Source organism: Pseudomonas aestuarii (genome assembly GCF_027988105.1).
Taxonomy (GTDB): Bacteria; Pseudomonadota; Gammaproteobacteria; order Pseudomonadales; family Pseudomonadaceae; genus Aquipseudomonas; species Aquipseudomonas aestuarii.
In genome coordinates this window covers 1-57671 of record NZ_JAQJZJ010000008.1, presented here as the reverse complement: position 1 = coordinate 57671, position 57671 = coordinate 1, and the positions used below count along the sequence as shown (strand labels likewise).

Here is a 57671-nt window from a genome sequence, read left to right as displayed (position 1 = left end):
TCGCCACCGCCGAGGTCGGGCAGGCTGAGCACGGGCACCACCATGGTGGCTGGGTCCTCGCCTGCCTGGCGGATCAGGTACAGGGCATTCAGTTCGATGGAGACCCACAGATCGACCCGTCCGAGCTTGAATTTTTCATAGTTGTATTGGTACTTGTTGTTCGACTGCAGGTTCTTGCCGACCGTGAACCCCTTGGCTTCCAGGTACTGCTCGCCGGCGTCGTCCTTGACCGTGGCGATCTGGTACTGGCGCGCCTGGTCGAGGTTGTCGAGGCTGATGTTGCTCTCGGGCCGCGCGTACAGGTACCAATGCATCGGCGCAACCACGCCGACCCACTTGAACAGGTGTTCGCGTTGAGCGGTGCGGGTGATCGAGTAGATCAGCACATTCTCCGCGTTCAGCGCGATGTCGTAGGCGCGTGCCCAGGGCATCGACTGGATACTCGCCTGCTGGCCGATTTCATCGAGTACGGCCCGCACCACTTCGGTACTCATGCCGGTGAGTTGTCCGCCCTGGGTCATGTTGTAGGGCGGCAGTTCCTCGGTGACGATTTGGATTTCGTCGGCCGCCGCGGCCACCTGCGCGCAGCCGGCCAGCACCGCAAAGAGCAGGGCACGGGTGCGTGCACAGGTGAGCATGGGCTGTTTCATCGGGTCGGCAATCTCGACGACGGCAATAGGTCAGGTGAGATAGATAACAGAGATGGCCATTATCTGGCCATTATTTTTCTGATCATCTGTTCAACATACACCTTCTGTATCGGCGCCGGTCGAGCAAACTCCAATATGCTCAGCTCAAGCGCGCCTCCAGGCTGTTCTGCGCCAGGCGCCGGGCCTGCGCCTCGGTCATGCCCAGGCTGTCGTGCAGGGCGGCGAAGTTCTCGTTGACGTAGCCGCCGAAGTAGGCCGGATCGTCGGAGTTGACCGTGACCTTGACCCCGCGCTCGAGCATTTCGAGGATGTTGTGCTGGCGCATGTCGTCGAACACCCGCAGCTTGATATTCGACAGCGGGCAGACGGTCAGGGGGATCTGCTCGTCGATGATCCGCTGCATCAGCCGCTCGTCCTCGAGGGCACGCACGCCATGGTCGATGCGTTCGATCTTGAGCAGATCCAGCGCCTGCCAGATGTACTCGGGCGGGCCTTCCTCGCCGGCGTGGGCGACGGTCAGATAGCCCTCGCTGCGCGCCCGGTCGAAGACCCGCTGGAACTTGCTTGGCGGGTGGCCCATTTCCGAGCTGTCCAGACCCACGGCGATGAAGGCATCGCGAAATGGCCTGGCCTGCTCCAGGGTATTGAACGCCTGTTCCTCGGACAGGTGACGCAGGAAGCTGAGGATCAGGCCGTGGCTGATGCCCAGTTGTTTCTCGCCATCGACCAGCGCCTGCTTGATCCCGCGCAGCACCACCTCGAAGGGGATGCCGCGGTCGGTGTGGGTCTGCGGGTCGAAGAAGGGTTCGGTGTGGATGACGTTCTGCGCCTTGCACTTGAGCAGGTAGGCCCAGGTCAGGTCATAGAAGTCCTGCTCGGTACGCAGCACGTCGGCGCCCTGGTAATAGAGGTCGAGAAATTCCTGCAGATTATTGAAGGCGTAGGCGCCGCGCAGCGCCTCGACATCGTGCCAGGGCAGCTTGATCTTGTTGCGCTCGGCCAGGGCGAACAGCAGCTCGGGCTCCAGCGAACCCTCCAGGTGCAGGTGCAGTTCGGCCTTGGGCAGGGCGTTGAGCCAGTCGTACATGATGAGGTCTCGCTATTGGGCGTGGTCGGGGTTGAGTTTAGCCGCGTAGGGCGGGTGAAACCCGCCGGTTCGTAGGATGGGTTGAGTGCGTAGGATCGCGATCTGCGCTAACGCCTATCCGCCAATCAATTCCCTGGCCGCCTGACGGTGATCGGCGATCAATTGCGCCAGGTCCAGGCCTTCGATCTGGCCGTCGATCACCCGCCACTGGCCGCCGATCATCATCCGGTCGGCGCGGTCGGCGCCGCACAGCAGCAGGGCCGAGAGCGGGTCGTGACTGCCGGAGAAACGCAGCTCGTCGAGTTTGAACAGCGCCAGGTCGGCCTGCTTGCTGACCGCCAGTTCGCCGATGTCCGTGCGCCCGAGCAGGCGCGCCGAGCCTTGCGTGGCCCAGCCCAACACCAGCTGCGGGGTGATCTGCTCGGCGCCGTAGCGCAGGCGTTGCAGGTACAGGGCCTGGCGCGCCTCGAGGATCATATTGGAGGCGTCGTTGGAGGCCGAGCCGTCGACGCCCAGGCCGATCGGTGCGCCGGCCGCCTGCAGGTCGAGGGTCGGGCAGATGCCCGAGGCCAGGCGCATGTTCGAGCTGGGGCAGTGGCTGATGCCAGTGCCGGCGGCGCCGAGGCGGGCGATCTCGTCCGGGTTGAAGTGGATGCCGTGGGCCAGCCAGGTACGCGGGCCGAGCCAGCCGACGCTGTCCAGGTAGTCGACGGTGCGCAGGCCGAAGCGCTGCAGGCAGAAGTCCTCCTCATCCAGGGTCTCGGCCAGGTGGGTGTGCAGGCGCACGTCCAGTTGTTCGGCCAGCTCGGCGCTCTGGCGCATGATCTCCGGCGTCACCGAGAACGGCGAGCAGGGCGCCAGGGCGATCTGGATCTGCGCCCCCGCCGCGCGCTCATGGTACTGGCGAATCAGGCGCTGGCTGTCGGCCAGGATCACCTCGCCCTGCTGCACCGTCTGCTGCGGCGGCAGGCCGCCGTCGGCCTCGCCCAGGCTCATCGAACCGCGGGTGAGCATGGCGCGCATGCCCAGCTCGCGCACCACCTCGACCTGCACGTCGATGGCCTGCTCCAGGCCGGCCGGAAACAGGTAGTGGTGATCCGCGGCGGTGCTGCAACCGGACAACAGCAGTTCGGCCAACGCCACCTTGCTGGCCAGGGCGAGCTTTTGCGGGGTCAACCGCGCCCATACCGGGTAGAGGGTCTGCAGCCAGGGGAACAGCGGCTGGTTGACCACCGGCGCCCAGGCGCGGGTGAGGGTCTGGTAGAAGTGATGATGGGTGTTGATCAGCCCCGGCAGCAGCACATGTTCGCGGGCGTCGAACACCTGATCGCAGGGGCGTGAGGGCTGCTGGCCGGCGCCGAGCAGTTCGCTGATCAGGCCGTTGTCGATCACCAGGCCGCCGGCGGCGTCGAGCTGGTTGGCGGTGAAGACGGCCAGGGGGTTCTTGATCCAGATACGGGTAGCTGCCATGGGCAGGCTCCTCTGAGGGTAAGTTCAGGTTAGCCAGCTCAGTGTTGACCCTGTCTGCTGATCCAGGTGCGCCGAATGGCGTGCCGCTGAAGATACCTGCCCTGGCGGTCAGGATCAACCGGCGGCGGGGCTCACCAGGGAATGCTTTGGCCCTGGTAGTCGACGAAATGATGGCCGCCGCGTCCGGCATGTCGCTCGATCTGCGTCACCAGGCCGAGGCAGCTGGTGGCTATGTCCAGGCTGGCGCCGGCGCCGCCCATCTCGGTCTTGACCCAGCCCGGGTGCAGCGATAGTACCGTCGGGCGCGGTTCGGCCAGGCTGCAGACCAGGCTGTTGGTCAGCGAGTTGAGGGCGGCCTTGCTCGCCTTGTACAGCGCCAGCTCGGCGCCCTCTGGATTGGCCACGCTGCCGAGTACCGAACTCATGAATGCCAGCACACCGCTAGCCGGGCGGATCTGCTCGATCAGGCGTTCGGCCAGGCGAATCGGCGCGACGGCGTTGGTCATGAACAGCTGACCCAGTTCGGCGGACGTGGCCGCGCCAGTCGACTGGTGCGCCGGGCCGAGGATGCCGGCATTGATCAGCACGAGGTCGAAAACCACGCCCTGCAGGCGTCCGGCCAAGGTCTCCAGGGCGGCGCCGTCGTCGATGTCCAGCGTCTCGATGCGCACGCCAGGCACGGCCTGCAATGCTTCGGCGCGTTGCTGGTCGCGCACCGTGGCGATGACCTGCCAGCCATCGGCGTGCAGCTGCTTGACCAGGCCGAGGCCGAGGCCACGGGAGGCGCCGATGATCAGGGCAGTTCGAGTCGAGGTCATGGGCTTGCTCCAGGGGGTTGCGGGTGGGGTCGGTTGCTTGATACCAGTCGATAAGTCTTGGCGCAATCGCCTACAGCCGCTGCAGCGTGCTCCGTCCACGACTGATATCGGCTAGCAGCCGCTGTAGCTCGGCGAAACGCGCTTCGGGCACTGCCAGCTGCAGTTCGGCGCCGCTGGCATCGAAGGTCTCGCTGTCCAGGACGGCATCCAGCTCACTCAGGCGCGCCTTGAGCAACGCCAGCTCGGCGAAACCGCAGTGGCAGGCGCAGCGGCTGCGCGCCACCAGCTCGGCGCGTTGGCCGCCCTGCAGGCACTTGTTGGCGCTGCCGCCATAGGCGCGGGCCAAACCGCCGGTGCCGAGCTGGATGCCGCCGTACCAGCGGATCACCAGCACCGCCACGCGGTCGCAGTCCTGGCCCTCAATGGCGGCGAGGATCGGCCGGCCGGCGGTGCCGCCGGGTTCGCCGTCGTCGCTGAATCGGTATTGCTGGCCGACCTTCCAGGCCCAGCAGTTGTGGCTGGCGGCGGGGTCGCTGGCGCGCTCGATAAATGCCTGGGCCTCGGCGGCACTGGCCACCGGCGCGGCGAGGGCGAGGAAGCGGCTCTTGCGGATCTCCTCGCGGTAATCGCAAGGGGCTAGCAGGGTGAAGGGCATGGGCTCAGGCAGTCGGTGGGGTCAGGCCGCAGCCCTTGAGGATGATGCGCACCAGGTTGTCGCTGGCTACGTCGAAATCCTGCTTGGTCAGGCGCGTGCGGCCGGTGACCCGGCAGATCTGCGAGGCGAAGTCGGCGTAATGCTGGGTGCTGCCCCACAGCAGGAAGATCAGGTGCACCGGGTCGACCGGGTCCATCTTGCCGGCAGCGATCCAGGCCTCGAAAACCGCGGCGCGGCCGCGGAACCAGCTCTGGTAATCCTGGTTGAAGAACGCCGACAGGCATTCGCCGCCGCTGATCACCTCCATGGCGAAGATTCGCGAGGCCTTGGGCTGGCGCCGCGAGAACTCCAGCTTGGCGCGGATATAGCGGGCCAGGGCCTCGGCCGGATCGTCGTCGACGGTCAGGGTGTTGAAGGTGCTGTCCCAGAGATCGAGGATGTTGCCCAGCACCGCCAGGTAGAGGCCCAGCTTGTTGCTGAAGTAGTAGTGCAGGTTGGCTTTCGGCAGGCCGACGGTCTGCGCGATGGTGTTCATGCTGGTGCCTTTGAAGCCATGACGGGCGAACTCTTCCTCGGCGGCGGCAAGGATGGCTTCTTCGTTCTTCTGGCGGATGCGCCCGGCCGGTCTGCCGGCGGCATGGGTGCTGTGCGCAGGGACTGCTACGGTCATGGGGCGGTTCCACGGTGGTCAGGTTTTCAGACGACTGCACTGATAACCCACTGTCGCCGAGGTGACAAGCGCAAGGCGCAGAAAAACCCCGCGGATGCGACCCAATCCAGGCTATGCACACGCAATGTGCGGACGGGGCGAGGGGTTTTCCGTGCTGCTGCCGTGCTCCGCTAGCCCGGTCTGGGTGGCTGCCGCAGATCTTGCGCCAGAACATGGCCTGCTACGGGGGATATCAGTCACGCGGCTCGGGGGTCGCCTGCGGCTTGGCCGGTTCCTGGCGCCCGCCCAGGTACCAGCCGAGCGCGCCCCACGCGGCAGCCAAGGCGGCGCCGACCAGGGCGGCGAGCAATACGCCCTGGCTGAGCAGGTCGAGCAGCGCCTTGGCCCAGGCGCTGACGGCATCGCCACCACGGTAGACCACGGTGTCGATGAAGTTCTTGGCCTTGTACTTGGCCTGCGCATCGAGGGGGGCGAAGAGCATTTCCCGGCCGGGGCGGACGAAGGCGTACTCGCCGACCCGACGCACGATCATCAGTGCCGCGAGCATGGCGAAGGTCGGTGCCAGGGCCAGGCCGAGAAAGCCCAGGCAGACCAGCAACGGCACCCCGGCCAGCAGCGCGCGCAGGCCGAACTTCTCCGCCACCCGCCCGGTGATGAACAGCTGGGCCAGCAGCGACAGCGCCTGCACGCTGAAGTCGATCAGGCCGAACACGCGGATCTGCTGGTTGCGCTCCGGGAAGGTCAGCGACACCAGGCGTGCCTGCTCGAAGTAGAGGAAGGTGCTCGCCGTCGCCAGGAGGATGACGAAAGCGCTGACGCCCAGCAGGTAGGGCGAGGCCAGCACCCGGGTCATGCCGCTGAACGGGTTGCCGGTCACCGGCTCGCGTGGGTGCTCGCTGGGTGGGGCGCCGGGGCGACCGGCACCACCCTGGGCGCGCCAGGCCATCAGGTAGTGCTTGGCCAGCACGGCGCCGCCGAGCAGCAGCGCGGCGCAGGCGATCAGGCCGCTCTGGCCGATGGCACCGACCAGCAGGGCGCTGAGCGCCGGCCCGGCCAGGCCGCCGCAACTGGCGCCGGCGGCGATAAAGGCGAACAGGCGCTTGGCCTGGGCCGCATCGAAGACATCGGCCATCAGGCTCCAGGCCACCGAGACCACGAACAGGTTGTAGACCGAGATCCACACGTAGAACAGCCGCGCCACCCCGATATCGTCGCCGGCCTGCCGGAACAGCGCGGCGAAGCCGAGCAGGTTGACGATGAAGAAGCCGTACACCCAGTCGATATAGCGTGCCCGCGGCACCCGCGAATTGAGCCAGGCGAACAGCGGCACGGCGCCCAGCATGACCAGGAACGTGGCGCTGAACAGCCATTGCAGGTTCTCCACTCCGCCGCGAATGCCCATCGCCTCGCGGACCGGGCGCAGCATGAAATAGCCGCTGAACAGGCAGAAGAACAGGCCGAAGCCAGCCAGCGCGGCGAACAGTTCGGCCGGTTTGGCATTGATCGCCCTGGCCAGGCGCTGGGTTGGGGTCATGGCCGTTCCCTTCTAAGGCGGGCCGCCAAGGCACGGCCGAAAACTGTCTGGTAGGCGCGGGGGACGCCCAGTTCCATGCCCGCGAAGGTCTCTCAGGCAAGCGCTTCGCCGGCATGGCCCGCTCCTACAAGAGCATCGGTCGAGCTTCAGCCGAACGCGCGAATAATCCGCTCGCGCAGCGCCGCATCCGGCAGGCGACCATGGCCGGCCAGCAGGTTGTCGGCCATATAGCGCGCCTTGGAGGTGGCCGGGATCACCACGGTCACCGCCGGGTTGGCGAGGATGAACTTGAGCAGCAACTGCGCCCAGGAAGTGGCGTCGACCTCGATCGCCCACTCCGGCAGCGGCTTGCCCTCGACCCGGTTGAACAATTGGCCGCGCTGGAACGGGCGGTTGATCAGGGTGGCGATACCGCGGTCGGCGCAGTAGGGCAGCAGGCGCTTCTCGGCGTTGCGCTCGGCCACCGAATAATTGAACTGGACGAAATCCAGCGGCTCCTTCGCCAGCACCGCGAGCAGGTCGGCGTGGGCCGACTCGCGGTAATGGGTGATGCCGATGTAGCGCACCTTGCCCTGTTCCTTCAGTTCGCGCAGCAGGGCCAGTTGGCTGCGCGTGTCTTGCAGGTTGTGCACCTGCAGCAAATCGAGCGTGTCGGTTTGCAGGGCACGCAGGCTGGCAGCGACCTGGGCCAGGCCGCGCTCGCGGCCGGTGGCGGAGACCTTGGTCGCGAGAAACGCCTTGTCCTGGGTATTGGTCCGCCTGAGCAGTTCGCCGCTGACCGCCTCGGCGTTGCCGTAGCTGGGCGCGGTGTCGATCAGCCGGCCGCCGCCGTTGATAAAGGTGCGCATCACCGCCTCCAGGGGTTTGAGGCTGGCATCGTCGAGGCGGACATCGAAGGTGCGTGAGGTGCCCAGGCCGATTACCGGCAGGCGTTCGTCACTGCCGGGAATCTGCCGCTGCAGCAACTGCCCGGGGGCCAGGGCGAAGGCGCTATGCGCCAGCCAGGGCGCGGCGACAATAAGACTGAGCAGGGCGGCCCCGCGCTGAATGACGTGACGACGACTGGGCATGGCATCCTCCGGGGTGACAGCGCATGGGTATCGAGCATAGTTAGCAGACCGCCCCGCGCGCCAGCTGCGCCCGCCCGGTGGTTACCTGGTGTGTCGGGCTTGCCGAGGCGCCCTATCTCACGGATCAGCGCCTGATCCGGTAAATGCCGCGATCCGTAGGGTGTCACTCGCCGCAGGCAGTGCACCGATGGTTTGTCGGCGCGACACAAAAGCTGGCGGGCTGTCGCTACGCTGCGAGCGGACGGCGCCCCGGCCGCCCTACGATCCGAGGGAGTCGCCAGATCTGAAGCAGCCCGTGCTCCGTAGGGTGTCACTCGCCGCAGGCAGTGCACCGATGGTTTGTCGGCGCGACACAAAAACTGGCGGGCTTGTCGCTACGCCCGCAATGGAGCGCCGCCCGCGCGCGCCCTACGACCCGAACGTCACGGCCCTACGGCGACGCCGCTCAGCTGCAGGCTTCCAGCGCCTCGAGAAAGCTCTCCAGCACCAGGTGCGGCCGGCGACCCTTGCGGGTAACGGCGGCCAGGCTGACGTCATAAAAGCGCGAGTCGGCCTTGAGGGCGCGCAGGCGGCCCTGCTGCACCCAGGCCGCGGCGTAGTGGTCGGGCAGGTAGCCGATATAGCGCCCGGTGAGAATCAGGAAGGCCATGCCCTCGCGGTCCGAGGCGCTGGCGGTGCAGTTGAGTACCTGATAGTGGCTCTGCACGTCGGGCGGCAGGCGGAAGGTCGGCGCGATGGCGTCCTGGGCATTCAGCCGCTGATCCTCAAGTTGCTGGTCGTCGACATAGAACAGCGGATGACCGACCGCGCAGTAGAGCAGCGAGCGCTCGTCGTACAGCGCCTGGTAGTCGAGCCCGGACAGTGCGCCGGCCTGGGGCACCACGCCGATGTGCAGGCGGCCGTCGAGCACGCCTTGCTCGACCTCGCTCGGCGGGGTCATGCGGATATGGATGCGCACCTCTGGGCCGCGTTCCTTGAGCCGGGCCAGGGCGTTGGTGATGCGCATGTGCGGCACCGTCACCAGGTTGTCGGTCAGGCCGATATTCAGCTCGCCGCGCAGGTGTTGATGCAGGCCGTTGACCTCGGTGCGAAAGCTCTCCAGCGCGGCCAGCAGTTGCTGGGTCGAGCGGTACACCTCGCGGCCTTCCTCGGTCAGGGCAAAACCCGCACGCCCGCGCTGGCACAGGCGCAGGCCGAGGCGCTGTTCGAGGTCGCTCATCTGCTGGCTGATGGCCGAGCGGCCGATGCCCAGTACGCTCTCGGCGGCGGAAAAGCCGCCGCATTCCGCCACGCTGCGAAACAGCTTGAGCAGGCGGATATCGAAGTCGCTGACCTGGGCCAGGGGATCGGGGCGGCGTGTGCTCATTGTTTAGCCATCGCTTAACTAAAGATAAGAAGAGTGTGGTTTTACCGAATGTATGCCCGTGGCACCTTGTCTGGCAACAGATTGGTTTTTATCGTTTCCACAGTCGATCAACAGATACCCAGTCGCTTCCACTTTCCTTGCGAGGCCGCCATGAACATGCCGCAGACCGCCACCCCGTCACTGGCCAGCCAGCTCAAGCTGGATGCCCACTGGATGCCGTTTACCGCCAACCGCAACTTCCAGCGCGACCCTCGCCTGATCGTCGCCGCCGAAGGCAGCTGGCTGACCGACGATCAGGGCCGCAAGATCTACGACAGCCTGTCCGGCCTGTGGACCTGCGGTGCCGGTCACTCACGCAAGGAAATCCAGGAGGCGGTGGCCAGGCAGCTCGGCACCCTCGACTACTCGCCGGGCTTCCAGTACGGCCATCCCTTGTCTTTCCAGCTGGCCGAGCAGATCGCTGACTTGATGCCGGCAGGTCTGGACCATGTGTTCTTCACCAGCTCCGGCTCCGAGTGCGCCGACACCTCGGTGAAGATGGCCAAGGCTTACTGGCGCCTCAAGGGTCAGCCGGCCAAGACCAAGTTCATCGGCCGCGCCCGCGGCTACCACGGCGTCAACATCGCCGGCACCAGCCTCGGCGGCATCGGTGGCAACCGCAAGATGTACGGCCAGTTCATGGATGTCGACCACCTGCCGCACACCCTGCAGCCGCACCTGGCCTACACCAACGGCATGGCCGCGACCGGCGGCGTCGAGCTGGCCAACGAGCTGCTGAAACTGATCGAACTGCACGATGCCTCGAACATCGCCGCGGTGATCGTCGAGCCGATGTCCGGTTCGGCCGGCGTGATCGTGCCGCCGGTGGGCTACCTGCAGCGCCTGCGCGAGATCTGCACCCAGCACAATATCCTGCTGATCTTCGACGAGGTGATCACCGCCTTCGGCCGCATGGGCAAGTGGAGCGGTTCCGAGTACTTCGGCGTCACCCCGGACATCATCAACGCCGCCAAGCAGATCACCAACGGCGCCATACCGCTGGGCGCGGTGATCGCCAGCAGCGAGATCTACCAGACCTTCATGCAGCAGGCCACGCCCGAGCACATGGTCGAGTTCACCCACGGTTATACCTATTCTTCGCACCCGGTGGCCTGCGCCGCCGGCCTGGCTTCGCTGGAGCTGCTCAAGCGCGAAAACCTGGTGCAGCAGTCTGCCGAGCTGGCGCCCAAGTTCGCCAACGCCTTGCATGGCCTCAAAGGCAGCAAGCACGTCGTCGACATCCGCAACTGCGGCCTGGCCGGCGCGATCCAGATCGCGCCGCGTGACGGCGACCCGGTGATCCGCCCGTTCGAGGCCGGCATGGCCCTGTGGAAGGCTGGTTTCTACGTGCGCTTCGGTGGCGACACCCTGCAATTCGGCCCAACCTTCAACGCCAAGATGGAGGACCTCGACCGCGTGTTCAATGCCGTCGGCGAGGCCCTGAACCGCCTGGACTGAAACAATCACAACCGCTGTAGGAGCGGGCCATGCCCGCGAAACCCAGCGAATCACGGGCATGGGACTGGGCGTCCCGCCCGCTCCTACAAAAACAGATTAGCTATAGAGGAACACCGCATGAGCCATATCCCGCACCTGATCAACGGCGAACGCGTTGCCGGCACCGGCCGCACCGCCGACGTATTCAACCCGTCCACCGGCGAGGTGATCCACCAGGTTGCCCTGGCCGACCGCGCCACCATGCAGCAGGCCATCGACGCCGCCAAGGCCGCGTTCCCGGACTGGCGCAAGACCCCGCCGGCCAAGCGCGCGCAGGTGATGTTCCGCTTCAAGCAGCTGCTCGAAGAGCACGAAGGCGCCATCGCCAAGCTGATCAGCGAAGAGCACGGCAAGACCCTCGAGGACGCGACCGGCGAACTCAAGCGCGGCATCGAAAACGTCGAGTTCGCCTGTGGCGCGCCGCAGATTCTCAAGGGCGAATACAGCCGCAACGTCGGCCCCAATATCGACGCCTGGAGCGACCTGCAGCCGATCGGCGTGGTCGCCGGCATCACCCCGTTCAACTTCCCGGCCATGGTGCCGCTGTGGATGTACCCGCTGGCCATCGTCTGCGGCAACTGCTTCATCCTCAAGCCGTCCGAGCGTGACCCCAGCTCGACCCTGTACATCGCCGGCCTGCTGCTCGAAGCCGGCCTGCCGAAAGGCGTGATGAGCGTGGTGCACGGCGACAAGGAAGCGGTCGATGCGCTGATCGCAGCCCCCGAGGTCAAGGCCCTGAGCTTCGTCGGCTCGACCCCGATCGCCGAGTACATCTACAGCGAAGGCACCAAGCGCGGCAAGCGCGTGCAGGCCCTGGGCGGGGCGAAGAACCACGCGGTGCTGATGCCCGACGCCGACCTGGACAACGCCGTCAGCGCACTGATGGGCGCGGCCTACGGTTCCTGCGGCGAGCGCTGCATGGCCATCTCGGTGGCCGTGTGCGTCGGCGACCAGATCGCCGATGCCCTGGTACAGAAGATCACCCCGCAGATTCACGAACTGAAGATCGGCGCCGGCACCTCCTGCGGCCTGGACATGGGGCCGCTGGTCACCGCTGCCGCCAAGGACAAGGTTGCCGGCTACATCGACGCCGGCGTCGCCGCCGGTGCCGAGCTGGTGGTCGACGGCCGTGGCCTGAGTGTCAGCGGCAACGAGAACGGCTACTTCCTCGGCGGCACCCTGTTCGACAGGGTCACCCCGGAAATGACCATCTACAGCGACGAGATCTTCGGTCCGGTGCTGTGCATCGTTCGGGTCAACAGCCTGGAAGACGCCATGCAGCTGATCAACGACCACGAATACGGCAACGGCACCTGCATCTTCACCCGCGACGGCGAGTCGGCGCGGCTGTTCTGCGACGAGATCGAAGTCGGCATGGTCGGCGTCAACGTGCCGCTGCCGGTGCCGGTCAGCTACCACAGCTTCGGTGGCTGGAAGCGCTCGCTGTTCGGCGACCTGCATGCCTACGGCCCGGATGGCGTGCGCTTCTACACTCGCAAGAAGGCCATCACCCAGCGCTGGCCGCAGCGCGCCTCGCATGAGGCGGCGCAGTTCGCCTTCCCGAGTAATGGCTAACAGGCCGTTGTAAAACTACCTACGTTGCCCCCTTCTAATAAAAGAGAGGGGCGTTAGAAACAGGCTCGAAATGCTCATTTACACCAGTAAACTCCGCTTTCTCGCCTGTTTCTGCCTTGTCTCGGCTGCCTCGGCTACGTTTTTCAACAACCTGTCGTAACACCCAAGGGGGCTGGTCGCAGGATCAGCCCCCTTTTTTCAGTTTCGGTAGGATGGGTTGAGCGCAGCGATACCCATCAAGCAGCAACAGTTTTACGCAACAAACCAGCCGCGCGGGCGCGGCGTTGGTGCAGTGTCCGGCCTGGCCGGTTACGGCACCCCTTGGGTGAGCGGGTTCAGGGTTAGCCTGACCGGCAAGCCCGCTCTCCCAAGGGCAGCCCACTTCAAACCATTATGAAGAGGACTCCCTATGACAAAACCCCTGATTGGCCTACCCCTGTGCCGCTGGCAGCTGACCGACCGTGATATCGGCTGGTTCCACCTGGTGGGCGAAAAGTACATCCAGTCGGTGACCGGCTACGGCGCCTTCCCGCTGATGATCCCGGCCTTCGCCGACGAGCTGGACATGGACACCGTGCTCGATAGCGTCAGCGGCATCATGTTCGGCGGCTCGCTGTCCAACATTCACCCCAGCTTCTACGGCGACAGCCACGACGGCCTGGGCCTGGCCGACAAGCCGCGCGACGCCACCGTGTTGCGCCTGATGCGCGCCTGCATCGAGCGCGGCATACCCTTTCTCGGCATCTGCCGCGGCGTGCAGGAAATGAACGTGCTGTACGGCGGCACCCTGCACCGCGAGGTCCACGAAGTGGCGGACCGCCTCGACCACCGCGAGCGCAAGGGCGTGCCGGACGATGTGGCCTACGGCCCCATGCACAATGTGACCCTGACCGAGGGTGGCCTGCTGCACACACTGCTGGGTGAGCGCGCGATCAAGGTCAACTCGCTGCACGGCCAGGGCATCGACCGCCTCGGCGAAGGCTTGCAGGTTGAAGCCGTGGCCGAGGACGGACAGATCGAGGCGGTCAGCGTGATTGGTGCCAAGGCCTTCGCTGTCGGCGTGCAGTGGCACCCGGAATACCGTTATTGGGAGAAGGCGGACTACAACGCGCTGCTGCAGGCCTTCCACGATGCGGCGAAGGAGTATCAGGCGCAGAAGAGCAGGGTGGAGGCGGTGGCCTAAACGCTGCGCGGGTAATCGAAAGCCAAAGGCCAGTCGCGAGACTGGCCTTTTTGCGTTTGTGGCCTATGGGTTATAGGAGATGTGTATGTACCCGCCGTCTTTGCGTTGTGCGTGATTAATGGTTTCGCCCTTACGGCGAGTCACTTTTTGCAGTCGCCAAAAAAGTAACCAAAAAGGCTTGCCCCGCCATCCGCCCCGCCTGCGGCGGGTTCCCTCATTCCATCATTGCTCCAGGGCCCGACCTGGGCGGCCCCCCGACGAAGGGCCATCCCTGGCCCATCGCGGCTCTCGCGGCATCCATGGCGCTCAACCCCTTCCGCAACGATTGCGTTCGGCCTCCTGAAGGGGCGATTGGCGTCGTCTGTCCGTCTTGCACAGGGTTAGCAAAAGCACAAACCAGCACCGCCCACGCTTCGCGTGGGCGGTGCTGGTTTGTGATCGTGACTACGTTCCAGCGTGGGCACGTTCGAGCTCTTTCGCTGTTGATTGCACAAATCGCCCAGACGACGCGATCCCCGATCCCGTCAGGAGGCCGAGTGGAGGTGCTGTGGAGAGGGGCGTTTGGCATGGATGCCAAACGAGGAACGATGGGCGGGGCCGCCTAGGCCAGGGATGGCCCACCGTGACGACCCTCGGAACAGTGCCGGAGCGAGGGAAGTTGAGCGAAGCGAAACCCGTATGCCGGGCGCGCTTTCTCTTTGGTCACTTTCTCTTTCGCGCGAGCAAACGTAGCGCAGCGAAGTAACAGCCGCAGGCGGGCCCGAAGGGCGAGCGAAGCGAGTAAAGAGAAAGTGACTCGCCGTAAGGGCGAAACACGAAATTAAGACCAATGGAGTAGAGGCGGTTCAACACCGGGTGCTTGGGTGGGTGCTGGTCGAGAAGTTGATGGGTATCGCTACGCTCAACCCATCATGAAAAGTAGTGTCGCGGCATATGGAAATTATGAATAAAACCCGGTGGTCTTTTTCAACTGGTCGGAAAAATCGTAAATTTCATCCAATGAACTGATCGGGTGGCGTGTCTCGGTTTTCTCTTGGTCAAAGATGCCAATGTACTTTTGCATGCGATTGAAATGCAGGCGGCAAATTGGTTTGCGGTTATTGTCATCCAACAAAATGCCGAAGTAACTCTGAGTGTCACGCTGAATGATTCGCTTCGCGTCAACAACTGAACGCACAATGGCTTTCACGATATGGTAGCCCTCAAGCTCTTCAAGCGTGGTCATGACTTTGTCGTCTGCGGGCTCGTCGAGTTGTTCTGCCGAGGCTTCGGTTGCTGTAGGTGTGGCCGCACTATAGCTGGGTTGAATCGCCCCGCTCATCGCCGACTTCAAGCGATCATTCACTTGGTCGCTGAGAAATTGAGCAACAGCTTTTCGGGTCAGTTCGGCGAATTGTTCACGCACTTTTTGCGTGATCATTCCTTCATAAACGCGGGAGGCAAAGAACTTTACAAAATCATCATCAGGTTTGCTGAACTGAGATGCGATTTCTTTTTTTATTTGGCTGACATACTTAAGTTCGCCCGCCGAATTGACAATGGAGTCAACATCGAAGGCCGATTTTGTGAGTTTTATTAGTTCGGGTACGGCGTGCTCATCAATGTCGAGCAAGTCCAGTTCAAGAAAGGGCTTCTCATCCATCTTGTTTGGGGCGTCGAGGTCAGTAAAGAATTTGTAGACTTGGCCGTTCGTGAGGATGGAGATACGAGCATTGGTTACATGGAAGTAGCGAAACAGTTGGGAGGCGTGATTGATGTTCAGTGGCTCGCCAATTTTTTTGCATTCGATCAATATTTGAACTTCACCATCTTTCAGGATTGCGTAGTCAATCTTTTCACCTTTCTTCGTCCCAACGTCACAGACGAATTCCGGGGTTACCTCCCGAGGATCAAATACGTCGTAGCCGAGCACGCTGTTGATGAATGGCATGACAAAGGCATTTTTCGTAGCTTCTTCCGTTTTTATCGCGGCAGCCTGTTGGCGAATCTTGGCGGAGAGGCTGTTAAGTTTTTCAAAGAATTCCATGTCTAGCTCCTTGCTGTATTGATGCCCGTGGTTTGTGTTGGCTCCTGCGGTACGCGTTTCACTTCCCCGTCTTCCGATTCCTCACATACAACGCCTCGCCCCCCGTCGCACTGCTCCCGCGCACCTGCAACTCGAAGCGTTTGGGATGGCCCTTGATCAAGTCGCTGAGTTTCCTGAACCCGTACAGCCGCGCATCGAACGCCGGGCGCAGTTTGCTGATGGTCGAGCCGAGGGAGCCGAGTTGGATCCAGCCGTCTTCGTCGTCGATGTCTTCGATGACCTTGGCGATGAAGTCCACCGGGACCTTCTGCGCTTTCGGTTTCTCAGGCGCCTTGAGCGGTTCGCCGGCCTGTTCGCCTTTCGTGCTTGGCGGGGCTTTGTCGTCGCTGCTGGCCGGCTCGGGTTGGGCTTCAGGCGCATCGGCGCGGAGGATTTCGGTGTAGATGAACTTGTCGCAGGCCGAGACAAAGGGCTTGGGCGTTTTCTCTTCGCCGAAGCCATAGACGGTCAGGCCTTCCTCGCGCAGGCGGGCGGCCAGGCGGGTGAAGTCGCTGTCGCTGGAAACCAGGCAGAAGCCGTCGAAGCGCCGGGTGTAGAGGAGGTCCATGGCGTCGATGATCAAGGCACTGTCGGTGGCGTTCTTGCCGCGGGTGTAGGCGAATTGCTGAATCGGCTGGATGCTGTGGTCGAGCAGCACCTGCTTCCACTTACCGAGGTTGGGCTGGGTCCAGTCGCCATAGATGCGCTTGACGCTGGCGACGCCGAACTTGGCGATTTCCTCGAACAGGCCTTCGACGATGGCGGCGGAGGCGTTGTCGGCGTCGATCAGCACCGCCAGAAGCTGTTGCGGACGCTGCGGGTGGGCTTTGCTGGCCATGGGGTCATCCTTGAATAAACGTCCCTCGAACATACTGCGGATGCTGGCAGGACGCCATAGGCAGCAGTCCGCCGCTTCGGTACCGGCGGCCAAGCAATAAACAGGGCCTGGAACTTGCTATGGGTCTAGGGCCCGGGCGCCCGCCCGGTCGACCACGACTCGCTAGCCCCAGGGGAGCCCGCTCGATGAACACTGCCGCTATTGCCGATTACATGACCAAGGACTTTGCCTCCATTCGCGCCGACATGCCGGTGGTGGAGGCGGCCAGGCTGCTGATGCGCTATCCCATTCTCGGCGGGCCGGTCACCGATGCGCAGGGCCTGCTGTTGGGCTGGATTTCCGAGCAGGAGTGCCTGCAAGTGGCGATTCAGGTGGCCTACTACAACCAGCGCGTGGCGACGGTGCGCGACATCATGCGCAGCGACGTGCTCAGCGTGACTGTCGAAATGGACGCCGTGGCACTGGCGCAGCAGATGCTCGGCGACAAGCCGAAGAGTTACCCGGTGGTCGATGCCGGCGGCAAGGTGATCGGGGTGATTACCCGCCGGCATATCCTCAAGTTGCTCGATAAGCTGATGGAAGTGCCGCATGCCCGCTCGGCCTGAACCCCGCACGCGCACCTTCTGAGGGCGTGCCTGCGGCGGGCTAGCCCCAGGTGCACCAAAAGCGTTCGGTCATGCCGCTCTCGCGGCGCGGGGTGGGCCTGCACGGGCTGCCCCGACCAGGCCCTATCTGCCATTTGCTTGACCTGTGCCGGGGTACGGCCGGGTGGTTGCGCCTATAGTCGCCGCCCGTCCTATCGAGCAAACCAGGCAAAGGTCTCCCGCCATGCGCGTACTCACCCTTGTGTTCATCTGTTGCATCGCCAGCCTGGCCCAGGCCAGCGATGAGGCCATGCAGCGCTTTTCCCGGATCAACGCCGACCCGGTGTTGCGCGAGCAGGCCTATGCTGCCGGCCAGGAACGCATGCTGTTCTGCGGCAATTGCCACGGCGAGAACGGCAACAGCAAACGGCCGTACATTCCCAACCTGGCCCAGCAGAACCCGGTGTACCTGTTCAACGCCTTCGAGAAGTTCGCCAGCGGCGAGCGCAAGGACTTCGTCATGTCCAAGCTGGCGCCGACCCTGACCCTGGAGGATAGGGTCAACATCGCCATCTACTTCGGTCAGCAACAACTGCTGGCGCATCGCGAGCCGGTCGATGCGGCCTTGCGGCAGCAGGGCGAGGTGACGTTCAAGAGCATCTGCACCGGCTGTCACGGCGTGCACGCCGAAGGCCGCGACAACACCCCACGCCTGGCCGGCCAGCCGGCCGAATACCTGCGCAAGGCGCTGACGCGGTTTCGCGACAAGGACCCGAGTCGCGCCGGCTCGGTGATGATGTCGATCGCCGCCGACTTCAACGACGCGCAGATAAGCGCCCTGGCCACCTATTTGCAGCAGCTGCAGCCCTGACCCCGTCAGCTAGGCCGTCGGGCGCAGGGCACCGATACGGGCCAGACCCCGTTCGATCAGCTGCTGGCAGCCGGCGGGGTTCTCCAGCGGCAGCAGGTGGCCGTGGTCCAGATCCTGCTCGAAGTGGGTCCGCGGGCAGCGCCGTTGCCATTCCTGCCACAGCTGTTCGGTGAAGAACACCGAGGGTTTGCCGCGGATCGCCACGCAGGGCATGGGCAGGCGTTCGAGCTGCGCCATGACGTTGGGCGGCTGGGTGTAGTTGTGCGCCTCCCAGTGCTTGGGGAACGCCAGCTGCACCTGGCCGTCCGGCGCCTCGACCACGGCGTGCCGAGCCAGCGCCTGCAGGGTTTCCTGGCCGAAGCGGCGGTAGCCACGGGTCTGCTGGCACTGTTGCAGAAAGGCTTCGCGACTGGGCCAGCGGTCAGTCTTGGCCAGGGTGCTCCTGGCCGGCTCGGTGCGCTGCATCAGCGCCTTGGGCAGGCAGCGCGCCAGGCGCGCCAGGCCCGGCGAGACCATGGCCGGCTCGATCAGCACCAAAGCCTTGAACAGCTCCGGTCGCTTGGCCGCCGCCAGGATGGTGCTGGTGGCGCCCAGCGAGTGGCCGATGCCGATGATCGGCCGGCGGTAATGGTGCTCGATGAAGTCGATCAGGTCGTCGGCGTACAGCTGCCAATCGCGCCGCCGCGGCGGCTGGCCGATGCCCGGCCAGGTCGCCCGGCAGGCCAGGCCGCTGATTGCCAGGCGGGCGCTCAGGCGCGTCAGCAGGGGTTCGTAGACGCTCAGGGGGAAACCGTTGGCGTGATAGAAGTGCGCCGCTTCGCCCTCGTGGCTGAAATGCTGCCAGTGGGCATTGGCGGGAAGGCGCGAGACGCCGCTGTGGCTCGACATGATGACTCCTCGGGGCAGGGCGAAAAGCCCGGGCTCAGGATCGCCAGCCTAGAGAGCGGCGCCGCGCGGTGCAAAGGGGGAAACTGCCAGATTGCCGGCGTAAATGGCCTCTCGATGGCGGCGCCTAGGGCTTAGCCGCTGCTGCGCGGGGTGTCGCCGGCGCGGCGCAGGGCCGGGCAACGACCTCGATCGAGGGCGCCGATGTAGGGATTGCCATGGCCCATCACGCAGCCGACTTTCTGGTTGCGCCAGCGCTCCCATTCGCTGATCGGGTACTGGCGGTTCCAGGCTTCGTAGGTGCGCCGGTCGAGCTTGGACAGGCGCAGCTTGTAGTGGTCGGCCATGTACAGGTAGATGCGCGCCGAGGCGCCGCGGGCCTGCGCGGGAGGCATGGCGGTTTTCTGCTTGAAGTTGACCACCATGGGGCAGGCGCCGTACTGCTGCGGCTTGTCGCCGAGCATGCCGAGGGCGTAGTTGGAGCGGTCGCCATTCACTTCGCCGATGCTCGGCACCAGGTTGTGCAGGTCGGCTTCGGCGGCCTTGAACAGCGGGTCGTTGCGCGTGCAGTTCTTGCGTCCGCCGTGCTGCCAGCACTGGCGCTGATGACCGATCACCCAGGCGGGCACCACGTGCTCCCATTCCAGACGCTGCGCGCGGCGCTCCTGCTTGCGCACGCTGTAGCCGCAGCTGGCCAGATCGACGCGCTTGCCTTGGTAGGCGCAGCCGCAATAGAAGGTGCTCGGTCGCTCGGCATAGAGCTTCCAGGCAATTTTCTTGGCGGCGGCGAAGTTAGGCGGGGCGTCGGCCTGGATGGAGACGGCGAACAGCAGGCAGAGCAGGGCGATCAGGCGGGGCATGGGCGGCTCTAGGCAAAAAGCCGCGCATGATACGTGCTAAGCAGCTGGCCGAGGGCCTCTATTCCGGTGTTTTCCGGGAATGTGCGCAATTTCTTGCGCTATTGCGGTGGGCCGACCGGCGCGGGGCGCCAGCCGGTGGATGCCGCGGGTCGCTTACTTGTGCACGTCGATAAACGGCAGCGAGCCGCCGGGCAGTACGGTGGTCGGCAGCACGCCGTTCCAGCGCTCCGCCTTGGTCAGCTCGACCAGGTTCTGGTTGCTCGCCAGCGCCTGGGCACGGGCCTGGATGGCCTCGGCTTCGGCCTGGCCGCGCAGGCGGGTGGCTTCGGCATCGGCCTTGGCCTGGGCCAGTTGCGAGTCGGCCTCGGCCTGCGCCTGGGTGACGCGAATCTGCGCCTGCACCTGTTCGGTGGCCAGTTGCTGCTCGCGGGTCTTGACCTGGACTTCGGCGGTCATGCGCGCTTCCACGGCTTTCTCATAGGCGTCGGAGAAGTCGATGTTCTCCACCTGGACGCTGTCGATCACCACCGGGCCGTCGATGGCGGCCTTGATCGCGGCGGAGATGTCGCTGACCAACTGACCGCGGCTCTGCACGGCGGCCACGGCGTTGTAACGGCCGAACACGTTTTCCACCTGGGTCGGCACCTGGCGGCTGATCAGCCGATCCTTCATGCCGTCGCTGGTCTGGTAGGCGGTATAGACCTTGGCCACTTCCGAGGGCACCACATGCCAGGACACCGAGACGCGCAGGGTCGCCGCCTGCTGATCCTTGCTGTAGGCCTGCAAGCGGTCATAGATGGTGACCTGGCTCTGGGTCGAGATGCGCTTGACCGTCTCGATGAAGGGCACCTTGAACGACAGGCCGGGCTCGATCACGCCGACCAGTGCACCGTTACGCAGCAGCACCCCGCGTTCGGTTTCATCCACGGTGTACCAGGAGCCGAGCACCCCGGCGACCAGCAGTAGGCCGACCAGGGCACCGGCGACGGGTTTCAGGGTAAGTTGTCGAGCCATCGGTGATTTCCTTGTTCACATCGTTGTGCGCGGCGCATTGCCGCGAGTTCCTGGCGCCCTGGGCGAGGCGCGTTGGGTGCGCCGGTGGCGACCGGCGCCGGGCTACCCTAACCCATTCGCACGAATTGGTTACAATCGCCGGCCACAATTTTCCCGGGCAGGCCAGCGCCTGCCGTACCGAGGTTGCAATGTCGCCGCTTGAACTCTTCGCCGCCGCCCTGGGCGTGATCGCCGTCTGGCTGACGGTCAAACAGAATGTCTGGTGCTGGCCGATCGGCCTGCTGATGGTGTTGATGTACAGCTGGATCTTCTTCGAGGTGAAGCTGTATTCGGACATGCTCCTGCAAGTGGTCTACGCGGTGCTGCAGCTCTACGGCTGGTGGCAGTGGACCCGTGGCGGCGGTCAGCAGCAGGGCCGCGCGGTCAGTCGCCTGGGCGCCCGGGCCATGGCCCTGAGCCTGGCTCTCGGCGCCGCCGGCAGCCTCGCCCTGGGCTACTTGATGGCCACCTACACCGACGCGGCGGCGCCCTGGCTGGACGCCGCGCTGACCGGATTCAGCCTGGTCGCCCAGGTGTGGATGGCGCAGAAACGCCTGCAGTGCTGGCCGTTGTGGTTGACGCTGGACGTGATCTTCGTCGGCCTGTTCGTCAGCAAGGAGCTGTACCTCACGGCCGGCCTCTACGGTCTGTTCTGCCTGCTGGCGCTGCAGGGCTGGCTGGCCTGGCGCCGCGCCCCCGAGCTGGCCCGCGCGGAGCCGGCCGGCGCATGAAGGTGCTGGTGCTGACCGGCCCGGAGTCGAGCGGCAAGAGCTGGCTGGCCGAGGCGCTGCAGCGGCGTTTCGGCGGCGTGCTGGTCGGTGAGTACGTGCGCCATTTCATCGAGCAGCAGGGCCGCGATACCTGTTACGCGGACATCCCGGCGATTGCCCGTGGCCAGCTGGCCTGGGAAGATCAGGCGCGCGCGGCCCGGCCGGATCTGCTGATCCTCGACACCCACCTGTTGAGCAACCTGCTGTGGAGCCAGAGCCTGTTCGGCGACTGTCCGGCCTGGATCGAGCCGGCGCTGCTGGCGCGCCGTTACGACCTGCACCTGCTGCTCGATCCGCAGGATGTGCCCTGGATCGACGACGGCCAGCGCTGCCAGCCGCAGCTGGCCGAGCGCCTGGATTTCCACCAGGCTTGCCGCGACTGGCTGCAGGCCCACCGCCAGCCCTTCGTCAACCTGCGGGGCGACTGGCTGCAGCGCCAGCAACAGGCGCTGCAGCGAGTTGCAGCCTGGCTGGCGCAATAGCGGCGTTCGGGGAATGGAAGCTGCGGCGGGGGGGCGAAGCACGCCTGCCGGCGCGATGGCGGGCAGGCGTTGTGGCGATCAGACCTTGCGCACGAACTCGGACTTGAGCTTCATGGCGCCGATGCCGTCGATCTTGCAGTCGATGTCGTGGTCGCCGTCACACAGGCGGATGCCCTTGACCTTGGTGCCGACCTTGACCACCAGCGAGGAGCCTTTGACCTTGAGGTCTTTGATCACGGTGATGGTGTCGCCATCCTGCAGCACGTTGCCGACTGAGTCCTTGATCACTTTGTCGTCGTCTGTCGCCGCGTCGGCCGCGCCGTCGGCAGACCATTCGTGGGCGCACTCCGGGCAGATCAGCAGTTGGCCGTCTTCATAGGTGAACTCGGAATTGCATTTCGGGCAGGCTGGCAGAGTGCTCACGGCGGGTCCTTGAGGTCAGGATTATGGAAAGCCGCAGATTATATAGGGTTTTACCCGGCAATTGAGCCTGCGCGGGCATACGGCAGCGTCCAGCCGGTCACCCGGATCGGTCTCTGCCCCGCGTAGCGCGGGGCAGACTGGCAGCGCTACCAGCGTGGCGCGTAATAATCGCGGTTATGACGTTGGTGCCGGCGGTAGCGATCATTGCGGTAGTGATGCCGGTTGTGGTGGCGGAACTTGTGACCCGAGCGGTACTGGTAGCGCGGTTCTACCACCACCGTATAGGGCCGGTAGTACACGGGAGGTGGCTGGTGATAGCGCGGATAGGAGTCATAGTAGACCGGTGGCGGCGCGCCGATTTCCACATACACCGGCACGCGGTCATGGCGGCTACCGGCGACGATGGCGCCGCCGACCACGGCCCCGACCACCGCACCGGCAATCACGGCGTTGTGATCGGAACCCCGTGCCGATGCCTCTCCTGCCAGTGCCAGGCTGGCGACAAGCACCGCAAGTATAGGAATACGAGCAATCATGGGTGGATCTCCTGCAAATCGTCGGCCGAGGCCGGATACAGCATTCGACTGGCAGGCCGAGGGAAAATCTCCCGGTGACCATGTAAAGCTTGTGTAAAACCGCGGGGTGCCCGCGAGCGCTTCGGTTGTTGCCGGCCCCTTATGCATGCTCGCTCAGTCGTATTCGGCTTCTTCGTGCTCGCCCAGCAGTCGGCGCTGGCGCGGCGTGCAGGCGGCCAGCACGGCGGGGTCGAAGCGCCACGTCAGGTAGGGCGAGAATTTCTGCGCGACCATGCGTCGGCCGTAATGCACCTGCAGCAGGTAGCGGGTGCGATCCGTGGTGCGGTTGTGGCTACCGGCATGCCACAGCTCGCTGCGAAACATCAGCACGTCGCCGGCGCGGCACAACAGCGGCTGCGCCGGCACACCCTGCCACTGCTGCTCGCCCGCCAGTGGCTTGCGCCCGGCGCGGTGGCTACCGGGGATGACCCAGGTCGGGCAGAGATCCGCGTCGATGTCATCGAGGTAGAAGTGCGCCGTGCAGATCTGCATGGGCAGGACGAAGGCCGGGTCGGCCAGCAACGCCTGCGGCAGCTCCATGACCAGGTAGTCCAGGTGCAGTTCGGCGCCGACGAAACCGGGATGACTGCGCCAGGCCGTCTGGCCAATGATGTGGCAATCGGCACCGAGGGCGGCCTCGGCCAGTTCGATCACCCCTGGCTGGTCGAGGTAGGCCAGCCAGAACGGATCGCGGTTGAACACGCACTTGTAGTGGTCGACCAGGCCGGCGTAGTCCCAGTGCTGCGGCTTGAGGCGGTCGATGGCCGCGCGCAGGGCGCTGATCTGCTGCGCATCGAGCACCCCGGGAAGCAAGGCGAAGCCCTGCTGGTGCAGGGCCTGCAGGTGGCTGGCGGTGTGCATGGCGCTTACTCCTTCATGCCCTCCGCTATGCGGGCAGGTTGCTCAGGGTTGCATGGGGGCGCTCGCCGGTTCGGGCCAGTTCAAGGTGCCCGAGTCGCGAAAACGCATGGTGCCGAACAGGCCGCCAGCCAGTTTGCCGCGCAGTGCATAGGGCAGGTCCTGTCCCGGCTTATAGCCGCTGACGCCCCAGGCCTGGCGCATGACCGAATAGGCGGAAATGCTCACCGGCACGCTGAGCACGGTTTCGCCGAAGCGCGGCACCCGGCCGCTCTGGTTGCTCACCCCGCTGGCCAGCGGTTGCTGGTTGATGTCGAGCTGCAGGGCCACGCCGTTGTAGTCGATGGCGTCGTCGTTGGGGTTCTGGATCCGCAGCTTCACCGCGAAGCGCATTTCCAGCCCTTCGCCCGGCAATGGCTCCAAGCCGACCAGGTCGATATGCAGCGGGTCGCGTGGGCCCAGGCTGCTGCAGGCGCTCAGGCCAAGCAGCAGGCAGCAGACGAGGAGGCGCAGCAGGGAGCTAGACAGTGGACGGGGACTCTGCATGGTGGGGATTCCAATGATGAACGGGACACTATGGAAGACAGCGTGGCCGCGACTATTGCTCAACGCGCGGCCTGTTGTCGTCAGGTTAGACCTCTTGGCGACTGAGTGTGCAGGGGCGCCAATCTGCGGGTGGTTTCACCCGCGCTGCTTGGCGCTCAACACCACGGCGATGCCGCCGAGCACGGCCAGCGAACTCAGGAGCAGTCTCAGGCTCAAGGCTTCATCGAGCAGCAGGCTGCCGGCCAGGGCGGCGATGATGGGCACGCTGAGCTGCACGGTGGCGGCCTGGAACGCTTTCAGTCCGCGCAGGGCGGTGTACCAGACGGCATAGCCGATGCCCGAGGTGAGCGCGCCGGAGAGCAGGGCGTAGATCAGCCCGGGTCCATCCCAGTTGGCCCGACTGAGCAGCAGCGCGCTGGTCAGCAGCGCCAGCGGCGTGGCCCGCAGGAAGTTGCCGGCGGTGGCGGCCAGTGGGTCGCCGACGCCACGGCCGAGCAGCGAATAGGCACCCCAGGCGGCGCCGGCCAGCAGCATCAGCAGCGCACCGCCGAGCGCCGGCGCGCTGGCGCCGGGCAGCAATAGGGCGAGCAAACCGGCAAAGGCCAGCAATAACCCGGCCCCGGTCAATCGGCTGAACCGCTCGCCCTGGTAGAAACCCCACAGCAGCATGCTGATCTGCACCGCGCCGAACAGCAGCAAGGCGCCGACGCCGGCGTCCAGGCTGATATAGGCGAAGGAAAAGGCCGCGGCATAGGCGAACAGCGCCGCGGCGCCCAACCAGCTGCCGGCCAGCGCGCCATTGCCGGGACGCAGGCACAGCAACAGCCACAGCGTCAGGGCGCCGGAGGCGATACGCAGGCTGGTGAAACTGGCCGCGTCGATCTCGGTGTCTTTTAGCGCCAGGCGGCAGAGCAGCGAGTTACCGGCAAAGGCGAGCATGGCCAGGGCGGTCAGCAGCAGGGTTCGAGCGGTCATTGGCCATCCTTGCACGCAGATCCGGCGTGAAGCCGTCAGGTCGGCCTATCTAAGCACAGTGAGGGCGCGAGGAGGATAGGCCGAAAGTGGCAGGGCGCCGCGACTTGCAGGGCGCCCGCCGTCGGCTTGGCGAGGATCGACAGGCCCGATGAAACAGCGACAGACCGGGCTGATTGTCCTGCTTGCGTCTTTGCCCCGTCAGGGCGGCGCAATTACTACCGCAGGCCGCGAATCGCTTGGCCTGGGCTGTCCCATCGCGACGCTTCGCTGTCAGCTGCGCACCTGCCCGCTGAGTTTCAACCCTCCGCCGGCGTCTTTGGCATGGCTGCGGCCTGGTCGCTGTGTTCGCGCCAGCCACCGCCGAGCGCCTTGTACAGGTTCACTTCGCTGCTCAGCTGCGCCAGCCGATCGCTGATCAGCGTCTGTTGCGCGCTGAACAGCGAGCGCTGGGCATCGAGGAAGGTCAGGTGGCTGTCGATGCCGATGCGGTAGCGGCGCTCGGCCAGGCGGTAGTAGTCCTGGTTGGCGTCGACCAGATCGCGCTGGGCCTGAAGTTGCCGCTGGTAGGTCTGGCGTGCCGCCAGGCCGTCGGCCACCTCCTGGAAGGCGGTCTGAATGGACTTCTCGTAGCGGGCCACGCCGATGTCTTTCTGGATCTTCGAGTAATCCAGGCTGGCCCGCAGGCTGCCGGCATTGAAGATCGGCAGGCTGATCTGCGGTTGGAACAACCAGGTGCCCGAGCCGCCGCCGAATAACCCGGAGAGGTCCGGGCTGAGGCTGCCGGCATTGGCGGTCAGGCTGATGCGCGGGAAAAACGCCGCACGCGCCGCGCCGATGTTGGCGTTGGCGGCCTTGAGCAGGTGCTCGGCTTCGAGAATGTCCGGGCGCCGCTGCAGCAGGTCGGACGGCAGGTCGGCCGGCACCTGGCTGAGCAGCTCTGCGTCGAGCGCTTGGCCGGCTGGCAGATCCGCCGGCAGGCCGCTGCCGAGGAGCAACGTCAGGCCGTTGCGGTCTTGCGCGACCAGGCGCTGGTATTGCGCCAGCTTGACCCTGGCGGCTTCGACCGCGGTGCGCGACTGGCTCAAGTCGAGTGCCGAGGCCACGCCGACCGCGTTACTGCGCAGGGTCAGCTGGTGGCTTTGCTCGAAGGCCGTGAGGGTGTCTTCGGTCAGTTTCAGTAGGGCTTGATCGGCCTGCCAGGTCAGGTAGGCATTGGCGACACTGGCGACCAGGCTGATTTGCGTGGAACGCCGCGCTTGCTCGCTGGACAGGTAGGTTTCCAGGGCCTGCTGGCTGAGGCTGCGCACGCGACCGAACAGGTCCAGCTCATAGGCACTGACGCCGAGGGTCGCCGAATACTGGCTGCTGATCCCCGCGCTACCGGTTTGCCCAACGTCCGCCGGCAGGCGTTGCCGGCTGCCGCTGCCATCTGCACTAACTGCAGGCAGCGAGTCCGCGCGCTGGATGCGGTATTGCGCGCGGTAGGCCTCGATATTCAAGGCGGCGATGCGCAGGTCGCGGTTATTCACCAGCGCGCTTTCGATCAGCCGCTGCAGGGCCGGGTCACGGAAGAACTGGCGCCAGCCTTGTTCGGCGGCGGCGATATCGGCCGCCGCGGTTGCCGAGTAGGCCTGGCCTTGCGGCCACTGGGCGGCCACCGGCGCCGGCGGTTGCTGGTAATCGGGTATCAGCGAGCAGCCACTGAGCAGCAGGGTGGCGACTGCGAGGGAGATTAAGGGCTTGTTCATTGGGCCGCCTCCTCGACGAGTGTTGTGCGCTGCTTGCGCTGGAACAGCGATGAGACGCTGACGAAGAACAGGGGAACCCAGAAAATCGCCAGGATGGTGGCGCTGGTCATGCCGCCGAGTACCCCGGTACCGATGGCGTGTTGGCTACCTGAGCCGGCACCGCTGGCTATCGCCAGCGGCACCACGCCGAGGCCGAACGCCAGCGAGGTCATGATGATGGGGCGCAAGCGCATGCGGCAGGCTTCGATCGCCGCATCGGTCAAGCTGCGGCCTTGCTCGTGCAGTTCCTTGGCGAACTCGACGATCAGGATGGCGTTCTTCGCCGCCAGGCCAATGGTCGTCAGCAGGCCGACCTGGAAGTACACGTCGTTCGACAGCCCGCGCAGGCTGGTGGCCGCGAGGGCGCCGATGACGCCCAACGGCACCACCAGCATCACCGCAATCGGGATCGACCAGCTTTCATACAGGGCCGCCAGGCAGAGGAACACCATCAGCAGCGAGAGCGCATACAGGGCCGGCGCTTGCGAACCGGACATACGCTCCTCGTAGGACAGCCCGGTCCAGGAAAAGCCGATGCCCGCCGGCAGTTTCTGCGCCAGCGCTTCGACTTCGGCCATGGCATCACCTGAGCTGTAACCGGGTGCCGGGGTACCGAGGATTTCCACTGCCGCGACGCCGTTGTAACGGGTCAGTTTGGGCGCGCCGTAGATCCACTCGCCAGTGGCGAAGGCCGAGAAGGGCACCATCTCGCCGCTGTCGTTGCGCACGTACCACTTGTTCAGATCTTCCGGGCTCATCCGCGAGCTGGACTGGCCCTGGATATACACCTTCTTCACCCGGCCGCGGTCGATGAAGTCGTTGACGTAGCTGCCACCCAAGGCAATCGACAGGGTCTGGTTGATGTTCGCCAGGGTCACGCCGAGGGCGCTGGCGCGCTCGTCGTCGATGCTCAGCTGGTACTGCGGCTCATCGTTCAGACCGTTCGGTCGCACACCCGCCAGCACCTTGCTTTGCGCGGCCATGCCGAGGAACTGGTTGCGCGCGGCCATCAGCTTGTCGTGGCCAACCCCTGCGCGATCCTGCAGGAACACGTCGAAGCCGCTGGCATTGCCCAGCTCCAGTACCGCCGGTGGCACGAAGGCGAACACCATGGCGTCGCGCAAACTGAAGAAGTAGCGTTGCGCGCGCTGGGCCACGTTGAACACGCTGTTGTCCGCCGAGCGCTCCTCCCAGGGCTTGAGCATGATGAAGGCCATGCCCGAACTCTGGCCGCGACCGGCGAAGTTGAAGCCGGTGACGGTGAATACCGAGCTGACCGCATCGGCTTCTGTGCTGAGCAGGTGGCTACGCATCTCGTCGACCACCACCTGGGTCCGTTCCGCGCTGGATCCCGCTGGCGTTTGCACCTGGGCGAAGAGCACGCCCTGATCCTCTTCCGGAAGGAAGGCGGCGGGGATGCGGGTAAACAGCACGACCATGCCGACGATGATCAGCAGGTAGGCCAGCAGGTATGGCAGCTTGTGCCGCAGCATGCTCGCGACACCTCGCTCGTAGCCTTGTACGCCACGGTCGAAGCTGCGGTTGAACCAGCCGAAAAAGCCGCGCTTGGGTGCATGTTCGCCTTTGCGAATCGGCTTGAGCATTGTCGCGCACAGCGCCGGGGTGAAAATCAGTGCGACCAGGACCGACAGCACCATGGCCGAGACGATGGTGATGGAGAACTGCTGGTAGATCACCCCGGTGGAGCCGCTGAAAAACGCCATCGGCAGCAGCACGGCCGTCAGGACCAGGCCAATGCCGACCAAGGCACCCTGAATCTGGCCCATGGATTTACGCGTGGCTTCTTTCGGCGACAGGCCTTCTTCGGCCATCACCCGTTCGACGTTCTCCACCACGACGATGGCGTCGTCCACCAGCAGGCCGATCGCCAGGACCATGCCGAACATGGTCAGGGTGTTGATGCTGAAGCCGAAGGCGGCGAGCACGCCGAAGGTGCCGAGCAGCACCACCGGTACCGTCATGGTGGTAATCAGCGTGGCCCGGACGTTCTGCAGGAACAGGTACATCACCAGGAACACCAGGACAATGGCTTCGATCAGGGTCTGTACCACGCCGGAAATCGACTCGGTCACCACCGGCGTGGTGTCGTACGGGAACACCACCTCCACGCCCGGCGGGAAGAACGGCTCCAGCTCGGCAATAGTGGCGCGCAGGGCCTTGGCGGTTTCCAGCGCGTTGGCGCCGGTCGCCAGCTTGACCGCCAGGCCAGACGCCGGCTTGCCGTTGAACTGGGCGCTGATACCGTAGTTTTCGCCGCCCAAGCTAACCTCGGCCACGTCGCCGAGGCGTACTTGCGAGCCATCCGGGTTGACCTTGAGCAGGATGGCGTCGAATTGCTCGGCGCTCTGCAGGCGGGTCTTGCCGATGATGGTGGCGTTCAACTGCTGGCCCTGCACGGCCGGCAAACCGCCGAGCTGTCCCGAGGACACCTGGACGTTCTGCGCGGCGATGGCGGTTTTCACATCCACCGGGGTCAGCTGGAAGTTGTTCAGCTTGGCCGGGTCGAGCCAGATGCGCATCGCGTACTGGGCGCCGAATACCTGGAAGTCACCGACGCCAGCGGTGCGCGAGATAGGGTCCTGCATGTTGGAGACGATGTAGTTGGCCAGGTCGTCCTTGTTCATGCCGCCGTCCTGGGAGACCAGGCCGATCACCATCAGGAAGTTCTTCACCGCCTTGGTCACGCGGATGCCCTGCTGCTGGACTTCCTGCGGCAGTAGCGGGGTGGCCAGGTTGAGCTTGTTCTGCACCTGCACCTGGGCGGTGTCCGGGTTGGTGCCCTGGTTGAAGGTGGCGGTGATGGCCATGCTGCCGTCGGAATTACTTTCCGAGGTGACATAGCGCAAGTTGTCGATACCGTTGAGCTGTTGCTCGATCACTTGCACCACGGTGTCCTGCACTGTCTGCGCGGACGCGCCAGGGTAGTTCACGCTGATGGCGATGGCCGGCGGGGCGATGCTCGGGTATTGGTTGATGGGCAATTTGAGCAGCGACAGCGCGCCGACCAGCATGATGACCAGGGCAATCACCCAGGCGAAAATCGGCCGATCGATAAAGAACTTCGACATGGGTTACTCCCCCTCGCCGTCAGTTTTCACGGCGGCCGCGGCAAGGGTCGGAGTGTCTACCTGGATATTGCTCGCCGCACTGACGCGGACTTCGTCGCCAGGCTTGATGAATTGCAGGCCCTCGGTGATCAGGCGGTCGCCGCTGTGCAGGCCCTGGTTGATCAGCCATTGATTGCCGACGGTGCGGTCGGCCTTGAGTTCGCGCAGTTCGACCTTGTTGTCCTGGCCCACGACCAAGGCGGTGGGCTGGCCTTTCAGGTCGCGAGTCACGCCTTGCTGAGGGGCGAGGATCGCCTCGCGGTTGACCCCGGCCTGGAGCTGGGCGTGGACAAACATGCCCGGCAGCAGGTCGTGGTTCGGGTTGGGGAACACCGCGCGCAGGGTGACCGAGCCGGTGCCTTCGTCGACCGAGACTTCGGAAAATTCCAGCTGGCCAAGTTCTGCGTATTCGCTGCCGTCCTCGAGGATCAGCTTGACCCTGGCGGCATTCTCGCCGGCTTTCTGCAACTGGCCGCTGGCCAGTTCACGGCGTAGCTTGAGCATTGCCAGCGATGACTGGGTGACATCGACATAGATCGGGTCGAGTTGCTGGATCACCGCCATGGCGGTGCTCTGACCATCGCTGACCAGCGCACCCTCGGTGATCGCCGAACGGCCGATGCGCCCGGAGATCGGCGCCAGTACCTTGGTGTAACGCAGGTCGATCTGTGCGCTTTGCACAACGGCTTCCGCCTGCAATCGCTTGGCTTGCGCCTCGTCGAACTCCTGGCGGCTGACGGCCTGTTCGTCGACCAACAGCTTGTAGCGATCGGCCAGGGATTTGCTCGACTGCAGCGAGGCTTGCGCGCTTTTCAGGGTCGCGGCATAGGTCGAGGGATCGATCTGGTAAAGCTGCTGCCCGGCTTTGACTTCGCGACCCTCGGTGAACAGGCGCTTGAGAATGATGCCGTTGACCTGGGGGCGCACTTCGGCAATGCGGTATGCGGTGGTGCGCCCCGGTAGCTCGGAGGTCAGGGTAAAGGCTTGCGGTTGCAGGGTAACCACGCCGACTTGCGGCGGTTGTGCGGCAGGTGCCGTCGCTTCTTCCTGTTGGCAACCGCTGAGCAGGGCGGTTAGAACGGCGGCGCCAACCAGCGCGGGGAAAACCGGATTGAATCGCATGTGAGCCTCGGTCGGGAGCCTGGCAAGACGCTAAAGTGAAATGCCAGTGACAGATTTGGATGAAAAGTTGAATAAGTAGCCTGCTAACCAATATACTTACGTTCGTGAATGTTTGTAAGTTTTTTTTTAATTCGCAGAAGCAACAAAATGTAAAAATCAGGCAAAGGCTCAATGAAGGCCTTGCCTGCCAATAGCTTGCTGCGTGAAATCATTCTGTTTGAGGGTTACTGCCATGGTTCGTCGTACCAAAGAGGAGGCGCAGCAGACGCGCCGCCAGATACTCGAGGCGGCCGAAAAGGCTTTCTATGAGCGCGGCATCTCGCGGACCACGCTGGCAGAAATAGCCGGCATCGCCGGCGTCACTCGCGGGGCGATCTACTGGCATTTCAAGGACAAGGCGGGCCTGATTCAGGCCATGCTGGACAGCTTGCACGAGCCGCTGGACGAACTGGCCAAGGCCGGCGAGAGCCCGGATGAGCTGGACCCGCTGGGCTGCATGCGCCAGTTGCTGATCACCTTGTTGCAGCGGGTGGCGCTGAATCCGCAAACCCGTCGGATCACCGAAATTCTCTTTCACCGCTGCGAGCTCACCGATGAGATGAGCGACCTGCGCCAGCAACGTCAAACCGACAGCGTGGAGTGCAACGGCCGCATCGACCAGTCGCTGCGTAATGCGGTCCAGCGCAAGCAACTCCCGGCGACCTTGGACACCGCGCGCGCCGCGATCTGCCTGCATGCCTACATCGATGGCCTTCTCAGCCAGTGGCTGCTGGTGCCGCAAAGCTTCTCGCTGCAGGACGATGCCGAACTGCTGGTCGATACCGGGCTCGACATGTTGCGCGAAAGCCAGGCGTTGCGCCGCTAAGGGGCGTGCTGCCGCGCGTTGGTCGATAGCGTGGTTGGCTGTGCCGCGCGTGGGCTATCCTGCGGCCAGGCTGCCTCTGTTCAGGCGCAGTGATGCCGGGAAAAGCAATCCGGGTGCGGGGACGATAGGTCTGTAAACTGGCTGGCGAAACTCATCATTCAAGGCAGGGGGCAGGGTGATTCTTTTTCTGGGCGACCCCCATGGTCGTTTCGATCATGTGATCGAGGCCGTTATGGCCTGTCATCCCGAGGCCATCGTCCTGTTGGGCGATATCCAAGCCCGGCGCCCGCTTGATATCGAGCTGGCGCCCATTCTGGGTATGACGGACGTCTGGTTTATCCACGGGAACCACGACACCGATTCCGATCTCTATTACGACAACCTCTTTGGCTCGGCACTGGCCGATAAATGCCTGCATGGTCGTGTGGCCGAGATCGCGGGCGTGCGGATTGCCGGGCTGGGCGGCGTTTTTCGCGGGCAGGTATGGATACCGCCAGAACCCTGGAATTACCTGATGCCGAAGGACTTCGCGGCGCACTGTGGCGCGGGCAATCTTTGGCGTGGCGGGGTTCCGCGTAAGCATCGCAGTACGATTTTTCCGAGCGACCTGTCGGTACTCTTCAGCGAGAAAGCGGAGGTTCTGGTGACCCATGAGGCGCCCAGTGCGCATCCTCATGGTTTTTCCGTACTCGACGAGTTGGCCAACAGCCTCGGGGTCACCAAGACATTTCATGGCCACCATCATGATCGGCGGGACTACAGCGGCCATTCATTGCGGCTGGGCTTTGACGCCTATGGTGTGGGCTTGCGCGGCATAACCGATATCAATGGCCAGGTGTTGCTTGCCGGCGAGCAGGATGACGCACCTGAGCCAGGCACTGGTGTCGCTCTCGGCGGCCGGCGGTCAGGGAGGCGTTGAGCTGAAGTTAGCCGCCGGGCGCAGGTGCCGTGCGTAGCGGTGCTATGCCCTTGCTCTGGCCCGTCTGCAGCGTGGCTAATCGCTTCGAACGCAGCATCTCGGCCACCATCATTGAGCCGATGCGTCTGGATCGGCAGTGCTGGTGAGCGTCCGTGATGGCGCTGCGTATTTCGCGAGAGTTAGCAGGATGAATCCTGCTGCTCGACCCATCAGCACTGATGCCCGCCTGTGGTGTCATTTGCTGAAACGGGCTATGGACTATGTCGCTATTCGATTAGCCTGTTTCAGCCGCGGGAACCAAGCAATTGCATGTGGCAGGCTTTCCAAGACGTGGCCTGGCAGCTCGGGTGTGGGGCGATGAAATGACCTAGAAACGGGGCATGCCACTCGGCAAAGAGCTTGCCGGACTGAGCCAATGATCAGTCCGGCAAGCCCGGGGCCGCGCTTAGATAAAGCCCAGCAGGCGTGGCAGGAACAGTGAGAGCTCCGGCACGAAGGTGGTGACCAGCATCACTGGCAGAGCCACGAAGGCCATCAGCGCCAGTGCTGGCGCCACGGTCTTGTGGATGGATACCTTGCCGATGCGGCACGCCATGTACAGGATCGGTGCCACCGGCGGGCTGTTGGCGCCGATGACCACGGAGCAGGCCACGATCGAAGCGAAGTGCACGGGGTGTACACCAGCGCTCACCATCAGGGGCAGGAACAAGGGCGCGATCACCACGGTCACCGAGACATCGTCCATGATCATCCCGGCGACGATCAGAAACAGGTTGACCGCGATCAGGATCAGCAGCGGATTCTGAATCAGGGTGGTGACCAGCTCGGTCAATTCCTGCGGGATGCGCTCGGATGCCAGGATGCGGCCGATCATGAAGCTGAACAGCAGGATCAGAATCACCGTGCCGGTGGTTTCTGCCGCGGCGACCACGCTGCGGGCAAAGGTGCCCAGGGTCAGATCCTTGTAGATGAAGAAGCCGATCATCATCGCCGAGAAGACGGCCACTGCAGCGGCTTCAGTCGGGGTGAATACACCGCCGTAAATGCCGCCGAGAATGATGATGGGCAGCGACAATGCCGGGAAGGCGCGAATCGTTGCCTTGCCTTTACCAGGCAGTTGTTCGAGGCCGTCGCCTGCGGCACTGCTGACTTCATTGAAGAAGCGCCCGACACTGAAGCGATTGGCAGCGATCAAGCCGATAATCAGCAGGATCGCAGGTCCGACCGAGGCGGCAAAACAAGCCGCTACTGACTGACGGGTTACCACCGCAAACAGGATCATGGTGATGGATGGCGGAATCAGGATACCCAGCAACGATGAGATGCCGAGCAGCGCCGCGGAATAGCTGCGCGGGTAGCCGCGTTGCTCCAGCGGGCCGATCATGATGGTGCCGATCGAGGCGACGGCGGCGGTAGCGGTACCGGCAATGGCCCCAAAGATGCCAGACGCCATCACCATCGAGGCGCCCATGCCGCCACGGCGCTTGCCGATCATGACTTCGATGAAGTCCACCAGACGCCGGGCGATACCGCCGCTTTGCATCAGGTAGCCGGTCAAAACGAACAGCGGCAGGGCAATCAGGATCACCGAGTCGAGCGAGCGGTAGCCCTGCAGCATCATGGTATTCAGGTTGGCGTCGTAGGCGTAGACCAGGTAGGCCAATACGCCGGCGAACGACCAGGCGACGGGAACACCGATGATCATCAGCAGTAGCAACAGGCCAATTGCAATAAAACCTTCCATCTCAAAGCTCCTCTTTGCCCAGCTGCTTGATGCCGATCAGTGAACCGATCAGGTCTCTCAGCGAGTAACAGCTGCAGCCAACGGCGGCGAGCATGATGGATGCCTGCGGCAACCAGAGTGGAATGCCCATACCGGGCGTCGATTGCGGGCGGCGGACTCCCCAGGCCAGCATGCGATAGGCCAGCACCACGAAAAACAGGCAAATCAGGAAAGAAATCAGGGCAATCAGGGCCTTGTGCATCAGTTGCAGCCGCTGGTCGGTGATCTTCAATTCAATGAAGTCCACCTTGAGGTGCTCATTGCGCCGGCAGGCAATCGTGCCCCCGAGCATATACAGCCACATACCGAACAGCATGATCAGCTCCAGCAGACCGACCACCGACCAGCCGAACACATAGCGTGCCAGAACCAGAAACAGCATCAGCCCCACCACCAGCATACTGGCAACAAACGCCGCGGCCTCCAGCAGCCAGCCCACGCTTTTATCCAGTCCGGAAAAGACTTTTATGATCATTTTTTCTTCCAGCCTATGAACAAACCGGCCCGCAAAGCGGGCCGGTTGGGGAGTAAAGCCTGAATACGCTGATTACAGCGGGGAGGCGTTCTTGCGGATGGTGTCCATGATTTCGGGGCCGACTTCCTTGTCCATTTGCGGCCAGACCTTCTCGCGCGCTGCCTTGGCGAATTCGCGGATCTGCGCCTCGTTTGGCTCGAAGTACTTCATGCCGGCTTCCTGGGCCTTGGCGATGTAGTGATCATCCTGCTGTTTGGCGGCTTTGAACTGGTCGTTCATGATTTCGATAGCCGCGTCGCTGACGATCTTCTGTTCCTCTTCGCTCATGCCCTCCCAGGTCTCCTGATTGCCGGAGAGAATGCCGGTCATGAAGAAGTGCTTGGTCTGCACGTAGTAATCCAGAGAGTCACGGAAGTATTCGTAATCCCAATAGATCACGTTGCCCGCTTCACCATCGACCACGCCGGTCTGCAGAGCGGTGTAGACTTCGCCCCAGTCGATTGCGGCGGTCTGGTAACCCAGCGCCTGCATGGTTTGTGGCGCAGGGAATACGGTCATGGTGCGCACTTTCAGGCCATCGGCATCGGCAATGTTCAGGGCATACTTGCCGCGCGAGCCAACACCGTTGAAGCCTTCTGGCCAGGGGCCGAAGAACTTCAGGCCGATGTCGCTATAGATACCGCCCAGCATGTTGTTAACCCAGCCGCCGGGGCTGTAGGCATTCAGTGCTTCATCCCAGGACATGGTCATGTAGGGCGTGTAGATAACGCCGATACGCTTGTCGTAGGACGTCATCGGCCAGTTCAACATCAGGTCAACGTCACCGGCCACATGCAGGTCAAATACTTCCTGCTGACCGCCAAGTTCGTTCTGATAAAAGACCTTGGTTTTGATCTCGCCGTTCGACTTCTGCTCGATCAACTCCCCCCACTTTTTCAGCGCATCACCCGCCGGTGAGCCCTGGGTACCGGAGTCGGTGGCCAGTTTCAGTGTCAGTGCATAGGCGCTGGTGCTCATAAGGCAGGCGGTTGCTACCGCGCTAGCGAGCAGGGTCTTCAATGTGACGTGGATGTTTTTCATCTTTAACATCTATTCAATCCTTACTATCAAATTGGGTGCCTCGAGTTACGCTGACAAGCCGGTTGCATGTGAAAATCCAAGCAGCCATTGCCTGTCTGACAGGATCACACCTCCAAACTGTGCCACCAGCTTCCAAACTTCTAATTTCGAGCGCCGTCAGATGCTCCAGGCTCAGCCTGGCTGAGCCATTCGTTTCGCATTGCCTGGAATAGGCAACGCCTGCCACTGCCGGTATTGCCTGTCCAAGTTTGTGCAGTTGTCCGGCAGCGCCTTCAACCTCAAACGAGTCGCATCATCAAGGTGTAACCTCCTCTCTCCGTCGGGCACGCCAACGGATTCTCCGCAGTCTCCGTACGGTCTAAGGAAGGAGTGGTTAAGCCGCATGACAGCGCGCTGTGCTTAGGGTTAAGCGCTAAATCCATGTTACGAGCGCGTGTATTGCAGGGTGTTCTGGCTGCGACGGTTAAGCGCTTAAAAACGCTGCTCCAGATGCAACTATTGATCTATGTCAATGGCAGCTGAGGGAGGCTGATCGCTACAGGACTCCTGGCCAGGGGGGGCAGTATTAGGGGGGCAGCCCCTGATCTCGTTTACTCTTTTGGCGTCATTTCATGGAACAGGAGTTACCAGATGCCGCGTCGAGGGCGTGTGCTGTTGACGGGAGTCCCGTTGCACCTGATTCAGCGGGGGAACAAGCATTCGGCCTGTTTCTTTGCTGAGGAGGATTACCCGTTCTATCTGGAGCACCTTGCGGATGAGGCAAGAACGCCTGACTGCGCGATCCATGCCCGGTGCCTGATGACTAGCCATGTTCATCTGCTGATCATCCCGCCAAGCGGGAAAGTGCCGGGAGGCAGATGAAGAGGCTTGGTCAGGGTTATGTGCACTACGTCAATCGTACTTATCGTCTTAGTGGCACGCCGTGGCAAGGTCGCTTCCGCCTCCTGCTCGATGCAGGAATCGATACGTTGAGATGAACCCGGTGCGCGCTGGAGGGATGGAGCATCCGGCAGAATATCGTTGGTCGAGTGCTCGAGCGAAGGCCCAGTCTGAGCAATCTGCGTTGATCACACGACACTCCTTCTATCAGGCGCTGAGCGAGACGGACGGGTCATCGGCGTAGTCCTATCGTGAGCTTTCGGTACCAGCTTGACCCAGGCCTGGTCGATCAAGTCCGTTCAGCCACCAGCGGGAACTCCACACTTGGTAGTTCAAGGTTCACGGCCGAGGTGGAAGGCGTGCTGGGGCGGAGGTTGACCTGCGCAAATCCTGGGCGACCAAAACAACGTCTCTGAGGTTGACTGAGACGGTGTCGGTCCCTGACTCATGCATGACGCATGGGGCGCCCAGTGCGCATCCTCATGGCTTTGCCGTAATTGACGAGATGCCAACAGTCCTGGGGGCACCTAGACATTTCATGGTCAGCATCATGATCGGGGACTACAGCGGTCATACATTGGGGCTGGGCTGTGACACCTATGACGTGGGCTTGCACGGCGTAACCGATATCAATGGCCAGGTGTTACTTGCCGGCGAGCAGGATTGCGCGCCAGAGCCAGCCACCGGTGCCGCCCTCGGTGGCCGAAGGTCAGGGGGGCGTTGAGCTGAAGTTTGAATCGCCCCGGATGTGTAGTGCGGAGCGGCGCTAAGGTGTTGGCGCTGCAAGCCCGGTATTTACTGAATTTCAGGCACAAAAAAAGACGTCCGTGGACGTCTTTAGATGTATGGATGGTGGAGCCGGGGGGATCCGACCTAACTCGTCGAATCGAAGGGCTTCCGCCTAGAGGTTCAAGCCGACACTTAGCGTAGGCCTTGTGCTGTCTGGCTTTCTCAATGCTCAAACATAGGCAGATTTTTTTGAGCGTCAAGGGTGTAACAAAATAGAGCGCTGATTTCGGGGTAATTGTGTTGGGGTGGAGTGGGTCACTTGCCTGGGTTCAAATCCTACTCAAGGAGTTGAACCCAGGGTCGATAGTCACGGGTAATCCCCCCATTTTTAGTACTTGCCAGAAGTAGAGGTCAGGCCGCGATGGCCAACTTCTGTTTGGGGGTGATGCCTCCCAGCGCCATTTTTGGTCGTTCGTGATTGTATGTCCACACTCAGCGAGTTGCATGCTCCTGCACCTCGGCGATGGACTCGAATAAATAGTGCCCCAGCCAGTCGTAGCGCACGGTGCGGTTGTAGCGTTCGACGTAGGCGTTCTGCTGCGGATTGCCAGGTTGGATATGCTCCAGGCGGATGCCGTGCTTTTCTGCCCAGAGGACGAGCTTGCTGCTGATGTACTCCGGCCCGTTGCCGCTGCGGATGGCCCGTGGCTTGCCGCGCCATTCGATGACCTGATCCTGTGCGCGCACGACACGTTCCGCCGGCAGTGACAAGTCGATATCCATGGCCAGGGCTTCGCGGTTGAAGTCGTCGATCAGGATGAACAGGCGGAAGCTGCGACCATCGGCCAGTTGGTCGTACATGAAACCCATCGACCAGCAGTGATTGATCGCTTCTGGCACCGTCAGCGGTTCGGGCTTCTCCCGCACGATGCGTTTGCGCGGCTTGATCCGCAGGTTCAGCTCCAGTTCCCGATAGATCCGGTACACCCGCTTGTGATTCCAGCGGTGGCCTTTCACGTTGCGCAGGTACAGGAAGCACAGGCCGAAACCCCAGTTGCGCTGATTGTGCGTAAGCCGGATCAGGTGGTCGGCGATCTCGGAATTCTCCGAGGACAACCGCGGTTGGTAGCGATAGCAGGTGACGCTGACCTCGAAGGCCAGACACGCCTGCTTGATGCTGAACCGGCCCGAGCGCACCGCATGCTGCGCCATCTCTCGCCGCCGAGATGGCTTCACCACTTTTTTGCCATCGCTTCCTGGATGATCTCGGCCTTCAGGCGCTCCTCGGCGTACATCTTCTTGAGGCGACGGTTCTCATCCTCCAACTCGCGCAGCCGGGCCATCAATGAAGCGTCCATGCCGCCGAACTTGGCGCGCCACTTGTAGAAGGTTGCCGAACTGATGCCATGCTCGCGGCAAAGCTCGGGTACCGGGCTGCCGGCTTCGGCCTGCTTGAGGACAGCGATGATCTGGCTGTCCGAAAAACGCGATGTCTTCACGCAAAATTTCCTTGATCCGATTAGGAGAAAATTCTACTTCTGACGAGTACTGATTTCAGGGGGGATTACCAAATTCAATCCTTGGTGCTCGGTATTCCTTTGTAGCGCCGCTATTTTCTGCAGGGCGAAGTGAGGGGAGTCTACTTCTGGCGATCACTGATTTCAGGGGGATTACCACTCAGTCCGTACGGAAGCGCCCCACCAATGTGTTCAACTCGCTGGATATTTGCGTCAGCGAGCTCGTGGTGGTTTTGGATATGCTGGACACTTCGCTTATACGACTGGCATCGCTGTGAATATCAGTGATATGGCGGTTGATGTCTTCGGCCACCGCATGTTGTTCCTCGGCCGCAGTGGCAATCTGGGTGTTCATGTCCTTGATTGTCGTGACCGCCTCGTGCACGCCAGCAAATGCCTCTTCCACCTGGGTGGTAAAAGCCACCGACTCGCTTGATTGCGCCAGGCTGTGCTGCATCTCCAGTGCGACGCTCTGGCTGCTGGTGACCAGTTTGTTGAGCAAGCCGTTGATCTGTTCGGTCGAATCGGAGGTCCGCTTGGCCAAAGCGCGAACTTCATCGGCCACCACGGCAAAACCACGTCCTTGATCACCTGCACGCGCTGCCTCGATAGCGGCATTGAGTGCCAGCAAGTTGGTCTGTTCGGCAATACCGCGAATGTTGTCGAGAATGGTGGTGATGCCTTGGGTATTCTGCTCCAGTTGGCTGATCGACTCAGCTGCCTGACGAATACGCTCTCCCAGGCTGCTGACCTGGCTGACCATGAGGCCGATGACTTGCTGCCCTTTATGCGCCTGATCCTGTCCAAGCTGAGCGGCTACAGCGGCGCGATTACAGTTGATGGCTACTTCATTGGCCGTGGCAACCATTTCATGGAACGCAGTAGACACCATGTCAACGGCCATCAATTGGCGTTGTGCTGTAGAGTCGAGCTGGCCGGCCTGTGTACCTATATCCATAGCCTCCCGCTCGACTTGCAGGCTGGAAGCGCGAATCTCCTTGATCAAGTTCTGGATACTGGCGACAAAGCTATTGAAGCCCTTGGCCATTTGCGCCGTTTCATCATTGCCCTTGATATCCAAACGTCGCGTCAGGTCGGCGTCGCCGCTGGCAATATCGCGCAAGCCCGCCGAGGTATTGTTGATCGGCGCAATCAGCACTTTGGACAGTGCTACGCCGCACAACCCGAAAGTCACCACCAGAACACCACCGAGAAGCGTGATTACCCACACCAGATGCCAGGCACCGGCGCTGATTTCGCTACTTTCTATCAGGCCGATATAGGTCCAGCCCAGAGTGGGCGATTTATACACGCTGGCGTTGTAGTCTTTGCCATCCAGTTGCACGCTATAAAAGCCTGCTGGCTGGCTGGCGAGAAACTTGTACCCATCACCCAGGCTTGCCAATGCTTTGAAGTTGTATGTGGGGTGCATAGGATCGGCCAACACTGTGCCGTCACTTTCCAGCAGTAACAGATAACCATTGTTGCCAAAACGAATATTCTTGGCCACTTCTGTCAACTTGTTCAGCGAGACATCCAGAGAGATAACACCTGTTCCGCCATCGGCATCGATAAAGGTCTGCGCGGTGGAAATGATGACAACGTTATCCTCTGCAAATTCGTAAGCCTGAGTACGAACAGGCTTGCCATTGTCAGTAAGCGCTGCCTTGAACCAAGGGCGTTCGCGCGGATCGTAGTTGGCGCGAATCTCAGACACTGGCCATTGCAGATAATGCCCCTGGCTAGTCGCCGCATACACATAGGCGTAACTGGGGTGCGATTTGCCAATCTGCTCGAACAACTCATAGATCGCAACGCCAACCCCACTGGTAGGAGGAGACATTTTCGTTGCCTGCGATGCTTCCATATAGCTGGGAAGGTTGCTGTCGGCGGACTTCAACAGCCGAGTCTGAGTCAATAGTGTGACGTTTTCTGCGGCGCTTTCAAGGAAAAAAGAGAATGCATTATCCACTTCTTGAATCTGCTTAACGCTGCTCTGATTGAATAGCGTGCGCTCCCGATCCATGGCCTGTCTGGTGACAAATAGCGTAATGATCAGCACGGGAATCAATGTCACGACAATAAAGGCGGCTATCAGTTTGAAGCGAATAGTCATACAAGCCTCTGTTTTATTTTTGGTGTCACCCGGGATGACTTGCAAAAATAAACTATGTGGGAATACCCACGTTTGCCTGAAATCGACCTGAAATTGTATGAGTTCGCCCTATCAATGTCGGATCAAGATCCCGGTTTTGTGAAAACGCATAGGCTGGAGATTTCGGCGCCAGTCGTATTCAAATGGTGCAAGCGCTATCAGGAAGCTGGCCTCGATGGACTGACGATCTCCCTCGCAGCGACATCCACGAAAGCTCGACGAGGCGAAGATTAAGGAAATGCTGACCCTGACGACCCAGCGTGTATCGTATGAGGCGACCCACTGGAACTTGCGACTGAGGGCCAAATACGTGGGCGTTACCGTCTGGCAAGTCTCCCATCTATGGGCCGCTACCGATCTCAAACCCCACCGACTGAAAACCTTCAAGATTAGCAACGACCCGCGCTTTGCTGGCAAAGTAGTCGATGTGGTTGGGCTGTGCCTGAGCCCACCTGACAATGCACTGTTGCTGCCAGTTGACGAGAAAACCCAGATCCAGGCGCAGGTTCGCACCCATGCTAATCAGCGTGCAAAACTTTCCAGATTTCCGGGGTGAACAGCGGCCAAACCTCATCATAAAAAGACGGGGTTTATGGAGCGGTTACAGTTGACCACTACAGTCGCTATTTTTAATGAACAGTGACTTTGAACACTTTTGGGTCGAAGTTAGACAATTTTAGCCTGTGTCGTCGGCAGACAATTCCCCTCAGCAAGCGCCCAACTCCTGCGCTTAGTCAGATGAGGAGGCCGTAGTGGCTATCAGTGTGTTCGATTTGTTCAAGATTGGTATCGGCCCATCCAGTTCACATACCGTCGGCCCCATGCGCGCCGCGGCGCTGTTCACCGGCGTGTTGCGCGAGCGTCACCAGCTTGAGCGGGTGCAGCGCGTGGAAGTGCGCCTGTATGGCTCGTTGTCGGCCACCGGCATCGGTCATGGCAGCGACACCGCGGTGATCATGGGCCTGATGGGCGACTGGCCGGATCAGATCGACCCGGCGCACATCGCGCCGCGCATTGAAGCCCTGCACCGCACTGGCACCTTGCAGCTGGATGGACGTCTGCCAGTCGCCTTCGACTGGCAGCGCGACATGTTGCTGCTCGAGGAAAACCTTCCCTATCACCCGAATGCCATGACCCTGACGGCCTACGCGGCCGACGGCAGCGAGTTGAGTAGCGGCACCTATTATTCGGTCGGTGGCGGTTTTGTGGTCGATGCCGAGCAGGCGGCCAGCGGTCAGCTGGACCAGGATCACACCCAGTTGCCTTACGACTTCTCCAGTGGCGACGAATTGATGCGCTTGTGCAAGGAGCATGGCCTGCGCGTGTCCGAACTGATGATGGCCAACGAGAAGGCCTGGCGCAGTGAGGCGGAGATCCGCAGCGGCCTGATGCGTCTGTGGCAAGCCATGCGTGATTGCGTCGAGCAGGGCCTCAAGCACGAGGGCATTCTGCCTGGCGGGCTCAACGTCAAGCGCCGCGCCGCCAAGCTGCACCGCAGCCTGCAGGAAATGAGCAAGCCCAACGTGATCGGCTCGACCCTCAGCGGCATGGAATGGGTCAACCTGTTCGCCCTGGCGGTCAACGAGGAGAACGCCGCCGGCGGACGCATGGTCACCGCACCGACCAACGGCGCGGCCGGGATCATCCCGGCGGTGCTGCATTATTACGTGCGCTTCAGCCCGGCGGTAAGCGAAGCCGATGTGGTCGATTACCTGTTGGCCGCGGCGGCGGTCGGCATCCTGTGCAAGAAGAACGCCTCGATCTCCGGCGCCGAAGTCGGTTGCCAGGGCGAGGTCGGCTCGGCCTGCGCCATGGCTGCGGCCGGCCTGGCGGAGATTCTCGGTGCCACGCCCGAGCAGCTGGAAAACGCCGCCGAGATCGGTCTGGAGCACAACCTCGGACTGACCTGCGATCCGGTTGGCGGGCTGGTCCAGGTGCCCTGCATCGAGCGCAATGCGATCGCCGCAGTGAAGGCGATCAATGCCGCGCAGATGGCCTTGCGCGGCGACGGCCAGCACTTCATCTCGCTCGACCGGGTGATCCGTACCATGCGTGACACCGGCGCCGATATGCACCACAAGTACAAGGAAACCTCGCGCGGTGGCCTGGCCGTCAGTGCGATCGAATGTTGAGTCGAGCCGTCTAGTTTCGTCCATATCGTATCAGTAGATATCCCGCTGCCTGATCATTGCCGGCTAGTAGAGGTGAGCATGTCCAGTTTCGAAGCGTTGAAACAGCCCGCAGAGGTTACTTTGGAAGCGATTGGCTTCTTGCTTGCCGACAATTTCAGTTTGATTGCTCTGGCTAGTGTGTTGGAGCCTTTGCGGCGGGCCAATCAGTTTTCTGGGCGTAGCCTCTATCGCTGGAAAACCCTGACCGAGGACGGCCGTCCAGTGCGTGCGAGTAACGGTATGTTGGTATCCCCGGATGGCGTCGCCAATGACGAGCTGAAATTGGATGCCTTGATTGTTTGTGGCGGTGATGCGTGCCCGCGCGCTTGTAGTCCAGAACAGATTCGCCTGTTACAGAGTCAGGCTGCGCGCGGCGTGCATCTGGGAGCTTTGGGATCAGGCAGCTGGGTATTGGCTAATGCGGGGCTTCTGAACGGCTATGAGTGCTCTACGAACTGGGAGCTAAAGGTCGACATATGCGAGGCTTTTCCCAAGGTATTGCTTAGTTCGCAGCAGTTTGTCCTCGATCGCGACCGCTATACCGCAGGGAGTAGCGGAGCAGGGATGGATATGATGTTGCAACTAATTGGCCGCAGCCACGGCCCGGCTTTAGTGGGTGCGATCAGTGAGACGTTGGTTCTTGAGCAAGTTCGTTGCGGGCCGACGTCAGGGTATGCATCATTCCGGCACATGCTGGACAGTACCCCGCCGAAGTTACAGGAAGTGATAACGCTGATGGAGGCTAATCTTCAGGAGCCCATCGAACTGGATCAGCTGGCTAGTTTTATTGAGTTGTCGAGACGACAGCTTGAACGGCTGTTTTGCCAGTACCTGCGCTGCTCGCCGTCACGCTACTACTTAAAGCTGCGCCTAATTCTGGCTCGGCAGATGCTTAAGCAAACGGCTTTGCCCATAGTCGATGTCGCTTTCGGCTGTGGTTTTGTTACCGCCTCGCATTTTTCCAAGTGCTACCACGAGCACTTCGGCGTTGCGCCGAGCCACGAGCGCCGGAGCAAGCCCCCGCGCTGTCGTCTGGCCTTGCACTGATCCTGCATTCCTCACGGAAACATTTTTTAGGTCCGCACATGCCAGCCGCATGTGCGGCCTTTTTTTTGGGGTACACCCGCCATGGTGCTGTCTTGCTCACTGTGGTGGTGAAAGCGGCACGCCAAGAACCTATCGCTCAACATGGCTATCGCTTTCGTACTGGGAATTGAACAGCACTTTCAACCACTAAGGCAGACATGACCTTTTGCGCCTAATTCGGTGCCCGTTGGGGGAGGATTCCACCAGATGATGACCAAGCGTCTGTAAGTTATGGATGGTGGTGCTGTTGAGTGAAATCGAGACTCTCAACGGCTTGCGACACCCCCCTATCGTGTCGCTGTTTGAGGGCTGACAGAAAGGACGTTCAGACGTTTTGAGTGAGTTTTTTGAGTCGTATCTGACCATCTTCGGGTCGGAACTGTACAAAAGTTGAGTGCCATCATCTGTTCGAATGATTTCAGCCACCTGCCAAATCAGTGTGTCGAATCACGATGAAACGATGAGAGTTCTCGTCATGTACATGTCCAAGATGCTTCGGATTCAGAGCGGCCAGATAATCGATTTGACTTTCTCGGCCCAGAAATACGCAGCTCGCCTGATCAGGCTGTCTGCCCACGCGGCGGTAGAAAATATTGATGCGGCGACCTTTACCGCTCCCCTCAATGGCATCAATTGCAGCGATTTCTGTATTGCTTCTGCGACTACCGCCGCGCGTACGGTGCCCCCAGTCTGCCCAGAGGAAAACACTATCCGTATGTGGGGATGAGCGCGTGTTGCGTTCCGTCGAACAGATGTTGACTCAGAACATGGGGACACAGCATCCCATGCACCACGGCATCCGAACTTTGGTCGGTAAATAGGGGTTATTCGATTTCATTCACGCGTCGCACCAGCATCTAAGCTTTAAGTTGCGGCGTGATGGAGAAAGCAAGTGGCAGAGCTAGAAGGACAGAAGCACCTTTCCATTATCGAGGAGAGACAATAATGAACAATCGCATCGACCTTTCACGACGGACATTTCTGAAAACCACCGGAATCCTGGCGGGTAGCGCGGTCCTGGCTGGCGTCTTGCCCTTGAGAAGCTTTGCCGCAATGGAAAAAGAGCTGGTCATCCTGGCTTGGGCCGGGCACGCCGAGCAGGATATTGTCGGCGACTTCGAACGCCAGTTCGGGGTCAAGGTAAAGGCCAAGTACTATACGGGCGGCGACAACATGCTGGGACTGATTTCGCAGTCCCCCCCCGGCACCTTTGACTTGATCCTATCTGACGCCGAATACGTGCAGCAACTCAACGCTGGCGGCTACATCGAGCGGCTTGACCCCGCCGACTACCCTTTCGACGACTTCTTCCCCGAATTTCAGAAATTTCCCGGGCACTGGCTGGACGGCGAGCTGTACTCAGTACTGATCCGTTTTGGCTTTCTTGGCATCGCCTACAACACCCAGCTGGTTCCCGAGGCCAAGGTGCATAGCTATGACGTGTTCTGGGACGAGAGCCTCAAGGGCAAGATCGGGCATTTCGACTGGCATCTGCCGAACCTTGGGCAGATCAGCCTGCTCAATGGCAATTCGCGTCCGTACGATATCGATGATGCGCATTGGAAAGCCGTCCAGGAGAAAATAATGACTCTGCGTCCGCAGATCGGTGGTTTCTTCGACTACGGCGGAACCTTCTCATCGCTGAAGAACGGCCAGATCCATGCAATGTGCGGCATCGGCGACTGGATCACCGGGGTGCTGCAGCGTTCCGGCGCGCCGGTTAAGACCGTAGTGCCGGAGGAGGGTGGGTTGCAGTGGACTGAGTCCTATTGCATCGCCAAGAACGCGCACAGCCCCGAGCTGGCGAAGAAGTTCATCCAGTACATCACCGCGCCTGAAGGCCAGGTCAAGACGGCGAAAATGGCCGCTTACCCAGCATTGATTCCGAGCAAGAAGGGCTGGGAGCTGCTGAATAAGGTCGATTCCGCCGAAGCCCAGCGCCAGAACATGGTGATCGGCCAACGCAACGTCATGGATGATATCCGCGATGGCCGCATCAAGTACCGCGAACTCCCTGTTCAGCAGAGCTTGGAGGAGTGGAACGACTTCTGGTCGGAATACAAGAGTGCCTGAGCATAAACAGCGGGGTGGTCGTAATGGCTTCACGCAAGAGTGATGACCCGCCGCGGATCGACGCCAGCATGAGCGGCGCGCAGCCGCTTGTGCCGGCCCGTGTCGACAGAAAATCCTTCCGCCTGCCTTGGTACGGCCTCAGCTTCTCGATGCCGATCCTCATCTGGCAGATGATTTTCTTCGTCTTCCCCCTGGCGTTCCTGGTCGCGATCAGCTTCTGGGTCGTGCGCAATTATCGGATGGTGCCGACGTTCGAGTGGTTGAACTGGAGCTACATGCTCAGCCGCGGGTTCTTCTGGGACGCCTATCTACACACGCTGGCAATGGCTGCGGGAGCAACGGTGCTGGTGAGCCTGGTGGCCTTCCCGTGCGCCTACACGATCGCCTTCAAGTTCCGCGAGTCGGTCAAGCAGCTGATCGTGTTGCTGCTGATCACCCCGTTCTTCACCAGCTACCTGGTGCGCACCTACTCATGGCAGGTATTTTTGAGCGACAACGGTATTCTCAATGCCGCCCTGGGCCAGCTCGGGCTGGGGCCCTTGCCGATGCTCAACTCCACGTTCGGCACCTATGTCGGCTACTTCACGCTGTGCCTGCCACTGGTGGTGCTGCTGCAGCTGTTCAGTCTGATGTACATCGACCGCTCGTTGATCGAGGCGGCCCACAATCTCGGTTGTGGCCGCGTGCGCACGGTGTTCCAGGTGGTAGTACCCTCGGCGCGGATCGGTATCGTCGTGGCGGCACTGTTCTGCTTCATCCTGACCTTCGGTGATTTCGTCAGCCCGCTCTACCTGGGCGGTGGCCAGCCGCCGACCTTGAGCACGCTGATTACCGACACCACCAAGTCGGGACAGCAATGGCCGCGCGCGGCGGTGATCGCAACGATGATGATTGTGACGCTGCTGATCACGGCCTTCGCTTCGATCGGCTTCGCCTACCGGAGACGCGCATGAACGAGAATCGTCTGATCAATCTGTTGCTGCGCAGTTACGTAGTGCTGGTGTTCATCTTCATCTTTACCCCGATTGCCGGCAGCTTTGTGTTTTCGTTCAACGTCGACCGTTTCCCGTCCTTGCCGTTGGGTGGTTTCAGCCTGCGCTGGTACGAGGCCATCGGTGCCGACCCCGCGGTGTGGGAGGCATTCAGGAACAGCCTGACGGTGGGGGTGGTAGTGTCGTTGGTGTCGACCTTACTGGGTTTTACGGCGGCCTATACCGACTTCCGCTATCACTTCTTCGGCAAGTCCGTCTACATGGCGCTGGCGCTGCTGCCGCCGACCATCCCGGTGGTGATCATGGGTCTGGCGATGCTGGCGTTCCTGTCGCGGGTTGGGCTTTCCGGCGATCTGCATTCGGTGATGATCAGCCATATCGTGATGTGCACTCCGTTCGCAATGGCGGTTATCCGAATGCGCTTGGCACAGATGGATCCGAACATCGAGGCGGCGGCGTGGAACCTCGGCGCCAGCCAATGGAAGGCCATGCGCTATGTGATCCTGCCGTTCGCGGCTCCGAGTGTCTTCGCTGCGCTGTTGGTGACCATGGCCGTTTCCTTCGACGAGTTCGCCGTCGCCTGGTTCGTCTCGGGGCTCAACGAGACGGTGCCGGTGCGCATCCTCAATACGCTGCAAGGGCAGGTGAGCCCGACCATCAACGCGATCGGCACTATCGTCTTCATCACCACCATGACCTTGGTGATCGTCGCCCAGCTGCTGCTGATGCGCCGGCAGAAGCCGACGGGCGCCTGACGCCCTCCCGACCAACACCCGAATCCGAAGGATTTCAGCCATGACTCAAGCGCTGGTGGTATTTGACAACGTGGTCAAGCACTTCGGCAGTTTCCAAGCCGTCGAATGCATGAACCTCGAGATCTACAAGGGTGAGTTTATTGCGATCATGGGATCGAGCGGCTGCGGCAAGACGACGACACTACGCATGCTCGCCGGCCTGGAGAAGCCGAGCAAAGGCGAAATACGGCTTAACGGCGTGCGGATCAATGACCTCTATTCCTGGGAGCGGGAGACCCCGCTGGTCTGGCAGAATCTGGCGCTGTTCCCGTTTCTCAACGTGATCGAGAACGTCGAGTTCGGTCTGAAAATGCGCGGTATGGCGAAGGCCGAGCGGCGCAAGAAGGCGTTGCTCTGGCTCGAGCGACTCGGTCTGGAGGAGTTCGCCGTGCGCGATATCAGCCAGCTCTCCGGCGGCCAGAAGCAGCGCGTGGCGCTGGCCCGATCACTGGTGACCGAGCCGCCGATCCTGCTGCTCGACGAGCCGCTAAGTGCGCTCGATGCCAACCTGAGTGTACGCATGCAGAGCGTGCTGACCGGGCTGCAGAAGGATCTTGGCATCACCTTCGTCTACGTCACCCATAGCCAGTCAGAAGCCTTCGCCATGGCCGATCGCGTGGTGATCATGAGTCGGGGCCGGGTCGAGCAGATCGGCTCGCCGCAGGAAGTTTTCCGCGAGCCGCATAACCGCTTCGTCGCCGAATTCGTTGGCGGCAAGAACATCCTCACCGGGAGCGTCACGGGTTTCGACGATGCGGGCCTGGTTAGTTTCAGCTCGGAGCACGGCGAGTTTCAGGCGCGGCTGCCGGACGGCAAGACGGTCGTTCCGGGCGATCAGGTCACCGTTTGCCTGAGCGCCGAACATGTCGACCTCAGCGTACAAGCCAGTCGGCCCAACCGGGTGGCTTGTACCGTGGTCGGCGAGGAGTTCATCGGTTCCATGGTCAACATCCACCTCGAAGCCAAGGATGGGCTCGAGCTGCAGGTGCAGAAAATGCATGCCGATTACGACCAGCTCGGCATACGCAGTGGGCACCAGCTCTATGCCGAGTGGGAGGGCGAGAGTGCTCTGATCCTGCGGGGTGAATGAGCATTGCCGTCCACGCAGGCCAACGTCCCTGCCAGGGAGCTAAGACTGACTCCAGGAACCTTTCCTCGCGATCTCAGTACGACCACAGGCTAAACCGAAAGGGGGGGCGGCTGGCCGCTAGGCTGCCGCGCGGTTCCCTATTTAAGGCCTAGGGGCTAGTAACGTGCTCATCTCAATTTAGCGTCGGCCCCGGCTTCCCGTCGCACTGTTTGTTTGGCCTAGTAGGCTTGTAGGCCATCTTTTTATCGATCTAGTCGTTACCCCGTCTGGGGTTGAAACATTGCGAGTGAGACAAATCCACTGCATGCGCCATCATCCGCGCAGTGGCGTTGAACCGTGTGTTGCCTTTTCATGGCTCGCGGGATCGTTGCTATGCCTTTCCTGGGGCGGGTTCTGCACGATGTTGAGGCGCCTCGCTGGCGGCCCTCGTGGGTCTTGCATATAGGCGTGCCGTCGGCACTACTAGCCGGATTGCCGAGGGGATCTGTCCGGCAGACTGGGGGAGCGGAAATGACCAATTACAGGTCGGAAACGTGCAAAAACTGCTCGATGGCATCTGTTGCAATGCTTTCCAACGGCACTGCCAAGTGGATGTGCCGAGTCACTGAAAAACAACAAGGGTTCTCGCCATGCAAATGCCCCAGACGCTCCGGATTCAAAACGGTCAGAAAGTAAAATCTACCTTCTCCGCGCAGGAATATGCCACTCGCCAGGCCAAGCTGCGCGCCCACATGGCGGCAGAAAACATCGATGCGGCGATCTTTACTTCTTACCATAATGTCAATTATTACACTGATTTCGTGTACTGCTCGTTCGGTCGTCCATATGCCGCGGTGGTGACCCAAGACGCGGTCGTGACCATCTCTGCGAACATCGACGGTGGTCAGCCTTGGCGCCGTACCGTGGGCACCGACAACATCGTCTACTCTGACTGGCAGCGCGATAATTTCTTCGTCGCCATCCTGCAGGCATTGCCTAAGGCCGGTCGTATCGGCATCGAGTTCGATCACCTGAACTTGCAGAACCGCGACAAGCTGGCTGCGCGCTATCCATCCGCCGAGCTGGTCGACGTCGCTGCTCCTTGCATGAAAATGCGCCTGGTCAAGTCTGCTGAAGAGCACACGATCATTCGTCACGGCGCACGTATTGCCGACATCGGCGGCGCTGCGGTAATTGAGGCGTTGCGTGACCAGGTACCGGAATATGAAGTCGCCTTGCACGCCACTCAGGCAATGGTCCGTGAAATTGCGCGCACCTTCCCAGAAGGCGAGCTGATGGACACCTGGACCTGGTTCCAGTCCGGGATCAACACCGACGGCGCGCACAACCCGGTGACCAGCCGCAAGGTGAACAAGGGTGACATACTCAGTCTGAACTGCTTCCCAATGATCGCCGGCTACTACACCGCTTTGGAACGCACCCTGTTCCTCGACCATTGCTCAGACGAGCATCTACGCCTGTGGGAAGTTAACGTCGAAGTGCACGAAGCCGGTCTCAAGCTGATCAAGCCGGGCATGCGCTGCAGCGATATCGCGCGCGAGCTGAACGAGATCTTCCTCAAACACGACCTGTTGCAGTATCGCACCTTCGGCTACGGCCACTCGTTCGGCACCCTGAGCCACTACTACGGTCGCGAGGCCGGGCTGGAACTGCGTGAAGACATCGACACAGTTCTTGAGCCAGGCATGGTGGTTTCCATCGAGCCGATGATCATGTTGCCTGAAGGTCTGCCGGGCGCGGGCGGTTACCGCGAGCACGACATTCTGATCGTCAACGAGCAGGGTTCGGAGAACATCACCAAGTTCCCGTACGGCCCAGAGCACAACATCATCCGCAAGTAATGCCAGAAAGCAGCGCAGAGGGGGAAACCACCGCTGCGCTGCTGCCATTGTCTCGCACCTAGGCCATCAGCCAGGAGGCAACAGCATGAATACACATGGCAATTTGTTTCGCTGGATATTCGCTTCTAGTCCTTGGGGCGTATGCACTTGGGCCTGCCGGCGGTGCTGTTCGTCAATGATATCTACTTGGCATACCCTACTGCCGGATGAGGCTATCGCACTCCTTCAGTTTCCTCCGCACCTTGGTCAGAGACCTGATCTCTTTGCAGGGCAGTTGGCGCAGCAACGATCCTGCACAATGGCGGATTCGTTAGAGGATAGAAGCAATGAATAAAAGTGTCTTTGTAGGCGAGCTCACATGGAAGGAGTACGAAGCCTCGATTGCCGGTGGTGAGCGGGTGTTGTTCCTGCCGGTCGGCGCGCTTGAACAGCACGGCCATCACATGTGCATGGACGTGGATGTGCTGCTGCCCACGGCTGTTAGCCAGCGGGTGGCTCAGCGCATAGATGCGCTAGTGTTGCCAGCCTTGCATTACGGTTACAAGTCGCAGCAAAAATCCGGTGGGGGCAACCACTTCCCCGGTACCACCAGCCTGGACGGGGCCACACTGACCCACAGCGTTCTGGACATCATTCGCGAGTTGGCACGTCACGGCGTGCGCCGCCTGGTGCTGATGAACGGGCACTACGAGAACTCGATGTTCATCGTCGAGGGTATCGATCTGGCATTGCGCGAACTGCGCTATGCCGGCATCAACGACTTCCGGGTAGTGGTGCTGTCCTACTGGGACTTCATCAAAGACCCAGACGTGATCGCACAGCTCTACCCGGACGGTTTTCTCGGCTGGGATATCGAGCATGGGGGGGTATTTGAAACCTCGCTTATGTTGGCGCTCTACCCTGAGCGAGTCGACATGGAACGGGTCGTCGATCACCCCCCAGCAAGCTTCCCGCCCTATGACGTCTTCCCCATTATTCCCGAACGCACGCCGGCTCCCGGCACCTTGTCTTCCGCTGTCGGCGCCAGCCGTGAGAAGGGCGAATTGATTCTGCGTGTCTGCGTAGCGGGTATTGCTAGCGCCGTGGAGGAAGTGTTCAACCCACCCTCCTAAGCACTTGCCAGCGTTATGCAGTGTTTTGCCCAATGATTCTGACAAATATAAGAATGATCGAGAGGCTAACAATATGAGTACGGGACAAAGCGCGGTGCCTGCCGCGTCAACTTATGCGGGAGGAGCACATGAATCGCGTGTGGCTATTTCCCAGAGTACCTGGCTGAAGGGCCTGAATCCGGTAGTAACCCTGGGCGCGCTGGTGGTGATCGCCGGTGTGATGCTGGGTCTGCTGATGTTTCAGGAGCAAGCCGCGGCGTTTTTCGACCGAGTGCGCAGTGGTATCACCTATGCGTTCAGCTGGTATTACGTGCTGATTGCCGCGCTGTTTCTGTTCTTCAACGGCTGGCTGGCCTGTAGCCGCTTCGGCCGCATTCGCCTGGGTCGCGAGGATGAGCGACCAGAGTTTGGTTACTTTGCTTGGTTCGCCATGGTGTTTTCCGCCGGTCAGGGTATCGGCCTGATCTTCTGGAGTATCGCCGAACCGATGTTCCATATGCAGGGCAACCCCTTCAGCACCTCGACCATGAGCGCTGAAGCGGCGGAAACCGCGATGCGCATCAGCTTTTTCCATTGGGGACTGCATGCCTGGTCGATCTACTGCATCGTCGCCCTGGCGCTGGCGTATGCCGCCTTTCGCAAGAACCTGCCGCTGACCATCCGTTCGACCTTGCGCCCGCTGTTCGGCCGCGCCATGGACGGCCCATGGGGGCATGCGGTGGACATTTTGGCGATCCTGGCGACCATCTTTGGTGTGGCCACTTCGCTGGGATTGGGTGCGCAGCAGATCAATGCGGGGCTCGATCGCTTGGTTGGCTTGGAAAGCTCGGTGTTGGTGCAGCTGGGGTTGATCACAGTGATTACTGTGGTCGCCGTGCTCTCTGCGGTGTCCGGGGTCAATCGCGGAGTGAAGATGCTCAGCGAGCTGAACATCATCCTGACCATCGTCCTGATCGTGTTCTTCTTCGTCTGGGGGCCGACCCGCTACTTGATCATGTCGCTGGTCGATGCCACGGGCGATTATCTCGCGAATGTTATCGAGATGAGCTTCTGGACCGACGCCAGCAAGCAGGATCCGTCCGCCTGGGAGGGTTGGAAGTCGAGCTGGCAAGGCTGGTGGACGGTGTTCTATTGGGGCTGGTGGCTGTCGTGGGCGCCCTTTGTCGGCGTGTTTATCGCCCGAGTATCCCGTGGCCGCACCATTCGTGAGTTCATCCTGGGTGTGATCCTGGTGCCCACAGTGTTGACCTTCATCTGGATCGTCGCCTTCGGTGGTACCGCCGTAAGCCATGAGCTGTTCGGCGAGGCAGGCATCTCAGCGGCGGTGACCAAGGATGTCGCCAGCGCCTTCTTCGTGACGGTTGATTCCATGAACCTCGGCGGCCTTGGCACCGTGGCGCTGTGGTTGGGCACCCTGCTGGTGGCCACCTACTTCATCACCTCGGCCGACTCCGCGACCTTGGTTCTGACCACCATCATGTCCCATGGTGCTATCCACCCAGCCAAGCGTCATCGGGTGTTTTGGGGGGGGATGCAGGGTGTAGTCGCTGGTGTGCTGCTGGTTGTCGGTGGCGCAGCATCCTTGGCCACCCTGCAGACGGCGGCTATTGCGAGTGCATTGCCATTCTCTTTCATCATGCTGCTGATGTGCCTGAGTCTGATCAAGGCGCTGCACGCAGAAGCTCCGGTGGAACTGGGCGCTGTACGGGCAGAAACCTCGGCTGCCATTTGAGGCATCGCCGGCCGCCAGCTTTGGCGGTCGGCGCAGTTTCAGGCGCTAGGCAAAAAACTCATACAAGAATAACTAAAGAGGTTTACTCCATGACCCCTTGGCTACTTACGCTGTTCATTTCACTCAACCTCGCCATGCTCCTGATCGCCGCCGGCGCCTATTTGTGCCGTTCCGCCAAAGGAAATCCCGACAGATGAAGTAATTGCCATTAACTTTAATGAATGGTTCTCCTGAAGCCTTCTGATAGTCATCTTCGGGGTCATGATAGGGATCGACTTTCTCTCCTCGCGCAAAGTCAAAGACAGCAATGAAAGTAGTATTTTGCTCGCTGGGTGCAGTCTCGGCGCCAGCGCCATAGTTGCCACCCGCTTCAGCAGCTGGGGTTTCATGGGTTCACCGGCGGTGACTTACGAGTTCGGCGCCATCGTGTTGCTGGGCAACTTCTTATTCGCTCCGGCGATCATGATTGCGCTGCTGTTCTTCGCCAATCACTTGCAGAAGCGTGCCCTGCTCATGTGCAGCAAGACCATCCCCCGAGTTCATCGGCCAGATTCACTGCAGTGGCAGCGACGGGCGTCTGTTGTAGAGTGTGGCTGCTGCTCAAGCCCTGCATTACTTGAGCACCTCGTTGCGCGAAGTCAACAGCGGCTAGGGTGATCTCTCGCGTCGGCTGCCGGCGATGAACGCACCTCGCGGACTTCCAGCGAGGCCGAGTAGTCCTCCACTTACTTGCAGGAACAGTTGCAGGAACTGGAACTGCTGGCTACCGCCATGCAGGAGGTTGCGTCCAGTGCCGGGGATGTCGGGGGTGCCACTCAGGCGACCAAGTAACTGGCCGATGACATGGATGACACTTGCCAGGCGATCAACCAGTTGGTCAAGCTCAGCCACAACATCGAATCGATTCTTGCGGTAATAATAAGCATTGTCGAGCAGACCAACATGCTTGCCCCTCAACGCGGCCATTGAGGCGATCCGTGCTGATGAGCCAGGCGTGGTTTTGCTTCGGTGGCCGTTGAGGTGCGTTCTCTGGCTTCGCGTACCCAGCAATCCACCCGACAAATCCGCTAGATGATCGACCAACTTCAGAGCGGGGTGAGGCACATGGACGCGAGCATGTAGAAAAGCCGCGAAAGCGCTAGCCAGAACCCCGACGATGCTGGCGCCACCAACCACATGCTGGAGCGTATCCGCGAGGCGATCAGCCGCATCAACGACATGAACTTGCAGATTGCTACTGCCGCCGAGCAGCAGAGCGCTACCAGCGAAGAAATCAACCGCAACACCACTAACATCCGCGACATCAGCCATCTGGTGGCGGACGGCGCCGAGCAGCAAGTTCGGCAATGCAACGTGATGGTCGAGCAGGTAGCACAGCAGGATCAGTTGCTGGAGCGTTTCAGCGTGTGACCTTGATGTATGTGGGGGTGGGCGAGCCCTCAGCTCAGGGCGCTCTGCTTGCGTTCACCGCGTGGCGAGTGGCCAAAAAGTCGGCTGTAACACTTGGAGAAGTGGGCCGGCGAGGCAAAACCACAGGACAGGGCGATGTCGCGCACTTGCGCATTGCTACGCAGAAGCAAATCGCGAGCGCGGTTCAGGCGCAATTCCAGGTAGTACTGACCTGGCTTGCGCTCTAGATATTTGTGAAACAGTCGCTCCAGCTGGCGTACCGACATCTCGTTGAGTTGGGCGAGTTCCTCCAGCTCCAGCGGCTCCTCCAGGTTGGCCTCCATGATCGCGACTATCTGGCTCAGCTTCGGCTGAGCGTTGCCGAGCTTCTGCCGCAAAGGCACGCGCTGTTGTTCGCGAGAGCCGCGCATGCGGTCGCAAAGCAGCAGCTCGGCGGCATGGGTGGCGATCTCCACACCGTCCGGTTCGCGCGCGATCAGTTGCAGGGTCATGTCCATGGAGGCGGTGCCGCCGGAGCAGGTGTAGCGGTCGCGGTCCAGCTCGAACAGCTGATTGGAGATGATGATCCCGGGGAACTTGTCCTTGAGCTGCTCGATGTCTTCCCAGTGGATGGTACAGCGGTAGCCCTTGAGCAGATTCGCGCTGGCCAGCAGGTGGCTACCGGTGCAGATGCCGCCCAGTGGCACATGGTGCTCAGACAGCTTGCGTAGCCAGTTGAGCAGGTTGCGGTCGTTCTTCGCCGGAATCGGGTTGGCACCGACCACGAACAGGGCGTCCAGCTCGGGGGCGTCGTCGATGGAGTGATCCGGTACCACACACATGCCGTTGCTGGCGCGCACTGGCTCACGGTCGGCGGCGATCAATAGGGTTCGAAAGAGGGTGCGTTTGGCAGCCAGGTTGGCCATGCGCAATGTCTCGATCGCGCAGGCGAAGCCAATCGTCGTGAAGTTTGGGCTCAGCAGGAAACCAAAGGTTTTCACTCGCGTGGCCGGCATCGCGGCAGACAGGTGCTCGGCGGTTGCCAAGGGGGGCGATGCTTGTGTCATTTGTTTTTCCTCATCCACTTTCAGCCGCTCTCGATTACTTGCAGGCATGGGCCGGCTGCAGGGGCAATTGTGCAATTTCTTGTTGGTGGGCGTCAGCGGAACATCTGCGCCAGCTGCAATATTACACCCATTGCAGAGCGCTTTGATCGCCCCGGGGGGCATCGTCCGCTGTGGTGGCACAGGCGCAAAGCGGATGGCCTGTTGCGCAGCAACGACCAAGTTCGTTCCGCTGATCTCCTCTTTACGTCGACAGCTGCGGCGCCCTACCAGTTTGAACACTTTCACGTCGGAAATGAGCAAACGGCCCCCAGGTGCATTTCGCACAATCTGCTGCAACAGGCGTCACCTATCCAGCCTCCTGCCGATGCGCAAAGCAATGTGCCGAGTAATGGCCTCCAAGAGGGAGTGGGTTGGAGGTACGTCCTGATCAATAACAACAGGCGACCCAATATCGTCGCAGGGAGATTCGAGATGTTCAGCAAACAA

48 protein-coding genes and 4 pseudogenes (1 of these 52 running past the window's edge) are annotated in these 57671 nt (G+C 61.7%); 22 read left to right on the top strand and 30 right to left on the bottom strand.

Translation table 11 applies throughout. The features are described 5' to 3' along the window. The 9 genes from PH586_RS16675 to PH586_RS16635 all read right to left on the bottom strand — a co-directional run. Window positions 1-638 carry the 5' portion of a substrate-binding periplasmic protein gene (locus PH586_RS16675; protein WP_271348896.1) on the bottom strand. Its footprint begins 121 nt before the window's first position, so only the first 638 of its 759 coding nucleotides appear in the window; its start codon is at window positions 636-638; the stop codon falls past the left edge of the window. Between the two features lie 151 nt (window positions 639-789). Next, window positions 790-1737, bottom strand: coding sequence for an adenosine deaminase (locus PH586_RS16670; protein WP_271348895.1), 948 nt, complete (start codon window positions 1735-1737; stop codon window positions 790-792). Between the two features lie 114 nt (window positions 1738-1851). After that, a complete protein-coding gene (locus PH586_RS16665) occupies window positions 1852-3207 on the bottom strand; it encodes an 8-oxoguanine deaminase (protein WP_271348894.1) in 1356 nt (451 codons plus the stop codon). Window positions 3208-3338: 131 nt separating this feature from the next. Then, window positions 3339-4025 (bottom strand): SDR family oxidoreductase, encoded by a 687-nt coding sequence (locus PH586_RS16660; RefSeq protein ID WP_271348893.1) that lies wholly within the window; start codon window positions 4023-4025, stop codon window positions 3339-3341. A gap of 70 nt (window positions 4026-4095) precedes the next feature. Further along, entirely contained in the window at window positions 4096-4680 is a 585-nt protein-coding gene (locus tag PH586_RS16655; RefSeq protein WP_271348892.1) for an IMPACT family protein, read from the bottom strand. A 4-nt stretch (window positions 4681-4684) separates the two neighbouring features. Beyond that, complete coding sequence (locus tag PH586_RS16650) at window positions 4685-5350, bottom strand: TetR/AcrR family transcriptional regulator (protein ID WP_271348891.1); 666 nt, start codon at window positions 5348-5350, stop codon at window positions 4685-4687. Between the two features lie 232 nt (window positions 5351-5582). Continuing rightward, a complete protein-coding gene (locus PH586_RS16645) occupies window positions 5583-6884 on the bottom strand; it encodes an NTP/NDP exchange transporter (protein WP_271348890.1) in 1302 nt (433 codons plus the stop codon). 146 nt (window positions 6885-7030) lie between these two features. Then, on the bottom strand, window positions 7031-7954 hold the full coding sequence (locus tag PH586_RS16640) for an aldo/keto reductase (RefSeq protein ID WP_271348889.1): 924 nt from the start codon (window positions 7952-7954) through the stop codon (window positions 7031-7033). A gap of 445 nt (window positions 7955-8399) precedes the next feature. Next, the gene (locus tag PH586_RS16635) at window positions 8400-9320 is read right to left on the bottom strand and encodes a LysR family transcriptional regulator (RefSeq protein WP_271348888.1); all 921 of its coding nucleotides are present in this window, start codon (window positions 9318-9320) and stop codon (window positions 8400-8402) included. 150 nt (window positions 9321-9470) lie between these two features. On the opposite strand from PH586_RS16635, the gene PH586_RS16630 reads away from it, so the two are divergent. From PH586_RS16630 to PH586_RS16620, 3 genes are all read left to right on the top strand, one after another. Next, complete coding sequence (locus PH586_RS16630; RefSeq protein ID WP_271348887.1) at window positions 9471-10817, top strand: aspartate aminotransferase family protein; 1347 nt, start codon at window positions 9471-9473, stop codon at window positions 10815-10817. 117 nt (window positions 10818-10934) lie between these two features. After that, window positions 10935-12431: a CoA-acylating methylmalonate-semialdehyde dehydrogenase gene (locus PH586_RS16625; protein ID WP_271348886.1), complete on the top strand. Its 1497-nt coding sequence runs from the start codon at window positions 10935-10937 to the stop codon at window positions 12429-12431. A gap of 409 nt (window positions 12432-12840) precedes the next feature. After that, the gene (locus PH586_RS16620) at window positions 12841-13614 is read left to right on the top strand and encodes a gamma-glutamyl-gamma-aminobutyrate hydrolase family protein (RefSeq protein WP_271348885.1); all 774 of its coding nucleotides are present in this window, start codon (window positions 12841-12843) and stop codon (window positions 13612-13614) included. A gap of 940 nt (window positions 13615-14554) precedes the next feature. On the opposite strand, the gene PH586_RS16615 is transcribed toward PH586_RS16620, so the two are convergent. Further along, the gene (locus PH586_RS16615; RefSeq protein ID WP_271348884.1) at window positions 14555-15640 is read right to left on the bottom strand and encodes a type I restriction endonuclease; all 1086 of its coding nucleotides are present in this window, start codon (window positions 15638-15640) and stop codon (window positions 14555-14557) included. A gap of 58 nt (window positions 15641-15698) precedes the next feature. Then, on the bottom strand, window positions 15699-16517 hold the full coding sequence (locus tag PH586_RS16610) for an NYN domain-containing protein (RefSeq protein ID WP_271348883.1): 819 nt from the start codon (window positions 16515-16517) through the stop codon (window positions 15699-15701). Between the two features lie 185 nt (window positions 16518-16702). Between PH586_RS16610 and PH586_RS16605 the strand changes: the two genes are divergently transcribed. Together PH586_RS16605 and PH586_RS16600 are read left to right on the top strand one after the other, a co-directional pair. Beyond that, window positions 16703-17122, top strand: a complete 420-nt coding sequence (locus PH586_RS16605) for a CBS domain-containing protein (RefSeq protein WP_271348882.1) — start codon at window positions 16703-16705, stop codon at window positions 17120-17122. A gap of 223 nt (window positions 17123-17345) precedes the next feature. Further along, the gene (locus PH586_RS16600; protein WP_271348881.1) at window positions 17346-17972 is read left to right on the top strand and encodes a c-type cytochrome; all 627 of its coding nucleotides are present in this window, start codon (window positions 17346-17348) and stop codon (window positions 17970-17972) included. A gap of 9 nt (window positions 17973-17981) precedes the next feature. On the opposite strand, the gene PH586_RS16595 is transcribed toward PH586_RS16600, so the two are convergent. The 3 genes from PH586_RS16595 to PH586_RS16585 all read right to left on the bottom strand — a co-directional run bounded on the left by PH586_RS16595 (window position 17982) and on the right by PH586_RS16585 (window position 20731). Continuing rightward, window positions 17982-18860: an alpha/beta fold hydrolase gene (locus PH586_RS16595; RefSeq protein WP_271348880.1), complete on the bottom strand. Its 879-nt coding sequence runs from the start codon at window positions 18858-18860 to the stop codon at window positions 17982-17984. A gap of 131 nt (window positions 18861-18991) precedes the next feature. Then, window positions 18992-19717, bottom strand: coding sequence for an endonuclease I family protein (locus PH586_RS16590; RefSeq protein WP_271348879.1), 726 nt, complete (start codon window positions 19715-19717; stop codon window positions 18992-18994). Window positions 19718-19870: 153 nt separating this feature from the next. Continuing rightward, window positions 19871-20731 carry an SPFH domain-containing protein gene (locus tag PH586_RS16585; protein WP_271348878.1) on the bottom strand — a complete coding sequence of 287 codons (861 nt, stop codon included), beginning with the start codon at window positions 20729-20731 and terminating at the stop codon, window positions 19871-19873. Window positions 20732-20919: 188 nt separating this feature from the next. On the opposite strand from PH586_RS16585, the gene pnuC reads away from it, so the two are divergent. Both pnuC and PH586_RS16575 read left to right on the top strand, forming a co-directional pair. Then, window positions 20920-21501 carry a nicotinamide riboside transporter PnuC gene (gene pnuC, locus PH586_RS16580; protein WP_271348877.1) on the top strand — a complete coding sequence of 194 codons (582 nt, stop codon included), beginning with the start codon at window positions 20920-20922 and terminating at the stop codon, window positions 21499-21501. After that, window positions 21498-22022 carry an AAA family ATPase gene (locus PH586_RS16575; protein WP_271348876.1) on the top strand — a complete coding sequence of 175 codons (525 nt, stop codon included), beginning with the start codon at window positions 21498-21500 and terminating at the stop codon, window positions 22020-22022. Before pnuC ends, PH586_RS16575 begins: the two co-directional genes overlap by 4 nt. Before the next feature lie 78 nt (window positions 22023-22100). Here the strand turns inward: PH586_RS16575 and PH586_RS16570 are convergent, their stop codons facing one another. The 8 genes from PH586_RS16570 to PH586_RS16535 all read right to left on the bottom strand — a co-directional run bounded on the left by PH586_RS16570 (window position 22101) and on the right by PH586_RS16535 (window position 31436). Next, the gene (locus tag PH586_RS16570; RefSeq protein ID WP_271348875.1) at window positions 22101-22445 is read right to left on the bottom strand and encodes a zinc ribbon domain-containing protein YjdM; all 345 of its coding nucleotides are present in this window, start codon (window positions 22443-22445) and stop codon (window positions 22101-22103) included. Between the two features lie 146 nt (window positions 22446-22591). Beyond that, a complete protein-coding gene (locus PH586_RS16565) occupies window positions 22592-22981 on the bottom strand; it encodes a hypothetical protein (RefSeq protein ID WP_271348874.1) in 390 nt (129 codons plus the stop codon). A gap of 153 nt (window positions 22982-23134) precedes the next feature. Then, a complete protein-coding gene (locus tag PH586_RS16560; RefSeq protein ID WP_271348873.1) occupies window positions 23135-23881 on the bottom strand; it encodes a phytanoyl-CoA dioxygenase family protein in 747 nt (248 codons plus the stop codon). 42 nt (window positions 23882-23923) lie between these two features. Then, window positions 23924-24424 carry an LEA type 2 family protein gene (locus tag PH586_RS16555; protein WP_271348872.1) on the bottom strand — a complete coding sequence of 167 codons (501 nt, stop codon included), beginning with the start codon at window positions 24422-24424 and terminating at the stop codon, window positions 23924-23926. Between the two features lie 135 nt (window positions 24425-24559). Then, window positions 24560-25399: a DMT family transporter gene (locus PH586_RS16550; protein WP_271348871.1), complete on the bottom strand. Its 840-nt coding sequence runs from the start codon at window positions 25397-25399 to the stop codon at window positions 24560-24562. A 296-nt stretch (window positions 25400-25695) separates the two neighbouring features. Continuing rightward, window positions 25696-27147, bottom strand: a complete 1452-nt coding sequence (gene adeC, locus PH586_RS16545) for an AdeC/AdeK/OprM family multidrug efflux complex outer membrane factor (RefSeq protein WP_271348870.1) — start codon at window positions 27145-27147, stop codon at window positions 25696-25698. Continuing rightward, window positions 27144-30275 carry an efflux RND transporter permease subunit gene (locus PH586_RS16540; protein WP_271348869.1) on the bottom strand — a complete coding sequence of 1044 codons (3132 nt, stop codon included), beginning with the start codon at window positions 30273-30275 and terminating at the stop codon, window positions 27144-27146. The genes adeC and PH586_RS16540 overlap by 4 nt, the downstream gene beginning before the upstream one ends. A gap of 3 nt (window positions 30276-30278) precedes the next feature. Next, the gene (locus tag PH586_RS16535) at window positions 30279-31436 is read right to left on the bottom strand and encodes an efflux RND transporter periplasmic adaptor subunit (RefSeq protein WP_271348868.1); all 1158 of its coding nucleotides are present in this window, start codon (window positions 31434-31436) and stop codon (window positions 30279-30281) included. A gap of 232 nt (window positions 31437-31668) precedes the next feature. On the opposite strand from PH586_RS16535, the gene PH586_RS16530 reads away from it, so the two are divergent. Together PH586_RS16530 and PH586_RS16525 are read left to right on the top strand one after the other, a co-directional pair. Then, window positions 31669-32301 carry a TetR family transcriptional regulator gene (locus tag PH586_RS16530; RefSeq protein ID WP_271348867.1) on the top strand — a complete coding sequence of 211 codons (633 nt, stop codon included), beginning with the start codon at window positions 31669-31671 and terminating at the stop codon, window positions 32299-32301. Window positions 32302-32476: 175 nt separating this feature from the next. Further along, window positions 32477-33220 (top strand): metallophosphoesterase family protein, encoded by a 744-nt coding sequence (locus PH586_RS16525; protein ID WP_271348866.1) that lies wholly within the window; start codon window positions 32477-32479, stop codon window positions 33218-33220. A gap of 445 nt (window positions 33221-33665) precedes the next feature. On the opposite strand, the gene PH586_RS16520 is transcribed toward PH586_RS16525, so the two are convergent. The 6 genes and pseudogenes from PH586_RS16520 to PH586_RS23725 all read right to left on the bottom strand — a co-directional run. Further along, the gene (locus PH586_RS16520) at window positions 33666-34964 is read right to left on the bottom strand and encodes a TRAP transporter large permease (RefSeq protein ID WP_271348865.1); all 1299 of its coding nucleotides are present in this window, start codon (window positions 34962-34964) and stop codon (window positions 33666-33668) included. Window position 34965: 1 nt separating this feature from the next. After that, complete coding sequence (locus PH586_RS16515) at window positions 34966-35478, bottom strand: TRAP transporter small permease (protein ID WP_271348864.1); 513 nt, start codon at window positions 35476-35478, stop codon at window positions 34966-34968. Between the two features lie 72 nt (window positions 35479-35550). Next, complete coding sequence (gene dctP, locus PH586_RS16510) at window positions 35551-36567, bottom strand: TRAP transporter substrate-binding protein DctP (RefSeq protein WP_271348863.1); 1017 nt, start codon at window positions 36565-36567, stop codon at window positions 35551-35553. Between the two features lie 2010 nt (window positions 36568-38577). Further along, window positions 38578-39665 (bottom strand): annotated as a pseudogene (locus PH586_RS16505) (IS3 family transposase). A 178-nt stretch (window positions 39666-39843) separates the two neighbouring features. After that, complete coding sequence (locus PH586_RS23730; RefSeq protein ID WP_408636980.1) at window positions 39844-40575, bottom strand: methyl-accepting chemotaxis protein; 732 nt, start codon at window positions 40573-40575, stop codon at window positions 39844-39846. A gap of 129 nt (window positions 40576-40704) precedes the next feature. Continuing rightward, a pseudogene (locus tag PH586_RS23725) lies at window positions 40705-41709 on the bottom strand (cache domain-containing protein); the annotation flags it as partial. Window positions 41710-41949: 240 nt separating this feature from the next. On the opposite strand from PH586_RS23725, the pseudogene PH586_RS16495 reads away from it, so the two are divergent. The 11 genes and pseudogenes from PH586_RS16495 to PH586_RS16445 all read left to right on the top strand — a co-directional run. Then, window positions 41950-42352: pseudogene (locus tag PH586_RS16495) on the top strand (helix-turn-helix domain-containing protein); the annotation flags it as partial. Between the two features lie 238 nt (window positions 42353-42590). Then, window positions 42591-43970 (top strand): L-serine ammonia-lyase, encoded by a 1380-nt coding sequence (locus PH586_RS16490; protein ID WP_271348861.1) that lies wholly within the window; start codon window positions 42591-42593, stop codon window positions 43968-43970. 78 nt (window positions 43971-44048) lie between these two features. Beyond that, window positions 44049-45056: a GlxA family transcriptional regulator gene (locus PH586_RS16485; protein WP_271348860.1), complete on the top strand. Its 1008-nt coding sequence runs from the start codon at window positions 44049-44051 to the stop codon at window positions 45054-45056. A 514-nt stretch (window positions 45057-45570) separates the two neighbouring features. Next, complete coding sequence (locus tag PH586_RS16480; protein ID WP_271348859.1) at window positions 45571-45822, top strand: hypothetical protein; 252 nt, start codon at window positions 45571-45573, stop codon at window positions 45820-45822. A gap of 218 nt (window positions 45823-46040) precedes the next feature. Next, on the top strand, window positions 46041-47168 hold the full coding sequence (locus PH586_RS16475) for an extracellular solute-binding protein (RefSeq protein WP_271348858.1): 1128 nt from the start codon (window positions 46041-46043) through the stop codon (window positions 47166-47168). A 68-nt stretch (window positions 47169-47236) separates the two neighbouring features. Next, entirely contained in the window at window positions 47237-48121 is an 885-nt protein-coding gene (locus PH586_RS16470; RefSeq protein WP_333908333.1) for an ABC transporter permease, read from the top strand. Then, window positions 48118-48915 (top strand): ABC transporter permease, encoded by a 798-nt coding sequence (locus tag PH586_RS16465; RefSeq protein ID WP_271348856.1) that lies wholly within the window; start codon window positions 48118-48120, stop codon window positions 48913-48915. The genes PH586_RS16470 and PH586_RS16465 overlap by 4 nt, the downstream gene beginning before the upstream one ends. Window positions 48916-48955: 40 nt before the next feature. After that, window positions 48956-50044, top strand: coding sequence for an ABC transporter ATP-binding protein (locus PH586_RS16460; protein WP_271348855.1), 1089 nt, complete (start codon window positions 48956-48958; stop codon window positions 50042-50044). A 629-nt stretch (window positions 50045-50673) separates the two neighbouring features. Continuing rightward, window positions 50674-51885 carry a M24 family metallopeptidase gene (locus PH586_RS16455; protein ID WP_271348854.1) on the top strand — a complete coding sequence of 404 codons (1212 nt, stop codon included), beginning with the start codon at window positions 50674-50676 and terminating at the stop codon, window positions 51883-51885. 326 nt (window positions 51886-52211) lie between these two features. Beyond that, the gene (locus PH586_RS16450) at window positions 52212-52997 is read left to right on the top strand and encodes a creatininase (protein ID WP_271348853.1); all 786 of its coding nucleotides are present in this window, start codon (window positions 52212-52214) and stop codon (window positions 52995-52997) included. 139 nt (window positions 52998-53136) lie between these two features. Continuing rightward, complete coding sequence (locus tag PH586_RS16445) at window positions 53137-54729, top strand: BCCT family transporter (RefSeq protein WP_271348852.1); 1593 nt, start codon at window positions 53137-53139, stop codon at window positions 54727-54729. Window positions 54730-54848: 119 nt separating this feature from the next. On the opposite strand, the gene PH586_RS16440 is transcribed toward PH586_RS16445, so the two are convergent. Continuing rightward, the gene (locus tag PH586_RS16440) at window positions 54849-55118 is read right to left on the bottom strand and encodes a hypothetical protein (RefSeq protein WP_271348851.1); all 270 of its coding nucleotides are present in this window, start codon (window positions 55116-55118) and stop codon (window positions 54849-54851) included. Between the two features lie 292 nt (window positions 55119-55410). Between PH586_RS16440 and PH586_RS23720 the strand changes: the two are divergent. After that, window positions 55411-56139 (top strand): annotated as a pseudogene (locus PH586_RS23720) (methyl-accepting chemotaxis protein); the annotation flags it as partial. Window positions 56140-56168: 29 nt separating this feature from the next. On the opposite strand, the gene PH586_RS16425 reads toward PH586_RS23720, so the two are convergent. Beyond that, window positions 56169-57134: a GlxA family transcriptional regulator gene (locus tag PH586_RS16425; protein WP_271349077.1), complete on the bottom strand. Its 966-nt coding sequence runs from the start codon at window positions 57132-57134 to the stop codon at window positions 56169-56171. A 120-nt stretch (window positions 57135-57254) separates the two neighbouring features. On the opposite strand from PH586_RS16425, the gene PH586_RS16420 reads away from it, so the two are divergent. Next, window positions 57255-57671: hypothetical protein (locus PH586_RS16420; RefSeq protein WP_271348848.1), on the top strand; the 417-nt coding region annotated here is incomplete at its 3' end.

Coding starts and splice junctions, on each gene's coding strand:
- PH586_RS16635 (WP_271348888.1), bottom strand. CDS start 9,320: ATGAGCACACGCCGCCCCGATCCCCTGGCCCAGGTCAGCGACTTCGAT.
- PH586_RS16440 (WP_271348851.1), bottom strand. CDS start 55,118: ATGAAACCCCAGCTGCTGAAGCGGGTGGCAACTATGGCGCTGGCGCCG.
- PH586_RS16480 (WP_271348859.1), top strand. CDS start 45,571: ATGTACATGTCCAAGATGCTTCGGATTCAGAGCGGCCAGATAATCGAT.
- PH586_RS16475 (WP_271348858.1), top strand. CDS start 46,041: ATGAACAATCGCATCGACCTTTCACGACGGACATTTCTGAAAACCACC.
- PH586_RS16595 (WP_271348880.1), bottom strand. CDS start 18,860: ATGTCGAGCCACAGCGGCGTCTCGCGCCTTCCCGCCAATGCCCACTGG.
- PH586_RS16630 (WP_271348887.1), top strand. CDS start 9,471: ATGAACATGCCGCAGACCGCCACCCCGTCACTGGCCAGCCAGCTCAAG.
- PH586_RS16565 (WP_271348874.1), bottom strand. CDS start 22,981: ATGATTGCTCGTATTCCTATACTTGCGGTGCTTGTCGCCAGCCTGGCA.
- PH586_RS16550 (WP_271348871.1), bottom strand. CDS start 25,399: ATGACCGCTCGAACCCTGCTGCTGACCGCCCTGGCCATGCTCGCCTTT.
- adeC (WP_271348870.1), bottom strand. CDS start 27,147: ATGAACAAGCCCTTAATCTCCCTCGCAGTCGCCACCCTGCTGCTCAGT.
- PH586_RS16620 (WP_271348885.1), top strand. CDS start 12,841: ATGACAAAACCCCTGATTGGCCTACCCCTGTGCCGCTGGCAGCTGACC.
- PH586_RS16470 (WP_333908333.1), top strand. CDS start 47,237: ATGAGCGGCGCGCAGCCGCTTGTGCCGGCCCGTGTCGACAGAAAATCC.
- PH586_RS16650 (WP_271348891.1), bottom strand. CDS start 5,350: ATGACCGTAGCAGTCCCTGCGCACAGCACCCATGCCGCCGGCAGACCG.
- PH586_RS16465 (WP_271348856.1), top strand. CDS start 48,118: ATGAACGAGAATCGTCTGATCAATCTGTTGCTGCGCAGTTACGTAGTG.
- PH586_RS16585 (WP_271348878.1), bottom strand. CDS start 20,731: ATGGCTCGACAACTTACCCTGAAACCCGTCGCCGGTGCCCTGGTCGGC.
- PH586_RS16450 (WP_271348853.1), top strand. CDS start 52,212: ATGAATAAAAGTGTCTTTGTAGGCGAGCTCACATGGAAGGAGTACGAA.
- PH586_RS16515 (WP_271348864.1), bottom strand. CDS start 35,478: ATGATCATAAAAGTCTTTTCCGGACTGGATAAAAGCGTGGGCTGGCTG.
- PH586_RS16455 (WP_271348854.1), top strand. CDS start 50,674: ATGCAAATGCCCCAGACGCTCCGGATTCAAAACGGTCAGAAAGTAAAA.
- PH586_RS16640 (WP_271348889.1), bottom strand. CDS start 7,954: ATGCCCAGTCGTCGTCACGTCATTCAGCGCGGGGCCGCCCTGCTCAGT.
- dctP (WP_271348863.1), bottom strand. CDS start 36,567: ATGTTAAAGATGAAAAACATCCACGTCACATTGAAGACCCTGCTCGCT.
- PH586_RS16670 (WP_271348895.1), bottom strand. CDS start 1,737: ATGTACGACTGGCTCAACGCCCTGCCCAAGGCCGAACTGCACCTGCAC.
- PH586_RS16540 (WP_271348869.1), bottom strand. CDS start 30,275: ATGTCGAAGTTCTTTATCGATCGGCCGATTTTCGCCTGGGTGATTGCC.
- PH586_RS16605 (WP_271348882.1), top strand. CDS start 16,703: ATGAACACTGCCGCTATTGCCGATTACATGACCAAGGACTTTGCCTCC.
- PH586_RS16655 (WP_271348892.1), bottom strand. CDS start 4,680: ATGCCCTTCACCCTGCTAGCCCCTTGCGATTACCGCGAGGAGATCCGC.
- PH586_RS16590 (WP_271348879.1), bottom strand. CDS start 19,717: ATGCCCCGCCTGATCGCCCTGCTCTGCCTGCTGTTCGCCGTCTCCATC.
- PH586_RS16555 (WP_271348872.1), bottom strand. CDS start 24,424: ATGCAGAGTCCCCGTCCACTGTCTAGCTCCCTGCTGCGCCTCCTCGTC.
- PH586_RS16660 (WP_271348893.1), bottom strand. CDS start 4,025: ATGACCTCGACTCGAACTGCCCTGATCATCGGCGCCTCCCGTGGCCTC.
- PH586_RS23730 (WP_408636980.1), bottom strand. CDS start 40,575: ATGGTGTCTACTGCGTTCCATGAAATGGTTGCCACGGCCAATGAAGTA.
- PH586_RS16625 (WP_271348886.1), top strand. CDS start 10,935: ATGAGCCATATCCCGCACCTGATCAACGGCGAACGCGTTGCCGGCACC.
- PH586_RS16425 (WP_271349077.1), bottom strand. CDS start 57,134: ATGCCGGCCACGCGAGTGAAAACCTTTGGTTTCCTGCTGAGCCCAAAC.
- PH586_RS16520 (WP_271348865.1), bottom strand. CDS start 34,964: ATGGAAGGTTTTATTGCAATTGGCCTGTTGCTACTGCTGATGATCATC.
- PH586_RS16610 (WP_271348883.1), bottom strand. CDS start 16,517: ATGGCCAGCAAAGCCCACCCGCAGCGTCCGCAACAGCTTCTGGCGGTG.
- PH586_RS16530 (WP_271348867.1), top strand. CDS start 31,669: ATGGTTCGTCGTACCAAAGAGGAGGCGCAGCAGACGCGCCGCCAGATA.
- PH586_RS16645 (WP_271348890.1), bottom strand. CDS start 6,884: ATGACCCCAACCCAGCGCCTGGCCAGGGCGATCAATGCCAAACCGGCC.
- PH586_RS16615 (WP_271348884.1), bottom strand. CDS start 15,640: ATGGAATTCTTTGAAAAACTTAACAGCCTCTCCGCCAAGATTCGCCAA.
- PH586_RS16575 (WP_271348876.1), top strand. CDS start 21,498: ATGAAGGTGCTGGTGCTGACCGGCCCGGAGTCGAGCGGCAAGAGCTGG.
- PH586_RS16485 (WP_271348860.1), top strand. CDS start 44,049: ATGTCCAGTTTCGAAGCGTTGAAACAGCCCGCAGAGGTTACTTTGGAA.
- PH586_RS16535 (WP_271348868.1), bottom strand. CDS start 31,436: ATGCGATTCAATCCGGTTTTCCCCGCGCTGGTTGGCGCCGCCGTTCTA.
- PH586_RS16560 (WP_271348873.1), bottom strand. CDS start 23,881: ATGCACACCGCCAGCCACCTGCAGGCCCTGCACCAGCAGGGCTTCGCC.
- PH586_RS16460 (WP_271348855.1), top strand. CDS start 48,956: ATGACTCAAGCGCTGGTGGTATTTGACAACGTGGTCAAGCACTTCGGC.
- PH586_RS16600 (WP_271348881.1), top strand. CDS start 17,346: ATGCGCGTACTCACCCTTGTGTTCATCTGTTGCATCGCCAGCCTGGCC.
- pnuC (WP_271348877.1), top strand. CDS start 20,920: ATGTCGCCGCTTGAACTCTTCGCCGCCGCCCTGGGCGTGATCGCCGTC.
- PH586_RS16665 (WP_271348894.1), bottom strand. CDS start 3,207: ATGGCAGCTACCCGTATCTGGATCAAGAACCCCCTGGCCGTCTTCACC.